37 protein-coding genes are annotated in these 52,352 nt (G+C 64.3%); 21 read left to right on the top strand and 16 right to left on the bottom strand.

The features are described 5' to 3' along the window. Nucleotides 1-87: 87 nt before the first annotated feature. The 6 genes from FJ417_RS29220 to FJ417_RS29195 all read right to left on the bottom strand — a co-directional run bounded on the left by FJ417_RS29220 (nucleotide 88) and on the right by FJ417_RS29195 (nucleotide 14,746). A complete protein-coding gene (locus FJ417_RS29220) occupies nucleotides 88-2,421 on the bottom strand; it encodes an ABC transporter ATP-binding protein (protein ID WP_140785833.1) in 2,334 nt (777 codons plus the stop codon). 50 nt (nucleotides 2,422-2,471) lie between these two features. Further along, entirely contained in the window at nucleotides 2,472-3,629 is a 1,158-nt protein-coding gene (locus tag FJ417_RS29215; RefSeq protein WP_140646108.1) for an ABC transporter permease, read from the bottom strand. 12 nt (nucleotides 3,630-3,641) lie between these two features. Further along, nucleotides 3,642-4,676 (bottom strand): ABC transporter permease, encoded by a 1,035-nt coding sequence (locus tag FJ417_RS29210; protein WP_140646109.1) that lies wholly within the window; start codon nucleotides 4,674-4,676, stop codon nucleotides 3,642-3,644. A 149-nt stretch (nucleotides 4,677-4,825) separates the two neighbouring features. Continuing rightward, nucleotides 4,826-6,484 (bottom strand): ABC transporter substrate-binding protein, encoded by a 1,659-nt coding sequence (locus FJ417_RS29205; protein ID WP_140659815.1) that lies wholly within the window; start codon nucleotides 6,482-6,484, stop codon nucleotides 4,826-4,828. Nucleotides 6,485-6,761: 277 nt separating this feature from the next. Next, on the bottom strand, nucleotides 6,762-12,815 hold the full coding sequence (locus FJ417_RS29200) for a translocation/assembly module TamB domain-containing protein (RefSeq protein ID WP_140785832.1): 6,054 nt from the start codon (nucleotides 12,813-12,815) through the stop codon (nucleotides 6,762-6,764). A gap of 2 nt (nucleotides 12,816-12,817) precedes the next feature. Continuing rightward, on the bottom strand, nucleotides 12,818-14,746 hold the full coding sequence (locus FJ417_RS29195; protein WP_140785831.1) for an autotransporter assembly complex family protein: 1,929 nt from the start codon (nucleotides 14,744-14,746) through the stop codon (nucleotides 12,818-12,820). A gap of 277 nt (nucleotides 14,747-15,023) precedes the next feature. Between FJ417_RS29195 and FJ417_RS29190 the strand changes: the two genes are divergently transcribed. The 10 genes from FJ417_RS29190 (at nucleotide 15,024) to FJ417_RS29145 (ending at nucleotide 31,109) form a co-directional block, all read left to right on the top strand. Then, nucleotides 15,024-20,504 (top strand): alpha-2-macroglobulin family protein, encoded by a 5,481-nt coding sequence (locus FJ417_RS29190; protein ID WP_140785830.1) that lies wholly within the window; start codon nucleotides 15,024-15,026, stop codon nucleotides 20,502-20,504. A gap of 109 nt (nucleotides 20,505-20,613) precedes the next feature. Then, the gene (gene pbpC / locus FJ417_RS29185) at nucleotides 20,614-22,719 is read left to right on the top strand and encodes a penicillin-binding protein 1C (protein WP_140785829.1); all 2,106 of its coding nucleotides are present in this window, start codon (nucleotides 20,614-20,616) and stop codon (nucleotides 22,717-22,719) included. A gap of 226 nt (nucleotides 22,720-22,945) precedes the next feature. Next, a complete protein-coding gene (locus FJ417_RS29180; protein WP_246687581.1) occupies nucleotides 22,946-23,659 on the top strand; it encodes a M15 family metallopeptidase in 714 nt (237 codons plus the stop codon). A 303-nt stretch (nucleotides 23,660-23,962) separates the two neighbouring features. After that, nucleotides 23,963-24,991 carry a sulfate ABC transporter substrate-binding protein gene (locus tag FJ417_RS29175; RefSeq protein ID WP_140785827.1) on the top strand — a complete coding sequence of 343 codons (1,029 nt, stop codon included), beginning with the start codon at nucleotides 23,963-23,965 and terminating at the stop codon, nucleotides 24,989-24,991. Between the two features lie 92 nt (nucleotides 24,992-25,083). After that, nucleotides 25,084-25,935, top strand: coding sequence for a sulfate ABC transporter permease subunit CysT (gene cysT / locus FJ417_RS29170; protein WP_140647976.1), 852 nt, complete (start codon nucleotides 25,084-25,086; stop codon nucleotides 25,933-25,935). Then, nucleotides 25,928-26,812, top strand: coding sequence for a sulfate ABC transporter permease subunit CysW (cysW, locus tag FJ417_RS29165; protein WP_140785826.1), 885 nt, complete (start codon nucleotides 25,928-25,930; stop codon nucleotides 26,810-26,812). The genes cysT and cysW overlap by 8 nt, the downstream gene beginning before the upstream one ends. Before the next feature lie 70 nt (nucleotides 26,813-26,882). Continuing rightward, on the top strand, nucleotides 26,883-27,923 hold the full coding sequence (locus FJ417_RS29160) for a sulfate/molybdate ABC transporter ATP-binding protein (RefSeq protein WP_140785825.1): 1,041 nt from the start codon (nucleotides 26,883-26,885) through the stop codon (nucleotides 27,921-27,923). Between the two features lie 205 nt (nucleotides 27,924-28,128). Then, nucleotides 28,129-29,115, top strand: a complete 987-nt coding sequence (locus FJ417_RS29155; RefSeq protein ID WP_140785824.1) for a sulfate ABC transporter substrate-binding protein — start codon at nucleotides 28,129-28,131, stop codon at nucleotides 29,113-29,115. A gap of 235 nt (nucleotides 29,116-29,350) precedes the next feature. Next, nucleotides 29,351-29,800 (top strand): Rrf2 family transcriptional regulator, encoded by a 450-nt coding sequence (locus FJ417_RS29150; protein WP_040984137.1) that lies wholly within the window; start codon nucleotides 29,351-29,353, stop codon nucleotides 29,798-29,800. A 163-nt stretch (nucleotides 29,801-29,963) separates the two neighbouring features. Next, nucleotides 29,964-31,109 carry a hypothetical protein gene (locus FJ417_RS29145; protein ID WP_140785823.1) on the top strand — a complete coding sequence of 382 codons (1,146 nt, stop codon included), beginning with the start codon at nucleotides 29,964-29,966 and terminating at the stop codon, nucleotides 31,107-31,109. A 15-nt stretch (nucleotides 31,110-31,124) separates the two neighbouring features. Here the strand turns inward: FJ417_RS29145 and FJ417_RS29140 are convergent, their stop codons facing one another. The 7 genes from FJ417_RS29140 to FJ417_RS29110 form a co-directional block, all read right to left on the bottom strand. After that, nucleotides 31,125-31,628, bottom strand: a complete 504-nt coding sequence (locus tag FJ417_RS29140; RefSeq protein WP_246687580.1) for a gluconokinase — start codon at nucleotides 31,626-31,628, stop codon at nucleotides 31,125-31,127. 44 nt (nucleotides 31,629-31,672) lie between these two features. Next, a complete protein-coding gene (locus tag FJ417_RS29135) occupies nucleotides 31,673-32,659 on the bottom strand; it encodes an ABC transporter permease (protein ID WP_140785822.1) in 987 nt (328 codons plus the stop codon). Next, on the bottom strand, nucleotides 32,656-33,636 hold the full coding sequence (locus tag FJ417_RS29130; protein WP_140706489.1) for an ABC transporter permease: 981 nt from the start codon (nucleotides 33,634-33,636) through the stop codon (nucleotides 32,656-32,658). The genes FJ417_RS29135 and FJ417_RS29130 overlap by 4 nt, the downstream gene beginning before the upstream one ends. Beyond that, nucleotides 33,633-35,177, bottom strand: a complete 1,545-nt coding sequence (locus tag FJ417_RS29125) for a sugar ABC transporter ATP-binding protein (RefSeq protein ID WP_140785821.1) — start codon at nucleotides 35,175-35,177, stop codon at nucleotides 33,633-33,635. The genes FJ417_RS29130 and FJ417_RS29125 overlap by 4 nt, the downstream gene beginning before the upstream one ends. Nucleotides 35,178-35,247: 70 nt before the next feature. Next, nucleotides 35,248-36,375 carry a sugar ABC transporter substrate-binding protein gene (locus FJ417_RS29120; protein ID WP_140785820.1) on the bottom strand — a complete coding sequence of 376 codons (1,128 nt, stop codon included), beginning with the start codon at nucleotides 36,373-36,375 and terminating at the stop codon, nucleotides 35,248-35,250. Between the two features lie 453 nt (nucleotides 36,376-36,828). Further along, a complete protein-coding gene (locus tag FJ417_RS29115) occupies nucleotides 36,829-37,857 on the bottom strand; it encodes a LacI family DNA-binding transcriptional regulator (protein ID WP_140785819.1) in 1,029 nt (342 codons plus the stop codon). Nucleotides 37,858-38,008: 151 nt separating this feature from the next. After that, on the bottom strand, nucleotides 38,009-39,241 hold the full coding sequence (locus FJ417_RS29110) for an MFS transporter (protein ID WP_246687579.1): 1,233 nt from the start codon (nucleotides 39,239-39,241) through the stop codon (nucleotides 38,009-38,011). A 155-nt stretch (nucleotides 39,242-39,396) separates the two neighbouring features. Between FJ417_RS29110 and FJ417_RS29105 the strand changes: the two genes are divergently transcribed. Then, complete coding sequence (locus FJ417_RS29105) at nucleotides 39,397-39,684, top strand: DUF3175 domain-containing protein (RefSeq protein WP_140647987.1); 288 nt, start codon at nucleotides 39,397-39,399, stop codon at nucleotides 39,682-39,684. A gap of 71 nt (nucleotides 39,685-39,755) precedes the next feature. Here the strand turns inward: FJ417_RS29105 and FJ417_RS29100 are convergent, their stop codons facing one another. Together FJ417_RS29100 and FJ417_RS29095 are read right to left on the bottom strand one after the other, a co-directional pair. Further along, nucleotides 39,756-40,532, bottom strand: coding sequence for a FadR/GntR family transcriptional regulator (locus FJ417_RS29100; protein WP_140785817.1), 777 nt, complete (start codon nucleotides 40,530-40,532; stop codon nucleotides 39,756-39,758). Nucleotides 40,533-40,635: 103 nt separating this feature from the next. Then, on the bottom strand, nucleotides 40,636-41,532 hold the full coding sequence (locus FJ417_RS29095) for an NAD(P)-dependent oxidoreductase (protein ID WP_140785816.1): 897 nt from the start codon (nucleotides 41,530-41,532) through the stop codon (nucleotides 40,636-40,638). Nucleotides 41,533-41,558: 26 nt separating this feature from the next. On the opposite strand from FJ417_RS29095, the gene FJ417_RS29090 reads away from it, so the two are divergent. Then, nucleotides 41,559-42,617, top strand: coding sequence for an NAD(P)-dependent oxidoreductase (locus tag FJ417_RS29090; protein ID WP_281405933.1), 1,059 nt, complete (start codon nucleotides 41,559-41,561; stop codon nucleotides 42,615-42,617). A 96-nt stretch (nucleotides 42,618-42,713) separates the two neighbouring features. Here FJ417_RS29090 and FJ417_RS29085 read toward each other — a convergent pair whose 3' ends face one another. Beyond that, on the bottom strand, nucleotides 42,714-43,703 hold the full coding sequence (locus FJ417_RS29085) for a sugar-binding protein (protein WP_140647991.1): 990 nt from the start codon (nucleotides 43,701-43,703) through the stop codon (nucleotides 42,714-42,716). A 450-nt stretch (nucleotides 43,704-44,153) separates the two neighbouring features. Here FJ417_RS29085 and FJ417_RS29080 point away from each other — a divergent pair, with 450 nt between their 5' ends. The 9 genes from FJ417_RS29080 (at nucleotide 44,154) to FJ417_RS29040 (ending at nucleotide 52,105) form a co-directional block, all read left to right on the top strand. Further along, nucleotides 44,154-44,897, top strand: coding sequence for an ATP-binding cassette domain-containing protein (locus FJ417_RS29080; protein WP_140785814.1), 744 nt, complete (start codon nucleotides 44,154-44,156; stop codon nucleotides 44,895-44,897). A 43-nt stretch (nucleotides 44,898-44,940) separates the two neighbouring features. After that, on the top strand, nucleotides 44,941-45,939 hold the full coding sequence (locus FJ417_RS29075) for an ABC transporter permease (protein ID WP_140659882.1): 999 nt from the start codon (nucleotides 44,941-44,943) through the stop codon (nucleotides 45,937-45,939). Nucleotides 45,940-46,087: 148 nt separating this feature from the next. After that, nucleotides 46,088-46,915, top strand: coding sequence for an AraC family transcriptional regulator (locus FJ417_RS29070; RefSeq protein WP_140785813.1), 828 nt, complete (start codon nucleotides 46,088-46,090; stop codon nucleotides 46,913-46,915). A 124-nt stretch (nucleotides 46,916-47,039) separates the two neighbouring features. Continuing rightward, entirely contained in the window at nucleotides 47,040-47,483 is a 444-nt protein-coding gene (locus FJ417_RS29065; RefSeq protein WP_140785812.1) for an SRPBCC family protein, read from the top strand. A 12-nt stretch (nucleotides 47,484-47,495) separates the two neighbouring features. Continuing rightward, nucleotides 47,496-48,290, top strand: coding sequence for an FAD binding domain-containing protein (locus FJ417_RS29060; protein ID WP_140785811.1), 795 nt, complete (start codon nucleotides 47,496-47,498; stop codon nucleotides 48,288-48,290). Between the two features lie 58 nt (nucleotides 48,291-48,348). Then, entirely contained in the window at nucleotides 48,349-48,831 is a 483-nt protein-coding gene (locus FJ417_RS29055; RefSeq protein WP_140785810.1) for a (2Fe-2S)-binding protein, read from the top strand. An 11-nt stretch (nucleotides 48,832-48,842) separates the two neighbouring features. Continuing rightward, nucleotides 48,843-50,210, top strand: coding sequence for a xanthine dehydrogenase family protein molybdopterin-binding subunit (locus FJ417_RS33880; RefSeq protein WP_140785809.1), 1,368 nt, complete (start codon nucleotides 48,843-48,845; stop codon nucleotides 50,208-50,210). A gap of 1 nt (nucleotide 50,211) precedes the next feature. Further along, on the top strand, nucleotides 50,212-51,216 hold the full coding sequence (locus FJ417_RS33875) for a molybdopterin cofactor-binding domain-containing protein (RefSeq protein WP_140785808.1): 1,005 nt from the start codon (nucleotides 50,212-50,214) through the stop codon (nucleotides 51,214-51,216). Between the two features lie 7 nt (nucleotides 51,217-51,223). After that, a complete protein-coding gene (locus FJ417_RS29040; RefSeq protein ID WP_140785807.1) occupies nucleotides 51,224-52,105 on the top strand; it encodes a MoxR family ATPase in 882 nt (293 codons plus the stop codon). Nucleotides 52,106-52,352: the final 247 nt, after the last annotated feature.

Below are 52,352 nucleotides of genomic sequence, written 5' to 3'. Positions count from 1 at the left end.
GGATTCAGGCGACGCGCTTTAAGCCTTTGTTTTCATGCATGTCGTTATCGCAAAACCGCTGCACACTTTTGCGCGACATGCATTAGACTAGTGACGCCTTGTCGTGTCCTTCGGCTTTGAAACACCGGTTTCCGATGTCTCGTCGCGGACTTCGTGACGACGGGCTCGCAAGACGGCGTCATTCTCCTCGATGGCCTCTCCGGTCGCATCGGCTTCGGCACTGGCCTTCTTGCCCCGTGGACGCTTCGGCGGCGAAGCCGCAAATCCCGGGCCTTCGCCGTGCGGCGCATCTTCGGGCACGCCCTCATGCGCGGCATGCTCCTTGTCGAACTTGATGACCGGCTCCATCTTCGCCAGCACGTCGTCGGCAAGCCAGCACAGACTCATATGGCCGTCGCCGAGATTCTTCACCGGCGGCACCTTGGTCTCGCACAGATTGTCCGGCACCAGCTTCTTGTAACCGCAGCGCGTCTGGAACGGGCAGCCGGTCGGCGGGTTCATCGCCGACGGGATGTCGCCTTCGAGCACGATATGCTTCTTGACCACGCTCGTGTCGGCGATCGGGATCGCCGACAGCAGCGCCTCGGTATAGGGGTGGTAAGGCGGCGAGAAGATCTGGTCGGTCGTCCCCTGCTCGACGATATAGCCGAGATACATGACGACGACGCGGTCGGCGATGTAGCGCACCACCGACAGATCGTGGCTGATGAACAGCATCGTCGTCTTGTTCTTGCGCTGGATATCCATCAGCAGTTCGGTCACCGCCGCCTGCACCGAGACATCGAGCGCCGAGACCGGCTCGTCGGCCACCACAACCTTGGCGTCGCCGGCAAAGGCGCGCGCGACGCCGATGCGCTGCTTCTGGCCGCCCGACAGCTGGCGTGGCTTACGGGTCTCGAAGGCGCGCGGCAGCTTCACCAGGTCGAGCAGTTCCAGCATGCGCTGGCGCCGCTCGGCGACATTCTTGCCGACCTTGAACTTCTCCAGCGTGCGGATGATCTGCGAGCCGACGCTGTGGCTGGGGTTCAGCGTGTCGAACGGGTTCTGGAACACCATCTGGATCGAAGACACGGTCTCGACATTGCGGCTCTCGACGCCGGTCGACTGGATCTCCTTGTTGCCCAGCGTCACCGTGCCGGAACTGGCGGTCTCCAGTCCCAGAAGCACCTTGGCGAGTGTCGACTTGCCGCAGCCGGATTCGCCGACGATCGCAACCGTCTCGGATTCGCGCGCGGTGAACGAGATCGTCTCGTTGGCCTTGACGACGCGGCCTTCGCTGGAGCCGAACACCTCGCTGCCGCCAACCCTGTAGTATTTCTTGAGATCGTCGATCTTGAGCACCGGGGCGCCGGGCTCGACCTTCTCATTGACCTTCTTGGCGCCGGGCGGCAGCGCCTCCCAGTCGATCTCGTTGAACCGCACGCAGCGCGAGAAATGCCCCTCATGGCCGTCGACCGGGATCATCGGGATTTCCGCGGCGTTGCAGACGCCCTCGACGAAATGGTGGCAGCGCGGGCCGAAATTGCAGCCCTTCGGCCGCTCGTGCGGCAGCGGCAACTGGCCGGGAATGGAGATCAGCGGCCGTGAGTTCTTGTCGGCGCCGGGCAGCGGGATCGAGCGGAACAACCCTTGCGTATAGGGATGGCGCATCCGGTCGAACACATCCTCGATCTTGCCGGTCTCGACCGCCTCGCCGGAATACATCACCGTGATCTTGTCGCAGGTCTCGAGGATGAGACCGAGATTGTGCGACACGAAGATCATCGAGGTGCCGAACTTCTCGCCCAGCCCCTTGACCAGCTCGACGATGCCGGCCTCGACGGTGACGTCGAGCGCCGTCGTCGGCTCGTCGAGCAGCAAGAGCGCCGGCTTGGACAGCAGCGCCATAGCGATGACGATGCGCTGCTGCTGGCCGCCCGACAGCTGGTGCGGATAGGAGCGCATCATGCGCTCGGGATCGGGCAGCCTCACCGCCCGCACCATCTCCAGCGCGCGATTATGCGCCTCTTCCTTCGACACCTTGTCGTGGATCAGCGGCACTTCCATCAGCTGCTGGCCGATTTTCATCGCCGGATTGAGGCTCGCCATCGGCTCCTGGTAGATCATGGCGATCTTGTTGCCGCGGATGGAGCGTAGCTCCTCCTCGGAGAGCTCGCCCATGTCCTTGCCCTGGAACTTGATCTTGCCGCCGACGATCTTTCCGATGTTGGAAAGGTCGCGCATGATGCCGAGCGACACGGTCGACTTGCCGCAGCCGGATTCGCCGACGATGCCCATCGCCTCGCCGGGCATCACCGTGCAGGAAAAATCCATCACGGCCGGGATCTCGCCCTTGCGGGTGAAGAAGGAGATCGAGAGGTTCTCGATCTCGATGATCGGCCCATTGGTCGGCTTGCCTGGATCTCGAACTGCCTCGTTCATGGGTCGCTCCAATCCTTGGTTCTTGGAAGATGGGGCCGAAAGCCCCGCCATCAATCCTTCATCGACTGTTCACGCAGCGAATCCGCCAACAGGTTCAGCCCCAGCACGAACGACATCAATGCGATCGTCGGCGGCAGCGCCGGGTGGATGAAGGAACGCAAGAGGCGGCTGGCGTCCTTGATCGCGGTGCCCCAGTCGGGGCTCTCCGGCGCCAGGCCCAGGCCGAAATAGCCGAGCGTTCCGAGCAGGATCGTCGTGTAGCCGATACGCAGGCAGGCATCGACGATCAGCGGACCGCGCGCGTTGGGCAGGATCTCCCACAGCATGATGTACCAGGGCGATTCACCGCGCGTCTGCGCCGCCGCAACATAGTCGCGCGTCTTGATGTCCATGGTCAGACCGCGCACGATGCGGAACACGCCGGGGCTGGAAGCGAACACCACCGCCACGAAGATGTTGAGCTGGTTCGGATCGATGTGGACGATATGGAACGGATCCTTGTCGAAGACGAGGCCCGCATAGATCCAGCCGCCGACCACCAGCGTGATGCCAAGCAGGATATAGAGCCGATCCGGCCGGTTTTTGAACCGCGTCCAAAACAGGACGCTGAAGAAGATGATCGGGAACAGGAAGAACAATCCCGCCATCGCATAGGGGATCGGCGTGTCCATGATGCCCGGCGTCACCAGCAGGTAGAACAAGAGGATGACCGGGAAGGCCAGCACCAGATTGGCAAGGAACGACAGCAGCGTGTCGATCTTGCCGCCATAGTAGCCGGCCGGCAGGCCGAGCGTGATGCCGACCATCAGCGCGAAGCCGGTGGCGGCCGGCGCGATGATCAGCACGATCTGGCTGCCATAGACCATGCGCGAGAACACGTCGCGGGCAAGCTTGTCGCCACCGAAATAATAGACGAGCTTCGATGCCGGCTCGATCGCGCCGGGCAGCGTGTCCTTCATCACCGAGATCTGCGCCAACGGGTCGAAGGGCGAGATGGTCGAGGCGAAGATCGCCGTGAACAGCCAGAACAGGCAGATGAAGACGCCGGCGATGCCGACGCCGCTGTCGAAAAGCTGGCCGTAGAGGCCGAGTCGCTTCTTGTAGGTAAAGCTGGCGCCCATCACCAGGATGAGCCCGACCCACACCGGCCAGAACCGCCAGAGCACGCCGATAACCACGTCGAAGGCGCTGATATATTCGGTTTGCATCGGCCCCTGCCCCTACTGAACCCTGATACGCGGATTGAGAAACGCGTAGCCGACATCGGAAATGAGCTGCGTGATCAGCACGATGAACACCGAGACCAGCGAGCAGCCGAGCAGCAGATCGATGTCGTTGTTGCCGGCGGCTTCGACCAGCGTGTAGCCAAAGCCCTGGTAGCGGAACATCACCTCGACGATGACGACGCCGGTGAGCAGCCACGGGAACTGCAGCATGATGACGGTGAAGGGTGCGATCAACGCGTTGCGCAACGCATGCTTGATGACCACGCTGCTGAAGGACAGGCCCTTCAGCCGGGCGGTGCGGATATATTGCTGCGTCATCACCTCGACCATCGAGGCGCGTGTCATGCGCGCGATATAGCCGATGCCGTAGATCGCCAGCGTGATCACCGGCAGCGTGAAATTGTAGAAGGTGATGCCTTGGCTGGCGGATGCAGCCGAACCGTTCAGCCAGCCGAGCCAGGAGGCGAAGATGACGGTGAAGATGACGCCCGACACATATTCGGGCGTCGCCGTCGAGGCGATCGAGGCCACGGACAGCACACGGTCGGTGCGCGAGCCTTCGCGCATGCCGGCGAGAATGCCGATCAGCAGCGAGATCGGCACCATCACCGCCAGCACCCAGAACATCAGCAATCCGGTGGCGCCGAGGGCCGGGAAAAGCTTGGCCCCGACCGTCGTCTTGAACTTGGTCGAGCAACCGAAATCGCCCTGCAGAACGCCGGAGAATGTCGGTTCGATCGGGTCGTTGCAGAAGGAGAAGCGTTGGGTCGTCTTGCCGGTCGCCGGATCGGTGATCGGATGCTTCGGCAGGACGCCCAGCCACTGGCCGTAGCGCACGAAGAAATTCTGCCGGTAGCCATGGTTGACCAGCCAGCTTTCAAGCTGGTCGGCGGGCGTGTGCATCTCGGTCTGGCTGATCGCCAGTTTCTTGAGATTGGGCTCGAGATTGACGAGAAAGAACACGACCAGCGTCAGGCACAGCATCGTGAGCAGTATGGTGCCGATGCGTCTGGCGATGAATGAGAACATGCGCGCCCCCTGCCGGCCGGGTTGGGGTCAGATAGGCTCAACCCTGTTTCGAAAAGCGGATGAGGCCCCGCCACCGCCGCAGGATATGCAGCCGCGACGAAGCTTGAGATACGAGGGGCCGCGGCCCCTCGTATTCATCACGCCATGGATCACGCCTGGTCGAGCCAGACCTTGCCGAAGTCGTGCTCGTAGGTGGGGTGCATCGAGTGGTTCTTCACCTCGGGCTTTATGTTGATGTAGAGCTTGCGCCAGTAAGGTTGGATGATGATGCCGGAATCCTGCAGCGTCTGCTCGATGTCCTTCATCACAACCTTGCGCTTCTCCGCATCGGCGATGCCGAGCGCCTCGTTCACCTTCTTGTCGAAGTCCGGGTTGGCGTAAGCGGTCTCGTTCCAGGCTTCGCCGGAGCGGTAGGCGATGGCGATGACCTGGATGCCCAGCGGACGCATGTTCCAGTTGGTTTCCGAGAACGGATACTTCGTCCAGTCGTTCCAGAAGGTCGAGCTCGGCAGCACGGTGCGCTTCACCTTGATGCCGGCCTCGCGCAGTTGGGCCGCGATCGCGTCCGTGGTGTTCTTGTGGTAGTCCTCGTCGTTGCTGATCAGCTCGTGCTCGAAATCGATCGCGCCGGCTTCCGTCAGCATCTGCTTGGCCTTGGCGATGTCGCGCTTGACCTCCGGCAGCTTGACATACTCCGGATGGATCGGCGCGACATGGTGGTTTTCGGCCGGCGTGCCGGCATTGCCATAGCCGAGCTGCAGCACGGTGGCGTTGTCGACGGCAAGCAACATCGCCTGACGAACCTTCTGGTCGTCATAGGGCTTCTTGGTGACGTTGAAGCGAGACACAACCGTGGCTGCCGTCACGACTTCCGAAACCGGCGCGCCGACATCCGCGATGATCTTGATGTAGTCGGCGGTGGTTTCGTGGTTGGTCTGGACTTCGCCCGACTCGAAAGCCGAGACGGTCGCCGCCGGATCGGTGCCGTAGTCGATGAACTCCACGCCGTCGAGGAAGGCCTCGCCCTGCCACCACTTGCCGGTCTCGCGACGCTTGTAGACCACCTTCTGGCCGACGTCGTAGGAGACCAGCTCGAACGGACCGGTGCCGATCGGGCAGTTCTTGAAGTTGGCGCCCTTCTCGTCGAAGGTCTTGTGCACGACCAGCGCCGGGTAGTCGCACAGGTTCGGGATGATGGCGATGTCGGGCTTGGACAGCTTGAGCTTGACCGTCATGTCGTCGACCTTGACGACCGAGCCGTCGCGCAGCTTCTTGGTCGTGTCGTCGACGAGGCTGCCGAGGCGGCCAGGCATCGAATTGCCTTCCGCGCCCTTATCGGCCCAGCGGGTGAAATTGTAGATCACGTCGTCGGCGGTGAACTTGTCGCCATTGTTCCACTCGACGCCCGGCCGCACATGCAGCGTATATTCTGTGGCGTCGTCATTGATGTCCCAGCTCGCCAGCAGGTACGGCGCGAAGGTGTATTCCTTGGTGTATTTCACCAGCGGCTCGAGCGCCTGGCGCTCGGCATTGGAGATTTCGGACCAGTCGGCCGTGCGCGGATCCTTCGGATCCTTGATCGACATCGCGACCTTGATCACGCCGCCCTTCTTGCCCTGCACGTCCTCGGCCCGGGCCGGGGTAGGCGCGGCGAGGCCGAGCATGCCATAGGCCATTGCCGTCGATGCGCCGAAGACGCTTGCCAAAGCCAGAAACTCGCGGCGGTCCACGCCGCCCGATTTGGCGTCTTCGGCCATTTTCAGGATGTGATCCGGAACACGGTCACCATTGCTCTTGTAGATTGCCATGACTTACTCCCATTGTTGGCTTTCCGCCTTGTAACATTCCGCATCCAAGCCGTGATGTCAAAACACGGTGTGAAGTGGGAACATGTTAGGGAATGTGCATCTTTGGTTGCAATACGGTTCGCGCGATAGCGACAGTCTTGACGCAAATTTGTTAGCGTGAGGCGGATTTTCCCAAAATTCGTCGCGGGCGATTAAATCAATACATTTTATGAGGATTAGGGGCTCTGTGGCCGTGGCGAGCGGCCGCTTCGACTGGCCTTGGAAGGGCCGCGCAGCCTCAATATTCGCGTTCGTAGAAGACGCCGCCCTTTGCTTCGCCGGCGTCATTGGCCTCGCCGCGCAGCTTCACGCCGCGGCCGACATTGAGGTCGATCGTGGCCTTGCCGGAGCCAGGTTTGTCGCCCTTCTGTATGGTCACATAGGTGCGGTCGTTGAGGTACTTGCCGGCCGAAACCGCGGTGCCGCCCTTCTCGTCCGTCGTCACGTCGAGATCGTCGACACCGATGGCGCTCTGCAGGTTCTCGAGCAGCGACGTCGATCCGCCGACGCCAGCCAGCTGCGCGGCGGCGCTCGCAAGCTGCGCGATCTGCAGCGGCGACAGTTTGGACATGGATTGGCCAAAGATGAGCTGCGCCATCACCTCGTCCTGGGGCAGCGCCGGCACGGAGGAGAAGGTGAACTTCGGATTGGTCGCCTCGCCCGACACGAGGATCGTGACCGTGGCGCTGCTCGTCGTCGTGGTCGCCGTCATGTTGAGATAGGGCACCAGCGACCCCTGGAACCCGATCGTGCCCTCGGTGAAGGTCAGCCGCTTGGAGAGGATAATCAGCCGTCCGCGCTGCAGGGTGAAAGTGCCTACCGCCTGCGGCGCCGAGGCAGGGCCCGTCAACTTCAGCGAGCCGCCGAGTTCGGCATCGACGCCCCTGCCCTGAATGAAGATCTGGTTCGGCGCGTTGACCGTCACGTCGAGCGTCAGGCCGCTGCCGCCGTTGCTGCTGCCGCTGGACGTCGCCGGACGCAGCGCCTTGTCCTGCGCCCGCACCGAAGCCGGCGCGTTCTTGTGCTTGACATCCAGCGCCGAAAGCGAGCCCGGCAGCTTTTCCGGGACGGTGATGACCGTCCTCGCCAGGTTGATCGTGCCGGCGATCACCGGCGCCGAGACGAGCGGGCCCTTGACGGTCAGGTCGCCGCCGAGATTGGCGGTCACCACCCGGCCGTCGGTGTAGCGGCCGTCGGTGAGCTTGACCGACAGATCGGCCGGGAAGCCTTGCGCCGGTGTGATGCCGACGGTACCGCTTGCCGACAGGTTGCCGCGCGTCGACAGCTTTCCGGTCAAGCGGTTGATCCTGGCGACGCCGCCGCCAATCGCGACGTCGGCGGCGATATCGTTGACCGCCAGGCCGGAGCGGGCATCGATAAGGCGCGAGCCGGATGTCGTGACTTTGCCGCTGATCACCGGCGCGGATGCAGGGCCGCGCACCTGCACATCGACATTGGCGGTGCCGTTGAGCGCCAGACCTTGAGCGGCGAGCTTGGCGGCAAGGAAGGAAAAAGGCACCTTGCCGTTGAAGTCGAGCGCCAAGGTGGGCGTGCCTGCCGTCGCAACCGTGCCGCCACCCTTAAGGCCGAGGCCGGCGCCGTCGCTGATGTTGGCGTCGAAGGCGAGCTTGTTGCCGGCGAAGGTTCCCGACGACGACACATTCATGCCGCCGAGGCCGGCGCTGCGTGTCTGCGAGGTCTGCACGCCGGAAGCATCGATGTTGAAGGCGACCGAGGGGGTCGAAGGCTGGCCGGTGACCTTGACCGTGCCCGAGATCGAGCCGGCCGCGTCGAGACCCGGCGAAAAGCTGTTGGCGAGCGAGATCGGCACCCTCGCCAGGTTGGCGTTGATGTCGAGTGCCTGCGCGACCTTGCCCGTCACCGTCGCCGTGCCGCCGCCGAGATTGAGCACCAGCCGGTCGAGCGTCGTCACGCCGTTGGCGACAGTGATCGTCGAGGCCTGCGCGATCGCGGCCTTGATGCCCTGCACGGTCGCCTGGCCAGAGGCGAGCTCGACGGTCGTCGTGCCGTTGGCGACCTTCACGCGGCCGGCGGCTTTGGCCGGGATGTTCTTGACGGTGGCGGCGCCGGAAAAACCGGTCCAGTCGCCGTCGCGCTTGAGATCGACATCGATGCCGGTGATGGCGGTGCCGCCGGACGTCACGCTCTCGGCGCGCACCGTGCCGGCAATGACGGGTGCTGCCATATAGTTCGCGATCTGCGCGTCGATGGCGACATTCCTGGCCGAGAGATCGCCGCGCTTGATCTCCGAGGTGTTCGCCTTGACCGCAACGTTGGGTCCGTTGGCCGCCTTGGTGAAAGCGATCGTGCCACGCACATTGCCCTCGGCCTTTTCCAGGGCCAGCGCGGCGAGCGGCCCGATATCGGGCAGGTCGAGCGAAACGGTGCCGACCGGCACGAAGGCATCGTCGAGGATGAGGTCGCCGGAGATCTTGTTCGGACCGAGCGACAGCAGAAGCCCGTTGATCGCGCGGCTGCCATTGGTCGTGGCGAGCACCGCGCTGCCCTCGAGGTTTTGTCCGGCGACGTTGCCGGTGAGCTGTACATTGGCCGCCGGATTGGCGGCGTCGGCCTTGCCGGTGGCCGTCAGCTTCAATCCGGTGATCTCGCGCGCCGCCACCGAAAGCCGGTCGCTGCTCACCGTCATCGACAGGTCGGGCGCGGTAACCAGGCCTTGCGCATTCAGGGCAAAGGCAATGGCGCCCTTGGCGTCTTTCGAGAGCCCTGAAACGTCGTTCAACGCGCCTCTGATCCCGGCGGCCAGCTTGCTGTCGGCAAGGCTCGCCTGGCCATCGGCGGTGAGCGCGCCCGAATTCAGCTTCAGCCCGTCGACATTGACATTGCCATTGGCATCGCGCTTCAGCGAGGCGCTCAACGCAGCGCTCTCGCCAAGCATGCCGCGTACCGCCGCCGGCAAGGCTGAAGAGGCGACATTGGCGTTCATATTGAGGTAGACCGAACCGTCGCCCAGCGATATCCGGCCGGCGACCTGGCTGTTGAGCGCATCGCTTCTCAAGGAGCCGCTGTCGACGGCAACGGCATCGGTCGTCAGGCGGCCATTGACCTTGGCCGTGACCTTGCCGGCGATCAGCGGCGCGATCGTCGGATTGTCGAGGCCAATCCTGTCCACCGACACCGTGCCGGAAACCTGACCTGCCCGCCCCTTGAGGTCGAAGGCATCCGAATGCAGCGCCAGGATGAGGCCGTCGACCGTCGCCTGGCTGGCGGCAATGGAAGGCAGGATCGCGGACACATCGAGCCGCGCCTGCGTGCTTTCGCCCGCCATCTTTGCCGACAAGGACTGGACGGCGATCTTGACCGGGCTTTGGGCGCTGCCGACGGTCAACGGCAGGCTGGCTCCGGATGAGGTAAGATCGAGAGAGAAATCGCTGGCGCCGTTCGGGTTGAGAGTGCCGGCGGCCTTGCCTGAAATCCCTTCGCCCGAAAGCGTGGCGTGGTCCAGGGCGACGCCGCCCGCCAGCGTGTAGGTACCGGCAGCGTCCAGATCCAGCGGCCCGAGCCCCGCCTGCCTGGTCTGGCTGGTCTCGGCGCCCGCCAACTTCGCGTCGAACTGAATGTCGGGATTGGACGATGGACCCGTGACGTGTGCCGTGCCTTCCAGCGTTCCGGCCCCGTCGAGGCCGGGCACGAAATCGTTGGCGAGTGCCAGCGGGAGGTTGGCGAGATTGGCCGTCAGGTCCAGTGCCTGACCGGCGCTGCCGGAAACCGTCGCCGAGCCGCCGCCGAGATTGAGCGCGAGCTTCTCGATGGCGGTCACGCCATTGGCGATGGAGAGGCTGGAAGGCTCGGCTATTGCCGCCTTGATGCCACGCACCGTCGCCTCTCCGGAGGCGATTTCCACGCTTGTCGTGCCGTTGGCGATCTTCACGCGCCCGGTGGCGGTGGCCGGAATGCCGGACGCCGTCGCGCCTCCGGTAAAGTTCGTCCAGTCGCCGTCGCGCCTCAGATCGATGCCGATGCCGCTGATGACCGTGCTGCCGGAACTGACGCTGTCGGCCTTGATGGTGCCCGAGATCGCCGGCCCCTTGAGGTAGTTGGCGATCAGCGCGTTGACGGTGATCGTCTTTGCCGCCAGCTCGCCGCGCGCGATCGACGTGCTGGCCGCATTGATGGTGACGGTCGGCGCCTCGCCGTCCTTGGCGAAGGCGATGGTGCCGTTGATGTCGCCGGTGGCGCTCTGATTTGCGAGTGCCGCAAGTGGCCCGATGTCGGGCACGGCAAGCGTCAATGTGCCGAGCGGCAGGAACTTGTCGTCGAGCGCGAGATCGCCCGAAACCTTGTTGTCGCCGAGCGCCAGGCTCAGCCCCTTGATCGAGCGCTTGCCGTCGGCGGTCACCAGCGAGGCCTCGATATCCAGCGCCTGGCCCTCGGCGTTGCCGGTCAGCGAGATGTCGGCCGACGGATTGGCGATGTCGGCCTTGCCTTTGGCCGAGAGCTTGATGTCCTTCACCGTCCGGCCGGCGGCCGTGAGGCTGGCGCTGTCGGCTGACACCGTGAAATCCGGCGCCCAACGCGGGCCGCTCGTGCTCAGCGCGAAATTGACCCCGCCGGCAAGCGGCGTGCCGGCGAGCGATGACAGCGGCGAGACGTCGCCCAACGTGCCCTTGACGCTGGCCTGGATGTCCGAGCCCTGCATGCTGCCGGTGCCGCTGGCGCTGAGCGAGCCAGAGCTGATCTCCAGCGAGTTGGCGGCGAACGCGCCCTGCGGGTCGCGGGTCGCGGTCGCGGAAAACTTCACCCGCTCGCCGAGCAGTGAGCTGATCTGCGGCGGCAATGCGTTCGAGACGGCGTCGGCATTCATCTTCAGCGTCATCGACAGATCGGCGAGCGACACGCCCGCCGTCAGCGCCGCATTTAGCGCATCGCTACGCAAGGTGCCTTTCTCGATGGTCACGGTCTCGCGGCTGATCGTGCCGGAAAGATCCACGGCGAGCTTGCCGGTCACCAGCGGCGCCAGCGTCGCCACATCCGTCTTCAGGCCGGCGGCCGCGAGCTTGATGCTGACCGGACCGCTACGGTTCCCGATATCGAAGCCGTCGGAATGGATCTCGCCCGTAATATTGTTGAGCTGGGTCCCGCCGACGGCCACCGAGGTAAGCGACGTGCCGATATCGACCATCGGCGCCTTGCCGTCGCCAAAGGCGCGCACCGTTGCCTTTTCGACCGCGACCAGGATCGGTGCAGCGCTGTTGCCGACATCGACAGTGACCGGCTTGTCCTTGGCGGAGAGCTCGACGGCGAGGTCGCTGGCACCCCTCGGATCGACATTGCCGGTCGCGGCGCCGTGCACCGCATCGCTCTCTATGGTCGCGCGCTCGATATCGACCCCGCCCGACGTGGTCACTGTTCCGGCGAGGTCGAAGCTCGTCTTGCCGGCAAACAGCGCCTTTATCTTCTCCGGCAGGAACCCTTCGAACTGGCCGTCGCCCTTGGCCTCGATGCGGTGGCCCTTGTCGGTGAGTTGGTGCCGGCCGGTCAACTGGCTGACGATCCGTCCGTCGACCATGAAGGTGCCGACGCCGCTCCAGTTGGCTAAGGGTCCGCTGCCGGAAACCACGATGTTGATGGGCGGCGCATCCGGCAGCTTGAGCAGATTGGCGATGATGCCGCCCGCCGGCTCCGAAGCCTTGAGATCGAGGTCGAGCTTGTTGTCGGCCGGCGCAAAATGGATCTTGGCGTCGACATTGCCCTCTCTGCCGTCGTGACGGCTCACGTTCAGCACGCTCTCGATCGCCAGTGGCGATGGATCCGCCTTGAGCGAGCCCTTGGCGGCCAGCTCGGCGATGCCGCTGCCGGCTAGCTCCTGGCCAAGCGCGATCTCCGGCAGGTCGATCTGCTTGACGTCGATCGAAACCGGCAGGCTCGTCGAGCCGCTCTGTGATGGCTGCTGGCTTGGCTGTGGCAGCCGCGCCAGTTCGATGCGCCCGGCGGCAAAGCGATCGGCATCGAAATTCCAGGAGAGCAGCGCCGTCGGCGACCAGTCGAGCGCCACTTTGCGCGCCACCATCCAGGGGCCGGCGCGGTCTTCCAACACGACGTGGTCCACCCTGAGCGCGCCCGACCAGATGCCTTCGATGCCGCTGACCGTCACCTTGCGGTCCTCATTCGAAGCCATCTTCGATACCAAGCTGGCGAGATTCTGCCGGCCTCCTTCGGTGCCGGTCAGAACGACAAGCGCGCCGATCGCCACCACGAGCAGCACAAGCAGCGCGTAGAGGCAGATGCGGAGGATGCGCCAGACCATCTTCATCGTCAGAACGCCTGGCCGATGCCGGCATAGATGCCGAAATGCGGATCGCCCGGATCGCGGTTGAGCGGCACGGCAGCGTCGATGCGCAACGGCCCGAAGGGAGTAATATAGCGCAGGCCGACGCCGGCGCCGACCTTCACATTCGAGAAATCGGGGAAGGATTTGGTCGAGACCGTGCCGGCATCGACGAAGGGTACGATGCCGATCGTGTCGGTGACGCCGATGCGCATCTCGACTGAGGTCTCGAAGAAGGAGAGACCGCCGATCGGCTGGCCGTCGATATCCTTCGGGCCGATGCCCTGGTAGGAATAGCCGCGCACCGAGCCGCCGCCGCCGGAATAGAAGCGACGGTCGGCCGGCACGTTCTGCAGCCCGGTGCCGACGATCGAGCCCAGCGTCGCGCGCTCGGCGAGCACGAACCGGCTTGCCGTGTCGAGCGACTGGTAGGTGTAGCCCTCGCCCTTCAGCTTCAGGAAGGTCGCGCCGTTCAATATGTCGTAGCTCGGCTCGGCATAGGCAAGGAAGCGGAATCCCCTGGTCGGGTTCAGTTTGTTGTCGCGGCTGTCATAGACATATTGCAGCGGCACGCTGGCGATCAGATAGGTATGCTTGCCGAAGGCGTCGGTGATCTTCGAATAATCGAGGTCGAATTCGGCCGAGACCCGCTGCTTCTTGTCGAGGTCGTAGGAAACGCCGATGTCGCCCTTGACCGAGAAATGATCATAGGCATCGGGGTGCTCGAACACCGTCTTGATGCCGGTGAAGAATTTCGACGTCGGCCCGAGCACGCCGGGCTTCTCGAACATGACGCCGGCATTGTAGTTGAGCGCGGAAATGCTGTTGCTGCCGATGCCGCTGATCGAGCCGTCGATACGCAGCTTCTCCGCCTGTCCGAACAGGTTGCGGTGTCCCCAATAGCCTTCGAGCCCGAGGCCTTCCGTATTCGAGAACGTGCCGCCGATGCCGAAATAGCGTGGCTTGCGCTCGCTCACCTGGACATCGATCGGGATGTTGCCGTTGGCGTCGAGGTTGTCGCCTTCCTTGATGGTCACGCTGTTGAAGACTTCGAGCCCGAGCAGCCGGTCGCGGGCATCGTCGATCTCCTGCGGCGAATATTGCTGGCCTCGCTTCAACCCGGTCATGTATTCGGTGAAGTCGCGATCGACCTTTTCCGTGCCCTCGACTGTCGTGTCGCCATAGCCGGCGACCGGACCGGCCGCCACCGTCAGCGTCACGTCCAGCGTCGAGGTGGCGTGCTCGGCGACGATCTCGCGGTCCGTCACCTTGGCAAGCGGCCTGCCCTCTTCCTTCAGCGCCCGCACGATCAGCGCTTCGGCCTTGAGCACCGCGCCGGAGCCGGCATCGCCGCCGGCAATCAGGCCGAAATCGGCTGCCGCCAATCCCGCCGCATCACCCTTCAGCCGGATGTTGCCCAACGTGAATTTCGCTCCAGGGGAAACCGTGACGACCACCGGAATGGGCTGCGGCCCCTTGAACTCCGCATCCGGCGGCAACTCGTCGATCGACTTGCCGTCGATCGTGATGGTGACCACGCCCTCGTAGCGGGCATCGGCGTATAGGGCGGCGACCAGTTGTTCGCGGTCGCCGCGCGCCTTGGCCATCAGGCCGAGCGATCCCGACACCGGATGGTCCTCGTCGTTTTTCAGCGCCGAGGCATTTTCGAGCTTCTTGACCAGATCCTTGTCGGCGTCAGGCGCATTGATCGTCACCGAGTAGCGCAGCGGATCGACGACATCGGCATCCTCGTCCTTGGACGAACCCCAAAGCTTGATGCCGAAAATCTCGAAAGCCGCCACCTGCCGTACCTCCGCGGCCAGCATGGTCGAGCAGATGAGCGCGAAAAGCAGGGCGCGCGGAAGCCCGCGCCCTGGCGCGTACCCTCCTGACATCTGCGTTTCATGCGCCGGCATTAAGACAACCTAGTCGACAAAACTAAAATTGGAATGAAGTTCCGCAACGTTCGTAAAGGGGCCACAATCCAATTGTCTGAAATAGACTGGGCTTGGAATTCACACCTTTTGCGATTCCGCAAGAAAGTGTGATCCGTCTCACAGAGGTTCTGTCGAAATACCGGCCTTTGGCCGGCATGGAAACCGTTTGCGGGTGATAAACCTGCGGCGTTCCGGCGTTGACAAGCCTGCACGAAGCTTGATCATGCCCGGACGCTGGCGATGTCTGGAGGGTGGTATGGCAATGCGCGCGGCTCGTGGTCTCTCTTTCCTTCTCCTTGTCTTTTTCGCCTTCAGCGGCACGGCGCTTGCGGCCGAAGCCCGGCGAATCGTGACGACCGACAATTCCGACTATTTTGGCTTCGACCTGAGGTCGGAGCAGAATGTCAGCCTTGACCAGTGCAAGACCACGTGCCTCGGCGACCCGGCCTGCCGTGCCTTCACCTACAACACCAAGGCCAAATGGTGTTTTCTCAAATCCGACTATAACCAGTTGAAATCCTTCACCGGCGCCGTCGCCGGCAAGGTCGCGAATGTCGATGGCGACCCGGATATCGGCGCCCCGCCGGCCTTGGCCTTCTTCCCGAACTGGATGGCCGACCAGGCCCAGCAGTTCCGCAACCACCTGACCGATCCGGCCTATGACAAGCCGACCGAAGGGCTTGCTGCCCTGCAGGCGGCCGCCGAGCAGGCAGCACTTACCGGCGACCATCGCCTTGCCATGCAGAAATACCAGGCGGCCGTCTCCGTCCTGCCCGATGACGGCGCGCTGTGGCTGGCGCTGGCGCGCGAGATACTCGCCGTGGAGCCGGCCTCGAACACCACCGAACCCTCGACGTTCCCGATGAACGCCACCTCGGCGGCCTTCAACGCCTACAAGCTGGTGCGCACCGCAAAGACCCGCGCCGAGGCGCTGGCCCTGCTCGGCGCCGGCCTCGACAAGCGCGATCTGTACCGGCCGTCGCTGCAGGCCTATGAGGCGAGCCTTGCGCTGGTGAGCTCGCCCGCCGTCCAGGCCGACTATGCCGACCTCAAGGCGCGCAAGGGTTTTCGCGTCATCGAGCACACCGTCGATGCCGATTCCTCCTCGCCGCGCATCTGCGCCCAGTTCTCCGAGGAACTGGTCAAGACCGGCATCGACTATGCGCAGTTCGTGACCGTCGACAACGCCGCGCCCAAAGCCGTCGAGGCCAAGGACAAGCAGATCTGCGTCGAAGGCCTGGAGCACGGCCAGCATTATGACGTAACCTTCCGCGCCGGCCTGCCGGCCGCGATCGGCGAGACGATCGCCGCGCCTGTCGTGCTGTCGATCTACGTCCAGGACCGCGCTCCCTCCGCCCGCTTCACCGGCGACAGCTTCGTGCTGCCGGCCGGCGCGCGCCGCGGCATTCCGGTCGTCACCGTCAACATGAACGCCGCCAAGATGACGCTCTACCGCATCGGCGATCGTTCGCTGGCGCAGCTTCTGTCCGGTTATCAGTTCCTGCATCAGCTCGACGGCTATGATATCTCCACCATTTCCGACCAGATGGGCGCGCCCGTCTGGTCGGGCACGCTCGATATCGCCAATGATCTCAACAAGGAGGTTACCACTTCGTTTCCGGTGGACGAGGCGATCCCGCAGCGCAAGCCCGGCGTCTATGTGCTGACCGCGCAACTGGTCGACGACAAGAGCGACGATTACGGTTCACGCGCCACGCAGTGGTTCGTGGTCTCCGACATCGGCCTTTCCACCTATACCGGCCAAGACGGCCTCAACGTCTTTGCCCGTTCGCTGGGCTCGGCCAAGCCGATTTCCGGCGCCGAATTGACGTTGCTTGCCAAGAACAACGAGATACTCGGCACGGCGACCACCGACGCCGAGGGCCACGCCGTCTTCAATCCTGGCCTCACCCGCGGCGAAAACGGCATGGTGCCGGCCGTGCTGATGGCCAAGCAGGGCGACAACGACTTCGTCTTCCTCGACATGGGCAAGGCCGGCTTCGATCTTTCGGATCGCGGCGTCGAGGGGCGCGCCTCGCCAGGCGCGCTCGACGTCTTTGCCTGGACGGAGCGCGGCATCTACCGCGCCGGCGAGGACGTTCACGTCGCCGCCCTTGCCCGCGACGGCGCCGCGAAGGCGGTCGAGAACCTGCCGCTGACCTTCATCTTCACGCGTCCCGACGGCGTCGAGAGCCGCCGTGTCATCAGCAATGGCGAGTCCGCCGGCGGCCACGCCGTCGACTTGCCGCTCGAGGCCAACGCCATGCGCGGCACCTGGACGGTGTCGATCTACACCGATCCCAAGCAGGCGCCGGTCGCCAGCCAGATGTTCCTGGTCGAGGATTTCGTGCCGGATCGCATCGAATTCGACCTGACCGCCGACAAGAAGGAGATCGCCCAGGGCGAGACCGCCAACGCCACCGTCGACGGCCGCTTCCTTTACGGCGCGCCGGCCGCGGGCCTGGCGCTCGAAGGCGAGATGACTTTGTCGACCACCAGCAGCTGGGACAGCTTCAAGGACTTCACCTTCGGCCTGGCCGACGAGCAGTCGAGCGAGCCGACCGTGACGCCTCTCGCCAATCTTCCCGTGGTCGGCGACGACGGCAAGGCGACCTTCCCGGTCACCATCGACCAGTTGCCGTCGACCACCAAGCTGGTCAACGCCAAGGTCACCGTGCGCATGCGCGAGGCCGGCGGTCGCGCCGTCGAGCGCTCGCTCGACATCGGCGTTCGCCCGCAGCGCGACGTCATCGGCATTCGCCCCGATTTCGCGGATGATGAGGTGCCGCAAGGCGGCACGGCGAAGTTCAGCATCATCGCCGTCGACCCGAACGGCAAGCGCGAGGACCTCAAGGGCGCGCAGTGGTCGCTCGTCAAGGTCGAGCGGAACTATCAATGGTACCGTTCCAACAATTCCTGGAACTACGAGGCGGTGAACCTCACCAAGGCCGTAGCCAACGGCGCGGTCGACCTGAAGGCCGATGGCGAGGCGACGGTATCGCTGCCCGTCGACTGGGGCCGTTACCGGCTCGAGGTCGAGACGGCCGATCCCGACGGTCCGGCGACCAGCTATGAGTTCGATGCCGGCTGGTACGTCGCCTCGATCACCACCGAGACGCCAGACGGCCTGGAGATCGCCCTCGACAAGGATACTTACGCCGCCGGCGAAGTAGCCAAGCTGAAGGTCTCGCCGCATTTTGCCGGCGAACTTCTGGTCACCATCGGCGCCGAGAGGCTTTTGAAGACGGTCACCGCTTCGGTGCCGGCCGGCGGCAGCACCGTCGACATCCCCGTCGGCGACGACTGGGGCGCCGGCGCCTATGTCACGGCGACCCTGTTCCGGCCCGGCGACGCGCAGGAATCGCGCATGCCGGCCCGCGCCATCGGCATCCAATGGCTGTCAGTCGATCCGGGCTCGAAGAAGCTGGCGGTCAGCTTGACGCCGCCGGAAAAGACCTTGCCGCGCCAGCAGCTGTCGATCCCTGTCGCCGTCAACGGCGCCCAGGCCGGCACAAACGCCTATGTGATGGTGGCGGCCGTCGATGTCGGCATCCTCAACCTCACCAATTACAAGGCGCCCGACCCTGAGGACTGGTTCTTCGGCCAGCGCATGCTGGGGCTGGAGATCCGCGACCTCTACGGACGCCTGATCGATGGCTCGCTCGGCACCATGGGCAAGATACGCACCGGCGGCGACGGAGCGAACATGCAGGCGCAAGGCAGCCCGCCGACCGAAAAGCTGGTCGCCTTCTTCTCCGGCCCCGTCGAGCTCGATGCCGACGGCAAGGCGCGCATCGACTTCGACATCCCGCAGTTCAACGGCACCGTGCGCGTCATGGCCGTCGCCTGGACGAAGGATGCGGTCGGCCATGCCCACGCCGACGTCATCGTGCGCGATCCGGTGGTGATCACCGCCGGCCTGCCGCGCTTCTTGGCGCCGGGCGATGCGGCGACCATGCGCCTCGACATTGCCGACACCGATGGTCCGGCCGGCGACTATGCGCTGTCGGTCACCACGACCGGCGACCTTTCGACCGGCGACAAGCCGCTGCCCGAGAAGCTGACGCTCGCCCAGGGCAAGCGTCAGTCGCTCACCTTCCCGCTGGTCGCCAAGACCGCGGGCGACGCTTCCGTCACCGTCAAGCTCGCGCATGCCGGCGGCACTCAGGTCGAGCAGACGCTCTATCTGCCGGTGCGGCCGGCGCAGCTTCCGGTCACCAACCGCATGGTTGTCGACCTGAAGCCGCATGGCGGCTCGCTGCGGGTCGACAAGGAACTGCTTGCCGCAAGCGTGCTCGACGGCGCTTCGGTCAGCGTCGGCGTTTCGCAGTCGTCCGCGCTCGACGTGCCGTCGCTTCTGATGAGCCTCGACCGCTACCCCTATGGCTGCGCCGAGCAGACCACCAGCCGCGCGATGCCGCTGCTCTATGTCAACGACATGGCCAAGAGCATCGGCATGGAGAGCGATCCGGACCTGCACGGCCGCATCCAGGACGCGATCTACAAGGTCCTGTCCTATCAGGCGGCAAGCGGCAGCTTCGGCCTCTGGGGGCCGGGCTCCGGCGACCTGTGGCTCGACGCCTATGTCAGCGAGTTCCTGACCCGGGCGCGCGAGGAGAAATACGATGTGCCCGCGCTGGCGATGAACCAGGCGCTGAACAACCTGCAGAACTCGCTGGGCTACGACCAGGACGTCCAGGACAAGGGCAGCGAGATCGCCTATGCGCTCTACGTGCTCGCCCGCAACAAGAAGGCCTCGATCGGCGATCTGCGCTATTACGCCGACACGCAGATCGAAGCCTTCTCCAGCCCGATGGCGGTCGCTCAGTTGGCGGCGAGCCTCGCGCTCTACGGCGACACGCAGCGTTCGGAAGCCACCTTCCAGACGGCGCTGCGGCTGGCGCAATCGGAAACCGACTACGACTACTATCGCTCGGACTACGGCTCGCGGTTGCGCGACAGCGCGGCGATGCTGGCGCTGGCGGCGGAATCGAAGCCGGTGCCGAGCATCATGCCGCAGCTGATCAAGCTGGTGGGCGTGGCGCGCGCCGATGCCCGCTGGACGAGCACGCAGGACGAATCCTGGATGCTGCTCGCCGCGCGGGCGCTGAAGGAAGGCAATGATTCCATCATGCTTTCCGTCAACGGCGCGCCGCATTCGGGCGGTTATTCAGACCAGGTCGCTGGCAGCGACCTCGTCGACAGCCCCCTCACCATCGCCAACACCGGCGCGACGCCGCTGCAGGCGGTGGTCACCGCGGTCGCCGCGCCGGTCGAGCCGCTGCCGGCCGGCGGCGACGGCTTCACCATCGATCGCACCTACTACAAGCTCGACGGCACCGAGGCCAATGTCACGGAGGCCAGGCAGAACGAGCGCTATGTGGTCGTGCTCAAGGTCTACGAGCAGAACAAGTGGCCGTCGCGGCTCTTGATCACCGACCTGTTGCCGGCCGGCTTCGAGATCGACAATCCGAGCCTGGTTTCCAGCGCGCAATTGTCGAACTTCTCCTGGCTGGCGCAGACCGACGCCGCGCATCTGGAGTTCCGCGACGACCGCTTCGTCGCCGCCTTCAACCCGAACGAAGGCGACGGCGACCGCAACATCACGCTGGCCTATGTCGTGCGCGCCGTGACGCCGGGCACCTACGCCCATCCGGCGGCGACGGTGGAGGACATGTACCGGCCGCAATATTCGGCCCGCACCGCCACCGGCGTGATGGAGGTCAAGGCCGAGTAGCGATGAAAAGGTCACCGATATCTCCCTTCACCCCGTCTCTGGACGGGGTGAAGGTGCCGGTTCACCCTCCGAAGCTGCGGCGTCGCTGCTGCGAAGGACGGGCGGGCGGATGAGGGGCAGCACCGTGCTCTCCAGAAAAATCCTCAAACGAACCGCAATCGCAGGCCTTTGCCTCGCCGGATTCGCGGCGCTTTCGACCGCCGCGTTCTGGGAACTCGACCGCGCCTTTCCGCCGCCACTGCCGGCGAAGCTGACGGTCTCGACGGAGGTCCAGGATCGCGACGGCCAGTTGTTGCGCGCCTTCGCCACGCCGGACGGCTACTGGCGGCTCGAAACCCGCCTCGACCAGGTCGACCGGCAGTTCGTCGACATGCTGGTTACCTACGAAGACAAGCGCTTCTGGAATCACCGCGGCGTCGATCTGCTGGCGCTTTGCCGCGCAGCCGGCCAGCTCGTCACCAGCGGCCATATCGTCTCCGGCGGCTCGACCTTGTCGATGCAGCTTGCCCGGCTGATCGAGCCGCGCGACAGCCGCAGCCTCGGTTCCAAGCTCAAGCAGATGCTGCGCGCCATCCAGATCGAGCGGCGGCTGTCCAAGCAGGAAATCCTCGAACGCTACCTGACGCTGGCGCCCTATGGCGGCAACCTCGAGGGCGTGCGCGCCGCTTCGCTCGCCTATTTCGGCAAGGAGCCGAAGCGGCTCACCGTGTCGGAGGCTGCCCTTCTCGTGGCGCTGCCGCAATTGCCGGAAAGGCGCCGGCCCGATCGCAATCTCGACATTGCCCACGCCGCGCGCGACCGCGTGCTCACCCGCATGGTCTCGGCCGGCGCGCTCGGCGAACGCGAAGCCGCGCGCGCCGCGCTGGACGATGTTTCCGGCCTGCGCCGCAAGCTACCGGCGCTGGCCGCGCATGCCTCCTATGCCATGCTGCCCAAGGCCGTGCCCGGCAAGCCGCTGCAGCTCACAATCCGCAAAAGCGTGCAGCAAGGGCTGGAACAGGTGGCAAGGGATGCCGCCAGGAAGCTCGGCCCGAAACTGTCGGTCGCCATGGTCATGGCCGATGCGCGCACTGGCGACATTCTCGGCGAGGTCGGCTCCGCGAATTTCTTCGATGCCAGCCGTTCCGGCTGGATCGACATGACCAAGGTGGTGCGCTCCCCTGGTTCGACGCTGAAGCCCTTCATATACGGCCTGGCCTTCGAGCAGGGGCTGGTTGCGCAGGAAACCATCATAGAGGACAGCCCGGCCGATTTTGGCGGCTACCGTCCGAAGAATTTCGACATGGGCTACCAGGGCGATGTCTCGATCCGCCAGGCACTGCAATTGTCGCTCAACGTGCCGGCGATCCGCGTGCTCGACGCCGTCGGTCCGGCACGGCTCACGGCGCGCTTCCGCCAGGCCGGCGTCAACCCGATCCTGCCGGTCGACGAGGCGCCGGGCCTGGCGATCGGGCTTGGCGGCGTCGGCGTGACCTTGCGCGACCTGGTGCAGCTCTATACCGGCCTCGCCAATGGCGGCAAGATGCATACGCTGCATGACGGCACCGAGCCGGCCGATGCGGAGCGCACCACCGCAACGATCCTCGACGACCAGGCCGCCTGGCAGATCAACGACATCCTGTCCGGCGTGAAGCCGCCGGAAGGCGCCATGCAGCGCGGCATCGCCTACAAGACCGGCACCTCCTACGGCTATCGCGACGCCTGGTCCGTCGGCTTCGACGGCCGCTACGTGCTGGGTGTGTGGGTTGGCCGCGCCGATGCCAGCCCCATCCCCGGCCTGTCGGGCTATGTCTCGGCAGCTCCGATCCTATTCGAAGGCTTCGTCCGTTCCGGCCTTGCCAGCGTGCCGCTGCCAAGCCGACCGCCGGGCGTCTTCAACCCCAAGCGCGAGGAACTGCCGGTGACGCTCGCCCGTTTCGGCCCCGGATCGGATGGGCTGGTGCAGGCCACCGCCACGGAACCGGCACCGACCATCATCTTCCCGCCCAATGGCGCGCGCGTCGACCTCGGCACGAATTCCGCCGATGCCACGCCGCTGGTGCTGAAACTGCAAGGCGGCCGCGCGCCGTTCCGCTGGCTCGCCAACGGCAAGCCGCTCGCCGGCATCGATCGCCGCCGCACCGCGACCTGGCTACCGGACGGCACCGGCTATTCGACGCTGACCGTGATCGACGCGGCCGGACGCGCGGCGAGCGTGAAGGTGTTCGTCGAATAAGATGCGGCAAGCGATTCAGGAGATTGAGTTTCTCCGCCTGATATTCGGCGCGAGGCACCCCCCTCTGGCCTGCCGGCCATCTCCCCCGCGAGGGGGGAGATTATTCGCTTCGCGGCCTTCGCCAATCTTTGACGATGGCAGGAGAGGCGCGGCGCCGAAACTGCCAATCTCCCCCCTCGCGGGGGAGATGCCCGGCAGGGCAGAGAGGGGGGCCTCGCGCCGACCTTTGTCGGGAGCATTCTTCGCAGCGCTTGCGCTAGCAATCGCGAGCCCTCCCTCGGCTTACGCCGACCCCCTGCCCGCCGGCTTCGTCAGGCTCACCGATATCGACCCGACCATCCGCCAGGATGTCCGCTACGCCGGCCTTGAAAACTTCCTGCACCGCAAGGCCGACGGCTATGACGCGCCGGTCTGCGTCCTGACCGCACAAGCGGCCAAGGCGTTGTCGACCGTCCAGAAAGCAATAGCCGCCAAAGGCCTGACACTGGTCGTCTTCGACTGCTACCGCCCCGCGCGCGCCGTCGCCGACATGGGCAGATGGACAAGAGAGGGTGGCCAGCCCGATCCGCAATCGTATCCGACAGTCGAGCGCGGCGATCTCATCGCCAAAGGCTATATCGGCGAATTCTCCAGCCATTCTCGAGGCTCGACGGTGGACCTTGCTATCGCCGAGGCCGTCAATAAAAGCGAAGTTCATCCGGCCTGCGGTGCGCCGGACGGCGGCACGCTCGATTTCGGCACCGGTTTCGATTGCTTTGACCCAAAGAGCGAGACCGCCAGCGCCTTGATCGGCGCCGAAGCCACCGCGAACCGCAAAACGCTGCTGACCGCCATGCGCGCCGCCGGCTTTCGCAACTATGCGCGCGAATGGTGGCACTTCACGCTGGCCAAAGAGCCGTTCCCAAAACAGCGTTTCGATTTTCCGGTGACCGCGAACTAGAGCATGATCCCGAAAAGTGGGAACCGGTTTTCGGAGAAAGATCATGCTCCAACAAAGAGTTAGATCGTGACGGCGATTCAACGAAACGCCATCACGATCTAGCGCCGGCCTTGCCCGGCAGCCGGCTGCGCCTAGTTGGCCCCGACTGCCGAGGAAATGGTCGCTGTCCGAAATTGAGGACGATATTTTCCCGATTGCCGGCGGCTCGGCGAAAAATTGCTTCGAGGAGGCGAAAAAGGCAACATTCAATGCATCTAAATTCTATAAACTCGGTAGAGTTTGTGCAGTTCAACGGAGGCGGGAATGACCAATCCTCATTTCAGGAAACTGCTCGGCGCGCTCGTCGCCGCATCTGTCCAGTTCGGCACACTCGGTTTCGCGTTTGCGGATACGACCATTCTGAATGTGTCCTACGACCCGACACGTGAACTTTACAAAGCCTATGACGAGGCGTTTGCCGCGCACTGGAAGGCGGAGACCGGCGAAACCGTCACCATCCAGCAGTCGCATGGCGGATCGGGCGCCCAGGCCAGGGCGGTGATCGACGGCCTCGACGCCGACGTGGTGACGCTGGCGCTCGAAGGCGACATCAACGCCATCGTCTCGAAGACGAAGAAGATCAACCCGAACTGGCGCACGAAGTTCGAGAACAACTCGGCACCTTACACCTCCACCATCATCTTCCTGGTGCGCAAGGGCAATCCCAAGGGCATCCGCGACTGGAACGACCTGGTGAAGGACGGCGTCCAGGTGATCACGCCGAACCCGAAGACTTCCGGAGGCGCGCGCTGGAACTATCTTGCCGCCTGGGCCTATGCAAACGCCAATGACGGCAGCGACGAAGCCAAGACCAAGGAGTTCGTCGGCAAGCTTTATGCGAACGTCCCGGTCCTCGATACCGGCGCGCGTGGCTCGACGGTGACCTTCGCGCAGAAGGGCTTGGGCGACGTGCTGATCGCCTGGGAGAATGAAGCCTATCTCGCGCTCGACGAATTCGGCGCCGACAATTTCGATATCGTCTATCCGCCGACCTCGATCCTGGCGGAGCCGCCGGTCGCCGTCGTCGACGCCAATGTCGATGCCAAGGGCACGCGCAAGGTCGCGGAAGCCTATCTGAGCTGGCTCTATTCCAAGGAAGCCCAGACCATCATCGCCAAGAACCACTATCGCCCGGCCAAGCCCGACCTGGTGCCGGCCGAGGACCTTGCCAAGTTGCCGGCAGTCAAGCTGGTCACCATCGACGACCCGCAATTCGGCGGCTGGAAGAAAGCGCAGCCTTACCATTTCGGCGACGGTGGTATATTCGACCAGATCTACAAGCCGGCGCAGTGAGCCGGACGGCCGGTGAGCCTCACAGGCAGGCCGGCCGAATGCGACTGAGTAAAGCCATTCTGGTTTGAACAGAAGGGACGATCCAGAACAGCATGACCACAGCACCCGCCAAGGCGGGGTGGCGATTCAGACAGCCGAGTGTCATTCCGGGCTTCGGATTGACGCTCGGCTTCTCGCTTGCCTACCTCACGCTCATCATCCTCATCCCGCTTTCGGGGCTGGTCTGGCGTTCGGCAGCGCTCGGCTGGGCCGATTTCTGGGCGATCGCCGTTGACCGACGCACCCTCAACGCGCTGAAGATAAGCTTCGGCACCGCCTTCCTGGCGGCTGCCGTCAACGTCGTGTTCGGCACCGTCGTCGCCTGGGTGCTGGTCCGCTACCGCTTTCCCGGCCGCCGCATCGCGGACGCGATGGTCGACCTGCCCTTCGCCCTGCCCACGGCCGTCGCTGGCATCGCGCTCACCACGCTCTATGCGCCGAATGGCTGGATCGGCCATCTCCTGGCGCCGCTCGGCATCAAGGTCGCCTACACGCCGCTCGGTATCGTCATCGCGCTGGTGTTCATCGGCTTGCCCTTCGTCGTGCGCACCGTCCAGCCGATCATGGAAGAGATCGACAAGGAGGTCGAGGAAGCCGCCGCCACGCTCGGCGCCAGCCGTTTCCAGATCATCACCCGCGTGCTTTTCCCAGGCCTGGCGCCAGCGATCGTCACCGGCTTCTCGCTCGCCTTCGCGCGCGGCGTCGGCGAATACGGCTCGGTCATCTTCATCGCCGGCAACCTGCCCTTCAAGTCCGAGATCGCGCCGCTTCTGATCGTGATCAGGCTCGAGGAATACAATTACGAGGCGGCGACCGCGATCGCCGCGATCATGCTGGCGCTGTCCTTCCTGATGCTTCTGGTCGTCAATCTCGTCCAGACATGGAGCCGCAAGCGCTATGGCTGATCCCGAGATCAAATCCTACGAACCGCATCACGAGAGCCAGTCGGCAGCGGTGACCGAAAGCCGGCCAGTCAAGGCCGTGCTGATGGCAATCGCCCTCGCCTTCCTCGCCGTCTTCCTGCTTTTGCCGCTGATCGTCGTCTTCCATGAGGCGCTCGCCAAAGGCGTCGGCGCCTACACGGACGCCCTCTCCGGCCCCGACACGCGCTCCGCCATCCGCCTGACATTGCTTGTGGCGGCGATCTCGGTGCCGCTCAACGTCATCTTCGGCATCTCGGCCGCCTGGGCGATCGCCAAGTTCGAATTCAAGGGCAAGGCGTTCCTGACCACGCTGATCGACCTGCCCTTCTCGGTCTCGCCGGTCATCTCCGGCCTGGTCTATGTGCTGCTCTTCGGCGCGCAAGGGCTGCTCGGGGCCTGGTTGAAGGCGCATGGCATCGTCATCCTCTTCGCCGTGCCCGGCATCGTGCTGGCCACCATCTTCGTCACCTTCCCCTTCGTCGCGCGCGAATTGATCCCGCTGATGCAGGAACAGGGCAATGGCGACGAAGAAGCAGCACTGTCGCTGGGCGCCAGCGGCTGGCAGGCCTTCTGGTATGTGACATTGCCCAACGTCAAATGGGGACTGCTCTACGGCGTGCTTCTGTGCAATGCGCGCGCCATGGGCGAGTTCGGCGCGGTCTCGGTGGTGTCGGGCCACATACGCGGCCTCACCAACACCATGCCGCTGCATGTCGAGATCCTATACAACGAATACAACGCCGTCGGCGCCTTTGCCGTCGCTTCGCTGCTCGCCGGCCTGGCGCTGGTGACGCTGGTCTTGAAAACGCTTCTCGAGATGCGCTACGGCGCCGAGCTCGCCGCGACGCGCGGGCACTGAACACTACCTGTCGCCCAAGATTGCCGGCAATCTGGGAACAACGACAGCATCAAGGAACTGAGGGATTTGTATGGAAGTTCGCGTCGTCAACGTGCGCAAGGAGTTCGAGCGGTTTCCGGCGCTCCACGACGTGTCGCTCGACATCAGATCCGGCGAGCTCATCGCGCTGCTCGGGCCGTCGGGCTCCGGCAAGACGACGCTGCTTCGCCTGATCGCCGGCCTGGAGCGGCCGACCAAGGGCGCGATCTTCTTCGGCGACGAGGACGCCTCGCAGAAGTCGATCCAGGAGCGCAATGTCGGCTTCGTCTTCCAGCATTACGCGCTGTTCCGTCACATGACGGTTGCCGACAATATCGGCTTCGGCCTGAAGGTCCGGCACGGCGCCGCAAGGCCGTCGGGGCAGGAAATCCGCCGCCGGGCGCTGGAACTGCTCGACCTCGTCCAATTGACGGGCCTGGAAAAGCGCTACCCGGCGCAGCTTTCCGGCGGTCAGCGCCAGCGCGTGGCTTTGGCCCGCGCCATGGCGATCGAGCCCAAGGTGCTTTTGCTCGACGAACCGTTCGGCGCGCTCGACGCGCAGGTTCGCCGTGAGCTGCGCCGCTGGCTGCGCGAGATCCATGACCGCACCGGCCACACGACCGTCTTCGTCACGCATGACCAGGAAGAGGCGCTGGAGCTCGCCGACCGCGTCGTGGTCATGAGCCAGGGCCGTATCGAGCAGGTCGGCACCGCCGACGATATCTATGACACGCCGAACTCGCCCTTCGTCTATTCCTTCATCGGCGAGTCGAGTTCGCTGCCGGTCAAGGTCGAGAACGGCGAGATCTGGATCGCCGACCGGCCGATCGGGCTGCAGGCGCCGCATGCGCCATCCGGCGAGGCGGTTCTCCACTTCCGCCCGCATGACGTCGAGCTGCTCGACGGCTGCAGCGGCTGCATCGCCGGCACGGTTGCCGCCAGCCGCCGCGTTGCCGGCACCAGGCGCGTCGAGCTCGAAATCGGCGGCGAGCGCCAGCGCGTCGAGATCGAACTGCCAGTCGACCATCCCGCGGCACAGAAGAGCCGGGTGGCTTTCAGGCCGCGACGCTGGAAGCTTTTTCCCACGTCCTGAGCTGTCTTTCAGCCTGACAGCTCCTCCGGCGCCCAGCCTGGTGCAACCTGTGAATCCACTTGGAAGAAAATCCTAGCAAAAGGCTGTTTTGGCGAGATATTTTCCAGGCCTTCGCCCGCCTCTCGGAGCGCGTGCCTCGTCGCACCAGGCTTTCGCGACTATGGTTTTGCCATAGCTTGATCCATTTCCAAGGAGCCCTGTTTTCATGAAGCGTCTGTTGCTCGCCATCGCAGCTTTTGCCGGTCTCGTCCTCGCGTCCTCCCAAGCCTGGTCGGCCGACAAGCTTTTGAATGCATCCTACGACGTCGGCCGCGAGCTGTTCGTCGACGTCAACAAGGCCTTCATCGCCAAGCACCCCGGTGTCACCGTCGATCAGTCGCATGCCGGCACCTCGGCGCAGGCGCGCGCGATCGCCGAAGGTCTTGGTGCCGATGTCGTCACCTTCAACCAGGTCACCGACGTCGATTTCCTGGTCAAGAAAGGACTGGTCTCAGCCGATTGGCAGAAAGATTTCCCGGACAACGCCTCGCCCTTCTATTCGCTGCCGTCCTTCCTGGTGCGCGCCGGCAATCCCAAGCACATCAAGGACTGGAACGATCTGGTGCGTGACGACGTGCAGGTGATCTTTCCGAACCCGAAGACGTCGGGCAATGCGCGCTACACCTATCTCGCCGCCGCCGCCTACGCCAAGGAAGCCTTCAAGGGCGACGACGCCAAGGTGAAGGAGTTCATCACCAAGCTCTTCAACAACGTGCCGATCTTCGACACCGGCGGCCGCGCCGCCACAACCACTTTCGTCCAGCGCGAGATCGGCGATGTGCTGATCACCTTCGAATCGGAGACGCGCGGCATCCGCAAGGAGTATGGCGACGACAAATTCGAGCAGGTCACGCCTTCGGTCAGCCTGCTGGCCGAGTTCCCGGTAGCGATCGTCGACAAGGTCGCCGACGAGCATGGCAGCCGCGATCTCGCCAAGTCCTATCTCGACTTTCTCTACACGCCGGAAGGCCAGGACATTGCCGCCGGGAACGGCCTGCGGGTTCGCGACGCCTCGGTGGCCGCCAAGCACAAGGCCGACTTCCCGGACGTCCGGCTACTGACTGTTGAGGAAGTCTTTGGCGGCTGGGACAGAGTACAGAAGGAGCATTTCGCCGCCGGCGGGCTGCTCGATCAGGCCTATGGCAGCCGCTGAGCCGCCACACAATCAGGAAGCGCAGGAAAGCCGGCTTTAGCCGGCTTCCTCATTTAAGCCGGCCAGCATTTCGCAGGGGAAATCCGGCGTCCAACGTGAAAAACGTTACGAAGAATCAACGCGTTTGCGCCTAAGCTGCCGGGCAAATTATTGGACCAGGCGGTCAACTGTCATGATTTGCACACAAACAACCGCCAGATGCAGGCGCATTGGGGTTTGATGAATTGAATCGGGCATGCTGACCAAAAAAGGCAAATACGGCCTCAAGGCCCTCGTGCATCTTTCCGGTCTACCGGCTGGCCAGCTTGCATTCGTCAACGACATCGCCGTCGCCAACAACATCCCGAAGAAATTCTTGGATGCGATCCTGGGCGAATTACGCAATGCCGGTTTCGTCCAGAGCCGCAAGGGCAAGGAAGGCGGCTACCGCCTCGCCCGGCCCGCTTCCGAGATCAAGATCGGCCATGTCGTGCGCGTGCTCGACGGGCCGCTGGCGCCGATCCCTTGCGCCAGCCGCACGCAATACCAGCGCTGCGAGGATTGCGACGAGGCCACCTGCCAGGTCCGACACATGATGCTGGAAGTGCGCCAGGCGATCGCCGAGGTGCTCGACAACCGCAGCCTCGCCGCCATGCGCGACGCCGACAACGACGATTTTCCGGCGGAGCTCACCTCCCAGATTTGAAGCAATTCGAGGAAGCGGTAGCGGCCAGGTTCTGCCCTTCGCCGCCGCCTTCCGTTCGCAATTGCGCCCAACGACAAGTCGCCGGCCCGACTTGTCGCCCTCGGTTGCCAGTCTACCGCGGACGCAGTAAAGCGGCTGGGAGGATGAAACAGGGCTCTGACGCATGAGGCTGCCTTGGCTTGGCAATTCCCGCAGGGCCAGCCGGCAACCATCGTCGAACGACATCTATCACACCGAGATCATTGCCGACGTGCCGGTGCCGGAGCGCAACGAGTCCGTTCGCTTCTTCAGCCGCAAGGTTGTCCGCCCCGGGAAACTGCGCCGTTTCTCCAATCGGGACCTGCGCGAGAGCCTGCTGTCCTGTTTCTATCTCGGCGTCGCGGCGATGCTGCCGGTCTCCTGGTGGGGGCCTATCTGCGGCTGGGGATCCAGGCTCAGGCGAAGGCGCCACTTTCGCAAGGAGTTCGCCCGTTATGACGTCGCGGTGAAGGCCGTGCTCGGCGATGCCGTCGACACGCAAGAAATGTTCGAGGCGCAACTCGCCGCCATTCACCGCCGGCGGCTAACGCTTGCGGCGCATCTCGTCTCCGGCTGGCGCTGGTCGCCGGCGATCCGGCTCGAAGGCCTCGAAGCCCTGCAACAAGCCCTGCGCAACGAGCGCGGCGTCATCATATGGTGCGACCAGTTCACAGCGCAGACGATCATGGGCAAGCGCGCCCTGCATGAGGCCGGCGTCGATGCTCATCAGGTAAGCGCGCAGTACCACGGCTTCTCACCGAGCAAATTCGGCTTGCGTGTGATCAACCCGCCATTGGTCAAGGTCGAGAACCGCTTCCTGAAAAGCCGGATCGTCTTTGAGCGCACCGACGCCTACCAGGTCACCACGCGCATCCAGAAGACCCTGAAGGCAAACGGCGTGGTGCTGATGACCAACACCGTCTATGCCGGCTCCACCTTCACCGAGGCCGCCATGGGCGAGCGCGGCTGGACCCATCTCGCCTCGGCGCCGGCAAACTTCGCCGCGCGCGCGGGCGCGGCGCTGTTTCATATGGCGACGATCGAAACGGTTCCCTTTCGCCAGTATCGCGCGATCGTCAGCGAACTGAGCGCGGGGCCACAGCCGCCGGCGTCGCCGGCAAGGGACACCGCGACGAAGAACCTCGTCGTCCAGGCGGGATACATCCTGTCGAAGCGCGACCATATGCTGGAAACGCTCGAACTCTGTCCGGAGCAGATGATGGCCTGGTCGAGCGCCGTGCGGCTGACCGAGCGGCCAATGGAAGCCGCGATCGGCAATGACGGCGCCTGAAGCGCCCGAACCGTTCTAACCAACGATCCCTTCCAGGATCCCGGCAACACTTCGCGTTCCGTCGACCGTCACGGCCCGTTCGTCCGCCGCAGGTTCTTCCAGCGTGGCGAACTGGCTGTCGACCAGGCTTGCGGGCATGAAATGGCCCTTGCGATTGGCGACCCGGCGCCAGGCGGTCTCGCGGTCGATCTTCAGGTAGAGGAAGACTGTGTCGGGACAGTAGCGGCTCAGCCGGTCACGGTAGGCGCGTTTCAGCGCCGAGCACGCCGCCACCGCTTTCCGTCCGCCGGCAACGGAGATCGCGATGTGCTCGCCTATGGCGTCGAGCCAGCCCTCGCGCAACGCGTCCGTCAGCGGCTCGCCGCGCGCCATCCGCGCCACGTTCTCCGGTGGATGCAGCCGATCTCCTTCGATGAAGTCGGCGTCGAGAGCCTTGGCGAGCGCCTCGCCGACGGCCGTCTTGCCGCAGCCGGCGACACCCATCACGACGATGGCCGGCGCCGCCCGAAGGTCGTTCATGCGAGGCTCCGGGATCTGCGGTCTTGCGCTCGCCTCATCCACGGTCAGCGGCTTGCCGGCGCACGCCCGTAGAGCAGAAGCATGGCGACGATGACGACACCATAGATGATCTGCCGTCCCGCTTCCGGCATCTGCATGACCGAGAGGATGGATTGCAGGAGCGTGATCAGGATCACGCCGGCCACCGTGCCGAGATACGAGCCGCGCCCGCCCAGGATCGAGGTGCCGCCCAGCACGACGGCGGCGATCGACGGCAGCAGATAGGCATCGCCCATGGATTGTGCCGCCTTCGACGCATAGCCGGCCAGAAGCACGCCGCCAAAGGCCGACAGCCCGCCGGAGACGGCGAAGGCGATCATCACGATGCGGCGCGTGTCGATACCGGAAAGGTAGGCGGCGCGCTCGCGGTTGCCGATGCCGTAGACGGCACGGCCGAAGCTGGTGCGGGTGAGCACGAAGACCATCGCGGCGCCGATCAGCGCCCAGATGATGACGGCGTTGGGAACCCCCGGAATGGTGAAACCGGTCGCCAGATAGCGCATCGCCGCCGTCGCCGAATCCTGTGGCGAGAAGCCACCCGTGTAGACCACCATCAGCCCCTGCGCGACCGCGTTGGTGGCCAAGGTAATGATCATCGAGGGGATGCGCAGATAGGCGACACCGATGCCGTTGACGATGCCGATCGCCACGCCGCACAGAACGCCGAAGGGGATGGCGAGAGCAACGCCGACCGACCCGTAGGCCGCGGCAGCGCAGGCCATCATGGCGCCGGCGGCCACGGCCCATGGCACCGAAAGGTCGATCTGGCCGAGCAGGATGACCAGCATCATGCCGGTAGCGATGACGCCAAGGAACGAGGCGACTTTAAGCTGCTGCAGCAGATATTCCGGCGATAGGAAGCTGCGCGAATAGAGGCTGCCCAGCAGAAGCAGGATGACGATGCAGGCAAAGGCCGTCAGCACCGCCGGGTCGGCGCGGCGGATGAATTTGGGCATGCGGCCGGCAAGACCACCAAGCGTCGTTTCGCTCACAGGAACCACTCCAGCCGGTTGCGCACCCGAAACAGGGCGAAGGCGCCGAGGCTGACCGCGATCAACAGGATAACGCCCTGGAACAGCGGCTGCCAGAGCGGATCGAAATCGAAGACGAACAACAGGTCGCCGATAGTGCGGAAGGCAAGCGCGCCGAAGATCGCGCCGATAGCGCTGCCCTTGCCGCCGAACAGCGACACGCCGCCGAGCACGACCGCCGCGATCGAGAACAGCGTGTAGGAATTGCCGCTCGCATAGGCCGCCTCGCCCGTATAGGTGAAGAAGGTGAGAAACAGGCCGCCGACCGAAGCCAGCAGGCCTGCCAGCGCATAAGCGAGGAACTTGCCGCGCCGGATCGGCACGCCCGACATATAAGCCGCCGTTTCCGATGAGCCTGCGGCGTAAGCCGCGCGGCCGAATTCCGAGCGGCTGAACGGCACCCAGACGACCAGCACGACGATGAGCAGCGCGACCAGCGAGGTCGGGATCACATCGAAGAGCTTTCCCGTCAGCGCGTCGGCCAGATCCTCATTGACCGATCCACCCGGAAACGGCCGCAGCAGAAGCCCGATGCCATAAAAGACGGCGCCGGTGGCTATGGTGGCGACGATCGGCTGCAGGCGCCCATAGATGACGATGGCGCCGTTGATCGCCCCGCAGACCAGGCCGGCGGCAAGGACCGCGATCACGCCGAGCGTGGTCTCGAGCGGCGTGCCGACCACCAGCCACGAGGCAAGACAATTGGTAAGAAGCAGGATCATGCCGACCGACAGGTCGATGCCGGCGGTGATCACCACCAGCGTCTGCGCCATAGCCACGAAGGCCAGGAGCACGCCCTTGTTGGCGGCTGTCTGCACGACATTGGCGGTGAAGCCGGCAGGGTGGTTCGTGGTGTAGATGATGAACATGACGATGAAGATGCCGAGCGCCAGCAGCGTTCCGCGCTGCTCGGCCATTAAGTAGCGCCAATCCTTCACGCGCCCGCTCCCTGCTGCATATCGGCGCCTTCGCCATGGATGTTGAGCGCGCTGGCGATCAGCGCGTGCTCGGTGATCTCGGTGCCGACGAGCTCGCGCTTGACGCTGCCGTCATAGAGCACGAGCACGCGGTCGCAGCAGCCGATCAGTTCGTCATAGTCGGTCGAATAGAACAGGATGGCGGCGCCAGCATCCGCCAGCTTGCGCATCAATTGATAGATCTCCTGCTTGGTGCCGACATCGATGCCGCGCGTCGGATCGTTGAGCAGGATGATGCGCGGTTGCCGCATCAGCCATTTGGCGATGACCACCTTCTGCTGGTTGCCGCCGGAGAGCGCGCCGACGGGAATATCGAGCCCCGCCGTCTTGATGGCCAGCAGCCCGACCATGTCGTCGATCAGGCGCTGCTCGGCGGCGCGATCGATGATGCCGCCCTTGGCCAGCCGATCGAGCGCCGCGAAGGAGAGGTTTTCGCGCACCGTCATCGGCAGCATCAGCCCCTCGGTCTTGCGGTCCTCGGGGATCAGCGCCATGCCGACGCGGTCGTCGCTGGCGGCGCGCGGGCTCGATATGGAAGCCGGCTTGCCGTCGATCAGCACCTCGCCGCGCAGGCCGCGCAGCACGCCGAAAAAGGCAAGCAGCAGTTCGCGCTGGCCTTGCCCGTCGAGACCGCCCAGGCCCACGACTTCGCCGGCCTTGACGCTCAGCGAGATATTGTCCAGCCGGTCGGCCCAGGACAGATTGCGGGCTTCGAGCACCGGCGTGGCGGCCGCAGCGGAAACGGGTTTCGGCGGGAAGATATGGCTGTATTCGCGGCCGATCATCAGCTCCACCACCTCATTGTCGCTCTTAGAGCCCGCAGGGTAGCTGGCGACGTTGCGGCCGTTGCGAAACACCGTGCAATGGTCGGCGAGTTCCGCGATCTCGTTCATGCGGTGCGAGATGTAGAGCAGCGCCAGTCCTTCCGAGCGCAGCCGCTTCAACACCTCGAAGACCTTGGCGACATCCGCCGCCGTCAGCGCCGAGGTCGCTTCGTCGAGGATCAGGATGCGCGGCTTGCGAGCCAGCGCCTTGGCGATCTCCACCATCTGCCGGCGCGACAGCGGCAGGTCCTTGACCAGGGCCCGAGGATGGATATCGGAAGCGCCGGCGCGTGCCAGCGCTTCTTCCGCGATGCGCCGCTGCGCCTGGCGGTCGATCATGCCGAAGCGCTTCGGCGGATCGGAAATGACGATGTTGTCGGCGACGCTCAACTCGGGAATGAGCGACAGTTCCTGGAAGATGCAGACGATGCCGGCCTGATTTGCCGCGGCCGGTGAGGCGAAGCTCACCTCGCGCCCATCCAGCGTCATGCGGCCCTCGTCGGGTGCCACGACGCCCGCCATGATCTTGATCAGGGTCGACTTGCCTGCGCCGTTCTCGCCGAGAATGGCGTGGATGCTGCCGGCGGTAACTTCAAGATCGGCCTTTTCCAGGGCCCTCACGCCGCCATAGCGCTTGGATATGCCTTCCATGCGGAAGAGCGGAGCCGCACCGTCCATTGAGCCTCCAATTGTATCTGCATGAGGCGGCGCCGCGGCTGACCCGCGGCGCCACGCCGGCGATGGAAGCTTACTGGTCCGCCTTGGTCTGGCCCATGATTTCCTGCGCGCTGAAATTGATGCCGCAGGTCGGGAAGGAGTTGCCGACGAAGAAATTGTCGGATTCCTTCGGGAAGTAGTCGGTGCCTTCCTTCATGTCCGGATCCGAGGCGATCGCCAGCGGCAACTTCACTTCCTGCGGCACCACCTCGCCTTCCAGCGCCGCGATCGCGGTCTTGATGGCCACGGCGACCTGGGCCGGGCCGGAGCCCGCCGACGTGCACTTCAGCCCGTCGGCCGAATGCTGCGCGCAGAATTTGCGGAAGCCATTCTCGGTCTCGCCGCCGAATGGCACGAAGGGATGCTTGGCGTCCATCATCGCCTGCACGATGCCGGTGTCGCCGCCCTGGCCGGTGATGCCGTCGAACGGACCGTTGGTGGCGATGGCATCGGCGGTCACCTTCTGCGCCACGCCGTCATCCCACTTGCCGGCGACCTCGGTGACGTCCCACTTCTTGCCGGAAGCGTCCAGCACTTCATGGATGCCGTTGTGGCGGTCGGTATCGACGGAAGTGCCGGCAACGCCGCGCACTTCGAGGATCTTGCCGCCGTTCGGCACCTTGTCGACCAGCCACTTGGCCCACAACTCGCCGAGGCCCTTCTGGTCGACATTGACGTTGATGGCGTCCTTGGTGTCGAGAATGTTGTCGAAGGCAACCAGCACGATGCCGGCTTCCTTGGCGCGCTTGATGACCGGGCCGAAGGCGGTCGGGTTCTGCGCGTCGGTGACGATCGCGTCATAGCCGGAATCGATGAAGTTGTTGATCGCCGAGATCTGCGCCGGCACATCCTCACCGGTCGAGACGACCTTGAATTCCTTGATCTTGGCCTTCACGTCAGGTTGTGCCGCATAGGCCTTTGCCGTCTGCACCATCTGGATGCGCCAGGTGTTGGCGATATAGCCGTTGGAGAAGGCGATGCGGAACGGGCCTTCCTTTTTGGGGAATTTGAAGAATTTGGTGTCCGCCGACCATGGCGAGAAGCAGTCCGGCTGCGCTGCGGGGCCGGAGACGACTTCCGGTCCGGCGGCGATCGCTGCCGAGCTGTGCATGACGAATGCAGTGGCGGCAACGACGCCGCCAACGAGTGACTTGATCATCGGTATTCCTCCCAATTGCAGATCTGCTGAACTATGAAGTCCTGACATGCTCGGCGGGCACCCCTCCTGCCAAACCGAAACGCTCGCCGGGCGACGTGGATCGCCCCGCCTTCTCTCCCTTCCCTCGACCTCCGGGACGTTCAGAAAACTATCATATTATACATAATAAACAAGCTTGAGCTGTTGCTTATGTATAATAAACAATCCTGAACCTTGCCGAATGTTGATTTTACAGACAAATGGTAGCGCTACCATGAGAGCCTGTAAAGCGCCGCTTTCGTCATTTTTCCGTGTTCGTCAGAGTGCCTCCAGGAACAGTGCGTAGCTTTGGCTCGGCGTTTCCGCCGCCGCCCTAGAGCATGATCCCGAAAAGTGGGAACCGGTTTTCGGACAAGATCATGCTCCAACAAAGAGTTAGAGCGTGACGGCGATTCGACGAAACGCTATCACGGCCTAACGCGCGGTGCTCTCGCGCCGCATGAGGTCGAAGCCGAGGTCGACGATCCGCTGTTCAGGCCGATTGCCGGCGATCGCCGCAAGCGCCATGGCGACGGCGCGGGTGCCGATTTCATAGCGGTGCGTGCGCACGCTGGTGATCGAAGGAAACGACACCTGCATCATGTCGAGATCGTTGAAGCCGACAATGCCGATCTGCTTCGGCACATCGATCGATGCGCGATGGCATTCGAACAGAACGCCAAGCGCGATATCGTCATTGTTGCAGAACACGCCGTCCAGCGTCGGTATCTTGGCCAGCGCGTCGCGGAACAACTCGCGCCCCAGCGTCACGCTTGACGGCACCGGCGTCGTGGTGACGAGCCGCGGATCGAAAAGGCCGGCGGCCTCCATGGCGGCGCGATAGCCGGCAAGGCGTCGCTGCGAACGCGGATCCATTCGCGCGCCGATGAAGCCGATCTTGCGGTATCCGGCCTGCAGGAGGTGTTCGGCGGCAGTCCTGCCGCCGTCGAAATGGGAAAAGCCGACCATCATGTCGACCGGGTCCGGCCCGGTCTCCATCACCTGCACCACCGGGCAGCCGGCATTCTCCAGCAGTCGTCGCGCGTTGGGTGTCTGGTCGATACCGGCCACGATCAGCGCCGCCGGGCGCTGCGATCCGAAAACCTGCAACAGCCGCTCTTCCTCGAGGCCCGAATAATGGGTGTTGCCGATCTGGATGCGGAACGGGCTGTCGGAAAGGCTGTCATAGATGCCGCGCACCACTTCGGCGAAGACGTTGTTGGTCAGCGAAGGCACCAGCACGCCGAACACCTCGGCGCGGGCCGAGGCAAGCGCGCGGGCATTCGGGTCAGGCACGTAGCCTAGTTCGTCGACAGCGGCCTGTATCTGCCGTCGCAGATCTTCCGATACCCGCCCGGGCTCACGCAGCGCGCGCGACACGGTGATCGCGCCGACACCCGCCTTGCGCGCCACATCGGCAATGGTCGGACGGCCGCCGCCACGGCGGGAACGCGGCTTGGTCAAGGCCCTGTCCCTCCGTCCTCGACGCGCGGCCGCAACATCACGATCGGCGTCCGTGTCATCGCGCCACCAGGTCAGCTCTGCCGATTGAGGTCGCGCATGCGTTAACCGTTGTCAAGCAACCCGGCTTCGGCGCCCGGTCGACCGAGGCGCGTCAGGCAATCGCCTCGGCGCTTCGGTTGGCTTTCCACATCAGCAGCGCAATGGCCCCGAGATTGACGAGGTTCCAGCCAATTCCGTTCAGGAAGGCAGCGGCGTAGGAACCGGTGAGGTCGTAGATCCAGCCCGACATCCAGCCGCCCACCGCCATGCCGAAGATCGTCGCCATCAGCACGATGCCGACGCGCTGGCCGGCTTCCTTTGCCGGCATATAGTCGCGCACGATGATGGCATAGCAGGGCACGATGCCGCCTTGCGACAGGCCGAAGACCAGTGAGACGACATAGAGCGACGCGAGCCCGTCGAACGGGATGTAGAATAACAGCGACAGGCACTGCAGCGCCGAGCCGATCAGCAGCGTCTTCACCGCGCCGATGCGGTCGGCGAGGAAGCCCGAGCCGATGCGGCTGATGACGCCGGCCGCCAGCATGATCGACAGCATCTCGGCGCCATGCGCGACGCCGTAGCCGAGGTCCATGCAATAGGCGACGATATGCACCTGCGGCATCGACATCGCCATGCAGCAGCCGAAGCCGGCAATCACCAACAGGACCTGCAACTGCGAGGGCGACAGCGAGATTGGCTGCACCGGCCGGCCGCGCGGCGCGCCGGATGTCCCCTCATGCGGCGCGCGCCGTCGCAGCAGCAGGACCAGCGGCACCATGGTGACGAGGCAGATGACTCCGATTGTCGCATAGGTGAAGCGCCAGCCATGACCTTGCATCATATAAGGCATGACCGTCGGCCAGATCGCTCCGGCAACGTAGTTGCCGGACGCCGCCACCGTCACCGCGACGCCGCGGCGGCGGTTGAACCAGTGCGAGACGTCGGCGATGAGCGGCCCGAAGATCGTCGAGCACCCCACTCCGATCAGCAGGCCTTGGGCGAGCGTGACGCCCAGGATCGAATTGGCAAGCGACGCCAGCAGAAACCCCGCACCGAGCGCCAGCGAAGCGGCGAGCGCCGGTATCCAATACCCAAAGCGGTCGATGGCGCGTCCGATCAGCGCGTTGCCGGCGGCGAAGCCCACCATGGTCGCGGTATAGGGCATCGAGGCGGCGGCGCGGTCGACGCCGAATTCGGCCTGCACCGCGGGCAGAACCACGACCACCGCCCAGGTACCGACGCCGCCGATCGTCGCCAGCAGCAGGGAAATGCCAAGCCGCGTCCATGCATAGAAGCTGTCGATGCCGGCGCTGTCTGCCGCGTTTCCTGGAACTGTCGTCACGGCGTCTCCTGTCCGCGATTTCTTCGAGATCGCGTGTTTGGGCGCACTATCGGCGCATTTCCCGGGCCGAGCAGCGCCACGAGGCATAATTCCGTGGCTCCAGAAGCGGAACCCGCCTCACCCGATGGAGTTTTGCCTGAAGAAAGGAGTTCGCCATGACCGCCAGGAAGAAATGGTCGGCCGACGTGACCGAGCACAGCGATGCGATGGATCTCGAGGATCATGTCTTTGAATCCGACGACGCCAAGAAGATCGCCGCGTCGCTGAAACGTTCGGCCGAGCACAGCCACCGCCGCAAGGCTGAGCCGTTCCAATCCGCCATGTCGATGTTGAATTTCTACATCAACCGCGCCGGCAAGAACTTGCCTGATGAGCGCAGGAAGGTGCTGGAAAAAGCGAAGGACGAGCTGCGCGTTGCGTTCGGTCGCGAAAAGCAGGATTAGGTGCTGCAACGGGAACGCAAGCGCAGGGAGCCGCCATTCGCAAGCCGGCCTCAGCTGAATATCGACGGACCTTAGCGCGACTGGATCACTTCGTCGGTATTGGCCAGCAGCTTACGGACCGCGTTGCGCGCCGCATCCGGTCTTCGCAGGCGAATATTCCTCTCGATCGCCTCGTGCAGCTTTTGGGCATGGTGCAAATCGTCCAGTTCGCGCGTCGTGTAGGCGAAGAGGTGGTCGAAGGCGGATTCGATCAGCACCCCCAGCGGCACCAGCAGGTCGTTGCCCGAGGCCCTGAGGATGGCGAGATGGAAGCGCGTGTCGGCCCGCGTCCGCTCTTGCAGGTTGGTCGCCGCGCCCATCTCCTGGCAGGCCTGGCTGATCTCGGCCATCTGCTCGTCGGTGCGCCGCAGCGCCGCGAAGGCGGTGGCTTCCGGCTCGATGATATGGCGGAATTCCTGCACGGTCTTGAGGAAAACCTCACGGTCCGGCGACGTGGCGTACCAGGACAGCACGTCGCGGTCGAGGAGGTTCCAGCGTTCCTTCGGTTCGACCCAGCTGCCGATCTTCGGCCGCGAGGCCAGCAGGCTCTTTGCCATCAGCATCTTGATCGCCTCGCGCACCGCGGAGCGGCTGACGTCAAAGGTCTCCGACCATTTCGCTTCGTTGGGCAGGATGGTGCCCGGCGGATAATCGCCGCGCACGATCCTCAGCCCGATCTCGCTGGCCAAGGAGGTGTGCACGCTGGCGCCCGGAATGCGTGGCGCGTTGGCCCGGCGAACGCCGGCCGGACGCTCCGGAGCTGCCGTTTTCGTCGGTTTTTTTTCGTTGTTCGGCTTCGCGTCCCGCATATGGTCCAGAAAATCCCGTTTTCAGAAGCTGTCAAGCACGGCAGGCCTGCTTTGCCCCAACGCGCGAGGATGTGCACAGATCAACCGGCATTTTGCCGCCGCCTCATGCCGTTTTGACGTATTTGCGCCAGCTGTGCTCGGGCCGGAAGCCAAGCACATCGCGCGCCTTGCGGTTCGAAAGCAGCGTCTCATATTCGCCAAGCTCGGCCTTGACCGGCACGCCCGGATAAAAGCGCTTCAAGAGCTCCGCCGTCGGCAGGTCCGATGAGGTGTCGTCATTGGCCGCGTTGAACACCTGGTAGCCCAGGCCGTCCTTCTCGATGGCGCGCAAGGTGATCTGGCCAAGATCGCGCGCGTCGATGTAGCTCCAGGCGATGCGCTTGCGGAAGCCCGGATCGGCGAACCATTTCGGGAACAGCGAATATTCATGCGGCTCGATGACGTTGCCGATGCGCAGCGCATAGATGTCGGCGCCGCTGCGCAGCGCGAAGGCCCGCGCCGTCTTCTCGTTGACGATCTTCGACAGCGCGTAAGAGTCCATCGGGTCGACGTCATAATCCTCGTCGAGCGGGAAATGCGTCGGACTGCGCGGCTCATTGGCGAAAACCAGGCCGTAGGTCGTCTCCGAGGAAGCGATGATGATCTTGCGGATGCCGAGCTTCACCGCCGCTTCGATGACATTGTAGGTGCCCATCGCGTTGATGCGGAACACCTCGTTGTCCGGCGTGATCATGATGCGCGGGATTGCGGCGAAATGCACCACGGCGTCGACCGGCTGGGCTCTCAGCGACGGATCGAACTCGTGCAGGCCCATATAGCTCGACAGCGCGTTGAAGACCTGGCCGCTGTCGGTGATGTCAGTGATCAGCGTGCGCACTTTCGGATTGTCGAGCGGCCTGGTGTCGATGTTGAGCACCTGGCAGCCATGTTCGACCAGATACTGAACGACATGCCGGCCAGCCTTGCCGCTGCCGCCGGTGAACATGATCCGCTTCGTCATTTTGCTCTCCACAACATCAGGGAATTATGTGTATTGTCAGACAATATGGTATTCCGCAATCGCCTGCCAACCGCGATCAGCGAAAACCTTTCCGGCAATCGCCCGCCGCGCGGGCCCATCACCACGAAAGACAGGGAAGAGACGACATGAGCACCACCGCTGCCCGCGAGAAAATCGGTTTCATCGGCCTAGGCCTGATGGGGCACGGCATCGCCAAGAACATCGTCGACAAGGGCTATCCGCTGACCTTCCTCGGCCGCAAGAACCGCAAGCCCGCGGAAGACCTTTTGGGACGCGGCGCCAAGGAAGTGGCCACATCCAAGGAGGTGGCCGCTGCCTCCGACGTCGTCTTCATCTGCGTCACCGGCTCGCGTGAGGTGGAGGCGATCATCCGCGGCCCCGGCGGGCTGAAGGAGGGCCTGAAGCAAGGCTCGGTCGTCGTCGATTGCTCGACCTCCGATCCGGTCTCGACCGTGGCCTTGGCCGCCGAGCTCAAGGCGCTCGGCGTCGACTATGTCGATGCGCCGCTCAGCCGCACGCCGAAGGAGGCCTGGGAAGGCACGCTCGACGCCATGGTCGGCGCGCCGGACGCGGTGTTCGCCAGGCTGAAGCCGGTGATCGAGACCTGGGCCGGCCGCATCGTCCACATCGGCGACACCGGCGATGGCCACCGCATGAAGCTGCTCAACAACTTTATCTCGCTGGGCTACGCCGCGATCTATTCGGAAGCGCTGGCGCTGGCCGAGAAGGTCGGCATCTCGCCGCCGCGCTTCGACAGCGTCATCCGCAACGGCCGCATGGATTGCGGCTTCTATCAGACCTTCATGCGCTGGACGCTGGAGGGCGACCGCGACGCGCACAAGTTCAGCATTGCCAACGCCTTCAAGGACCTGACCTATCTGGAATCGATGGCGGGCGCGGCCGGCATCGCCAACCCGCTCGGCAACGCCACCAAGAATTCCTTTGCGACCGCCTTCGCCACCGGCCCCACGGAACAGTATGTGCCGATGCTCGCCACCCATATCGGCAAGCTCAATGGCGTCGACCTGATGCCTTCGAAGGACGGCGTGAAGCAGAAGATCTGAGACGAAAGCGCCCTTCATCAAGAATGCAACTTTGAAAAAAGTCAGGGGCGCCTCGCGGCGCCCCTTTTACATCGGTTCTGGATGCGACCAGCGCGCCTACCTCTGGATACAGGTGTCGGCCGTTTCCTTGGTGCATTCGTCGAGGCCGGTGAAGACCGGATCGTCTACCTTCTTGTTGCCGACGAGGTCGAGCATCACCGAGGGCGCCTTGTAGCCCATTTCGAACGGCCGCTGGCCGACCAGCGCGGTCACCAGGCCTTCCTTGGCGATCGCCACCTCGTCGCCGATCGTGTCGGCGGCGCCGATGACGAACTCGTTCTTGGCGATCTTGTCGGCCATCGGCTTGAACAGGTCGCGATAGGGCTGCGGTGCGCCGAACAGCGGCCAGCCGCCCATGATGCCGAAGGCGTCGAGCTTCGGGTTGGCGGCGAGGATGTCGGTCATCGCCTGCACGCCCTTGGCGCCGTCGTCATTGGTGAACACCGGGCAGCCGGCGACTTCGGTCCAGCCGCCTTCGCCGGCAAGTGCCGCGAGGCCTTCCTTGCCCGACAGCGCATCGCGCATGCCTTGCGCGCGGCGCAGGATGTTGTCGGCCGCCGGATTGCCCTCGATGGTGCAGATCGTGCCGCCATTCGGCTTGGCCTTCTTGATGTACTCGCCGATCTTCTTGCCCATCAGGTAGTTGTCGGTGCCGAGATAGGTCTTGCGAAGGGCGGCGTCTTCCTTGGCAAGGTCGGCGTCGACCGTCATGATCGGGATCGACGGATTGGCGCTCTTGATCGTCTGCGCGATCAGCGGCGCGTTCGAGGGCGAGATCGCCATCGCCGCCGTGTCGGGCTTGCTCAGCATGTCCTGCACGATCTGCGCCTCGCCGGCTTCGTCCGAGGTCGATGCCGGGCCGGTGTAGAAGCATTCATATTCCGAGCTGGCGTTTTCCTTGTTCCACTTCTCGCAGCCCTGATGGATGGCTTCGAAGAACGGATTGTCGAGACCTTTCACGACGATGACGAGTTGTTTCTTGGCCAAAGCCGGCCCGGCGCCCAACGCCATGGCGGCGACGGCGGCAAGCAAAAGTGTTTTCCTCATATCAGTCCTCCCTTGAAACAGACGGACACCGCGTGCCCGCCACACTGATCAGCCCGGATGCGTAAGAACCATGACGAGCATCTCATGATGTTCGCGTCCTTCGCCGGGCTGATAAGCATTTGCCGATCCGTTTGCCCGAATACTGGCGCAGCCGGATCCTTGACCTTCAAACCATCTGGCCGCCCTCCGCCGGATAGACGGACAATGGGCAAGTCTTCCTCCGAGACTTAGCTAATATCGGCTTTTCGCCAGCGTCAATTCCTATTTGTCCTACAAACCGATTTTTCGTCGAGTCTCGAAATTAATCGTCAGACAATTGATTGACGCCCTTGTCCGGTTTTGCCTAAATGCGTGGACGCACCGTTCGGGAGGAGATGGACGGAGCAGGACGCAAGCGGCGCCGATAAAGGTCGGCGACAGCTGCGCCGTAAATGGGGAGGCATAAGGCTGGTGTCGGTTCTCGAACTCGCCAACATCTCGAAGCATTTCGGCGCCATCCAGGCGGTCAACGATGTATCGTTTTCGCTGGAGGCCGGCGAGGTCGTCGGCCTGATGGGCGACAACGGCGCCGGCAAGTCGACTCTGGTCAAGATGATCGCCGGCAATTTCCACCCGAGCCACGGCACCATGCGGCTGGACGGCAAGGAGCTTGTCCTGCACAAGCCCGCAGACGCCCACCAGCACGGCATCGAGATCGTCCACCAGGACCTCGCGCTCTGCAACAACCTGACGGCCGCGGCCAACGTCTATCTCGGCCGCGAGTTGCGCCGCGGCTTCGGTCCGCTCCGCATCCTCGACTATGGCGCCATGTACAAGCGCGCCGGCCAGCTTTTCGCCGAGCTGAAATCCGAAACGCGGCCACGCGACCTCGTCAAGCAGATGTCGGGCGGCCAGCGCCAGGCGGTGGCGATTGCCCGCACCATGCTGTCGCAGGCCAAGATCGTGCTGATGGATGAGCCGACGGCAGCGATTTCGGTCAGGCAGGTCGCCGAAGTGCTGAACCTCATCCGCCACCTGCGCGACCAGGGCATCGCCGTGGTGCTGATCAGCCACCGCATGCCCGACGTGTTCGACGTCGCCGACCGCGTCATCGTCATGCGGCGCGGCCGCAAGGTGGCCGACAAGAAGATCGCATCGAGCTCGCCCGAGGAAGTCACCGGGCTGATCACCGGCGCCATCGAACAGGTTGCGTGATTGCGCGGAGCCTCGCGCCCCCGCCTCTCAGGAAAGGTCGATAATGGCAGTCACCCTTGACCAGACGATCGCGCAGAAGCAGCACACCTTCCTGTCGCGGCTCTTTTCCAACCAGACCTTCTGGGTGGTGATCGCGGTCATCCTCGCCTGCCTGTTCCTGTCCGTCGCCACCGATTCCTTCGCCACGTCGAAGAACCTCTTCAACATCACGCGCAATGTCACCTTCATCGCCATCGTCGCGCTCGGCATGACTTTCGTCATCATCACCGGCGGCATCGATCTATCGGTCGGCTCGGTGCTTTGCCTGTGCTCGATGGTGCTCGCCGTCACCATGCATGCCGGCTATTCGATCGAAGTGGGCATCCTGGCCTCGATCGCCACCGCGCTTGTGATCGGCGCCTTCAACGGCGTGCTCATCGCCTATCTCGGCTTCCCGCCTTTCGTAGTCACGCTCGGCATGCTGTCGGTGGCGCGCAGCCTTGCCATGGTCGCGTCCAACAACACGGTGGTCTTCCAGTTCGGACCGGACCATCAGAAGCTTCTGGCGCTGGGCGGCGGCGCCTGGCTATTCGGCATCGCCAATCCGGTGCTCTACATGATCATACTGGCACTGATCACCGGCTTCATCCTGCGCTTGACCAAGTTCGGGCGGCACATCTTCGCCATCGGCGGCAATGAGCATGCGGCGACGCTGACCGGCGTTCCCGTCAAGCAGATCAAGGTCGTCGTCTACATGATCTCGGCGCTGTCGGCAGGGATTGCCGGCATCATCCAGACCGGATGGCTGGGCGCCGTCACCACCAATCTCGGCAACGGCATGGAACTGCAGGTGATTGCCGCCACCGTCATCGGCGGCGCCAATCTCGCCGGCGGCGTCGGCACCGCGCTCGGCGCCATCGTCGGCGCCGCCCTCATCGAGGTGATCCGCAACAGCCTTGGCCTGCTCGGCATCAACGCCTTCTGGCAAGGCACTTTCATCGGCGGCGCAATCATCCTGGCGGTGCTGTTCGACCGCGTCCGCAACTTCCGCCGCAGTGACTAGCTCCCCCTATCGCTCAGTCTGAAAATCGATTCAGGCGCTTTGAGCGCAAGTTCCGCTGCGCTTGCCCGCCTTGACGCGGCCTCACCCTGGCCGCACTATCCTTGAGCAGGCGAAGGGAGGCCAGTCGCCTGCGGGAGGAACGATACCCATGACGGACGCGATCAGGCTCTATTGGGGCCGGTTCGGACATGTTTCCGTGCTGAATGTCGCCAACGACTTCGTCACCCATGCGCATGGCGAGGCACATCTCATCATCTGGCTGGAAGGCACGGCAGGCGAAATGACCATCGGCCGCGAGACGGTGCGGCTTGGACCGGGCACCGCGGCTGGCATCAACTCGTTCCAGCCGCACAGCCACGCCCTTTCCCGCGACGGCAAGCCTGGACTGTTCCTCGCCTTCTACATCGACCCGGATTGGGCGCGCCAGCGCCGCGACCTCCCATCGTCGGCGCCGCTGTTCACGCAAGCCGCGATCACACTGGAGCCCTGGCTGCATCAGGCGGCGGCGAACCTGCTCGATCACCTGACCGACAATGAGAGCATCGACGACATCGCCAATTACGAGATCGAGCGTTTCATCGACAGCGTGCTCGATGCGGCCGAGACATCCGCGCCACAGATAGCTCGCGCGCGCATCAACACGATGCTCGACTTCCGCGTCCGCAAGGCGATCCAGCTGATGAAGGCCAATGTCTGCGAGCGCATCTCCTTCGACGACGTCGCCCGCTCGGTCGGCCTGTCCCGGCCGCATTTCTTCGCGCTCTTCAAGGAACAGACCAATCTGACGCCGAACGTCTATTGGAACACGCTGCGCATGGAGGAAGCCGTGCGCCAGCTGCAGTGGTCGCAGGAGCCGTTGATCTCGGTCGCCTGCAATCTCGGCTTCACCACCCAGGGCAATTTCTCGCGCTTCTTCCGCGACCATGTTGGCGTGCCGCCGACGCTCTACCGCGAAGCCGCGAGAGCCATGTCCTGAGTGCTCTGCAGGCTGATCCGTCGCCGCATTTTCCGACTGGTTGATACGCACTCAAGACGCATTGATAAGCGCCGGCCCGTCGGCCGCCCTAGCCTGCTCCCGATCTTTGCAAGGGAGCCAGTCTATGGCGAAAGTCACCATTTCCAGCGTCATCGACGCGCCGGTCGAGCAGGTCTGGGCGCACATCCGCGACTTCAATGGCCTGCCGAACTGGCATCCGCGAATGGTGGAAAGCCATATCGAGGACGGCAAGGACGCTACCGCGATCGGCTGCGTGCGCAACTTCCAACTGGTCAGCGGCGCTCGGCTGCGCGAGAAGCTGCTCGACTTCTCCGACGACAATTTCCTGATCAGCTACTCGATCCTGGAAACGCCGCAGCCGCTCACCAATCACAAGGCGACGCTGCAGTTGCGGCGCATCACCGACGGTAACCGCACCTATGCCGAATGGACGGCGAGCTTCGACGCAGCACCGGAGGAAGCCGACAAGCTGGCCGAGGGCATGGGCGCCAACGTCTTCCAGGGCGGCTTCAACGCCTTGAAAAGCCATTTCGCTGGCCAGAGCTGACGGGAGCCTGCCATGTCGCTTGCGCTGCAGACTTTTTCGAGCGTGAAAGACGCCAACGCCGCGCTGCAGACAGCGGGCTCACGCTATATTGGCGGCGGCACGCTTGTCGTCCGCGCGGCCAACGAAGGCGACGTTTCCGTCTCCAGCCTGGTGCGTGTCACCGATCCGGGCCTATCGCAAATCGCGGTTGTCGGCGCCAAGGTCCGGCTCGGCGCTTCGGTCACCATGGCCGCGATCGCCCGCCACCCCGAACTTGCCGTGCTCGCGCCTGCCGCGCGCGCTGTCGGCGGGCCTGCGATCCGCAACATGGCAACCGTTGGCGGCAATCTGTTCGTCCCCGCCCCTTATGGCGATTTCGCCGTCGCGCTGCTGGCGCTGGACGCGACCGTCGTCACCGAAGATGGCGAAACGCCGATCGAGACTTTCCTGGCCGATCGCAACACCAGCCGCGCCATAGTGACGGCGGTGAATATTGCATCGCCCAAAACCGAAAGCTTCCGCTTCCTGAAAGTGTCGCGCGTCAAGCCGAAGGGGGTCTCGGTGCTGAGCATCGCCGCGCTTCTGGAACGCGCACCGGACGGCACGGTGACCTCGGCGCGCATCGCGCTGGGCTGCATGGCCGATCGGCCGATCCGCGCTTTAGCGACCGAAAAGGCGCTGCTCGGCTGCAAGCTCACGCCGCAGGAGATCGCGCCGGCGCTGGTGGCCGTGAGCGAAGGCATCGCGCCGATCACCGATCCGATCGCCAGCGCCTGGTATCGCGCCGAGGTTCTGCCGGTCCATCTCGGCCGGCTGCTGCTTGACTAATATCCGTGGGGGACGCGCGTCTGTCCGGCGGATCCGGGCAGGCGCGCAGGGAGGAAAAATGGCAAAAGTACCTGTCCAGTTCACGCTCAACGGCTCCGAAAAAGCCGAATTCGTCGACAGCGGCACCACACTGCTCCATGCGTTGCGCGACAAGATCGGCGACACCTCGCCGAAGGGCGGCTGCCATCAGGGCACCTGCGGCGCCTGCTCGGTCATCATTGACGGTGAATTGCGGCTCTCCTGCCTGACATTGGCTGAGACCTGCAACGGCGCGGCCGTCACCACGACGGCCGGCCTCGCCGAAGCCGGCGTCCTACATCCGTTGCAGCGCGCCTTCCTCGACGCCTTCGCCACGCAATGCGGCTTCTGCACGCCGGGCATGATCATGGCCGCAAAAGTGCTGCTCGACCGCACGCCGAACCCGAGCCGCGAAGATGTGGTCGAGGCGCTGTCCGGCAACATCTGCCGCTGCACCGGATATGAGCCGATCATCCAGGCGGTGCTGACCGCCGCGCGCGCCAATTCGCAGAACGCGGCCTGAGGGAACGAGCCATGGAACTGCGCAAGGATTATTTCGCCGACGTCCGCAAGGACGGCCTGCATGAGATCGGCCAGGGCCGCCCGCGGCTCGATTCCCCCGGTCATGTCACCGGCAAGACTGCCTATTTCGCCGACCGCAATTTTCCCGGCATGCTGCATCTGAAGATGGTGCGCAGCCCGCACCACCATGCCCGCATCCGTTCGATCGACATGTCGGAAGCGGAAAAGCACCCGGGCGTCGTCAAGGTACTGACCGCCAAGGACGTGCCGCACAATGTCTACACCATCCTGATCCTGATCCAGATCGGTCCCGAGGACGAAACCGTGCTCGCCGACGGCAAGGTGCGCTGGAAAGGCGAGGCCGTGGTGGCGGTGCTGGCCGAGACCGAGCGCGCCGCGCAGGAAGCCGCCGCCAAGGTCAAGGTGGATTACGAAGTGCTGCCGGCCGTCTTCGACATGGAAGAAGCGCTGAAGCCCGGTGCGCCCTTGGTCAACGAGTACCACGGCCAGAACTATTATCTCTACGACAGCGGCGAATGCCGCAAGGTGCGCTTCGGCGATGTCGAGGCTGGCTTTGCCCAGGCCGACCATATCCTCGAACAGTCCTACCAGTCCTCGCCGATCGAGCACGCGCCGACCGAGACGACGGGCTGCGTGGTGACGCCAGAAGGCAACGACCGCTTCACCTGCTACACCAACACGCAGGCGATGTTCTTCACCCTCGACAACACCTCGATCATCCTGCAGATGTCGGGCTCGAAGCTGCATTTCGTCGGCGGCACGGTCGGCGGCGGTTTTGGCGGCAAGGTCGACGTCATCGTCGAGCCGATCGCCATCCTGGCCGCCAAGCTAACCGGACGCCCAGTCTGTTTTATCTACAGCCGTGAGGAGGAGATGCAGATCTCTTCGCCGCGCGCGGCTGAGAAGGTCGTCATCAAGGACGGCTTGATGAAGGACGGCCGCATCGTTGCGCGCAAGGTGACCGGCTACACCGATGCCGGCGCCTATTCGCGCCATTCGCCTTATGGCGCGCAGAAGGGTGCCGGGCATTATCCCGGCCCCTACACGATCCCGAATGTCTGGATCGACACCTATTGCGTCTACACCAACCGCACACCGTCTTCGGCCATGCGCGGCTTCGGCGTCACCATCGGCGACTTCGCGCTGGAGGTGCAGATGGACAAGCTGGCCCGGCTGATCGGCATGGACCCGCTCGAATTCCGCTTCATCAACGCCTATCGCGACGGCGACATGAAGGCGCATCGTCAGCCGACCGAGGGTGCTGCGCTGATCGAATGCATGCAGGAAGCCTCGCGCGCCGCCAACTGGCCGGTGGCGGAGCAATACATGGCGATGTCCTCCTACAGGAAGGAAGCCTGAGATGGCTATCCGGCGTGGACGCGGCGTCGCCGCGATCAACTATCCGACCGGCATGAACCTCGGCGGCGACCCGACCCAGGCGCTGGTCCATTCGACGCCGACCGGCAATTTCATGGTGACGCTCTCCAGTGTCGATCTCGGCCAGGGCATGAAGCAGATCATGGCCCAGATCTGCGCCGAGACCATCGGCGTGCCGACCGACCGCGTCGTCATCGACACCGCCGACACCGACACCGGTCCGCACTGCATGGGCACTTTCGCCTCGCGCGGCACGCACCGCGCCGGCAATGCCGTCATCCAGGCGGCCAAGGAAGCCCGCCAGGTGATGCTGGAAGTGGCCGCCGAAGAGCTGGAGGTGAACGCTTCCGACCTCGAGACCGACGGCGAAGGCAACATACAGGTGAAGGGCGCGCCGCAGAAATCGATCTCGATCTTCGATGTCGCCCTGTCGGCGCATTTCAAGCGCGGCCGCTCGATCTCGGGCCGCGGCATGTTCCTGATCCCGCGCTCCTACCCGGAGAAAGAGACCGGCGCGATGAAGCCCTCGACCTGCTACGCCCATGCCTGCACGGTGGCCGAGGTCGAGGTCGACGACGAGACCGGCGAAGTGACGGTGCTGACGGTCAAGAACGTCTTCGAGATCGGCCGCGCGCTCAATCCGAAGATGGTCGAGCAGCAGTTGGTCGGCGGCTCCTGGATGGGAATCAGCCACGCGCTCTACGAGACGACCGAACCCTATTATCCGAACCGCGACCATGGCGGCACCGACTTCAACCAATATCTGATGCCTGGCCCAGGCGACCTGGCCGAGACCGAGATCATTGTGCTGGAGCGCCCTTCCGCCGATGGGCCGTTCGGCGCCAAGGGTCCCGGCGAGATGTGCGCCAACCCGCAAATCCCGGCCGTCGCCAACGCCGTCTTCGACGCGGTCGGCGTGCGCATCGACACGCTGCCGATCACGCCGGAGCGCATCCTGCGCGCGCTGAAGGCGCAGGCGGCGGGCTGAGGGGAAGATGACCAGCGCCGACGCCGTTGAGGTCGCGGCTTCGCCGGAGGCGATAGCAGCGCGCCTTGCCGCCTCGCACTATCTGGCCGACGACAGCCTTGCCACCGCGATCTTCCTGGCGATCCGCCTGGGCAAGCCGCTGCTGCTCGAGGGGGCGCCGGGCGTCGGCAAGACCGAAGCCGCGAAGGCGGTCGCCGAACTCCTCGGCCGCGAGCTGGTGCGCCTGCAATGCTATGAAGGCATCGACTCCGGGCATGCGCTTTACGAGTGGAACTACCAGCGCCAGCTGCTCGCCATCCGCCATGCCGGCGAGCACGAGATCGACATCTATGACGACCGCTTCCTGATCGCGCGACCGCTGCTGCAGGTGCTGCGGGCGCCCGAGCAGCGCGTGCTGCTGGTCGACGAGATCGACCGCTCCGACCATGAATTCGAAGCGCTGCTGCTCGAATTCCTCTCCGATTTCCAGATCAGCATTCCGGAGCGCGGCACGATCCGCGCCGCGGCGCAGCCCATCGTCATCCTGACCTCGAACCGCACCCGCGAGCTTGCCGAGGCGCTGCGCCGGCGCTGCGTCTATCACTGGATCGGCTATCCCGATGCCCAGCGCGAGGCCGAGATCATCATGCTGCGCTCGGGCCATGTCGCCGAGGCGACCGCACGCGCGGTGGCCAATGCCGTGCAGGAGATCCGCGCGCGGCCGCTGGCCAAGCCGCCCGGCATCGCCGAAGCAGTCGAATGGGCGAATGCCGCGACCATCCTCGAAAAAGGCGGCAGCCCGTGGCCGGAGGCCTTCCGCCGAGCCATCGGCGTGCTGATCAAGGACGAGGAGGATTTTTCGGCGATCGCGCCGGAGCTGGGGAGGATTGTCGAGGAGGCGCTGGGGTGATGAGCAATCGGCATTGCGCGCCTATCTCTCAGCGCTGGCGGGACAGCGCCCCCCTCTGTCCTGCCGGACATCTCCCCCACGAGGGGGGAGATTAGCAGCGTTGGCGCGCCGCTCAATTCTGCCAGGCTGAAGATTGGCGAAAGCCGGCGCGACATCTGATCTCCCCCCTTGTGGGGGAGATGTCCGGCAGGACAGAGGGGGGCGCGAAGGAATGATGCGTGGGGAAAGCTTGCCTCGTGCCGCCGCG

The sequence above is a fragment of the Mesorhizobium sp. B3-1-7 genome (genome assembly GCF_006439385.1).
Taxonomy (GTDB): Bacteria; Pseudomonadota; Alphaproteobacteria; order Rhizobiales; family Rhizobiaceae; genus Mesorhizobium.
Note: the sequence above shows the minus strand (reverse complement) of the source record. Positions and strands in the feature narration are given on the sequence as shown.

Bases quoted from the DNA above. Each gene is read 5' to 3' on its own strand.
- FJ417_RS29060 (WP_140785811.1), top strand. From the start codon at position 47,496: ATGTCGCTTGCGCTGCAGACTTTTTCGAGCGTGAAAGACGCCAACGCC.
- FJ417_RS29205 (WP_140659815.1), bottom strand. From the start codon at position 6,484: ATGGCAATCTACAAGAGCAATGGTGACCGTGTTCCGGATCACATCCTG.
- FJ417_RS29055 (WP_140785810.1), top strand. From the start codon at position 48,349: ATGGCAAAAGTACCTGTCCAGTTCACGCTCAACGGCTCCGAAAAAGCC.
- cysW (WP_140785826.1), top strand. From the start codon at position 25,928: ATGGCTGATCCCGAGATCAAATCCTACGAACCGCATCACGAGAGCCAG.
- FJ417_RS29125 (WP_140785821.1), bottom strand. From the start codon at position 35,177: ATGGACGGTGCGGCTCCGCTCTTCCGCATGGAAGGCATATCCAAGCGC.
- FJ417_RS29095 (WP_140785816.1), bottom strand. From the start codon at position 41,532: ATGACGAAGCGGATCATGTTCACCGGCGGCAGCGGCAAGGCTGGCCGG.
- FJ417_RS29195 (WP_140785831.1), bottom strand. From the start codon at position 14,746: ATGCCGGCGCATGAAACGCAGATGTCAGGAGGGTACGCGCCAGGGCGC.
- FJ417_RS29040 (WP_140785807.1), top strand. From the start codon at position 51,224: ATGACCAGCGCCGACGCCGTTGAGGTCGCGGCTTCGCCGGAGGCGATA.
- FJ417_RS29075 (WP_140659882.1), top strand. From the start codon at position 44,941: ATGGCAGTCACCCTTGACCAGACGATCGCGCAGAAGCAGCACACCTTC.
- FJ417_RS29070 (WP_140785813.1), top strand. From the start codon at position 46,088: ATGACGGACGCGATCAGGCTCTATTGGGGCCGGTTCGGACATGTTTCC.
- FJ417_RS29090 (WP_281405933.1), top strand. From the start codon at position 41,559: ATGTGTATTGTCAGACAATATGGTATTCCGCAATCGCCTGCCAACCGC.
- FJ417_RS29155 (WP_140785824.1), top strand. From the start codon at position 28,129: ATGAAGCGTCTGTTGCTCGCCATCGCAGCTTTTGCCGGTCTCGTCCTC.
- FJ417_RS29085 (WP_140647991.1), bottom strand. From the start codon at position 43,703: ATGAGGAAAACACTTTTGCTTGCCGCCGTCGCCGCCATGGCGTTGGGC.
- FJ417_RS33875 (WP_140785808.1), top strand. From the start codon at position 50,212: ATGGCTATCCGGCGTGGACGCGGCGTCGCCGCGATCAACTATCCGACC.
- FJ417_RS29200 (WP_140785832.1), bottom strand. From the start codon at position 12,815: ATGAAGATGGTCTGGCGCATCCTCCGCATCTGCCTCTACGCGCTGCTT.
- FJ417_RS29150 (WP_040984137.1), top strand. From the start codon at position 29,351: ATGCTGACCAAAAAAGGCAAATACGGCCTCAAGGCCCTCGTGCATCTT.
- FJ417_RS29140 (WP_246687580.1), bottom strand. From the start codon at position 31,628: ATGAACGACCTTCGGGCGGCGCCGGCCATCGTCGTGATGGGTGTCGCC.
- FJ417_RS29160 (WP_140785825.1), top strand. From the start codon at position 26,883: ATGGAAGTTCGCGTCGTCAACGTGCGCAAGGAGTTCGAGCGGTTTCCG.
- FJ417_RS29215 (WP_140646108.1), bottom strand. From the start codon at position 3,629: ATGCAAACCGAATATATCAGCGCCTTCGACGTGGTTATCGGCGTGCTC.
- FJ417_RS29145 (WP_140785823.1), top strand. From the start codon at position 29,964: ATGAGGCTGCCTTGGCTTGGCAATTCCCGCAGGGCCAGCCGGCAACCA.
- FJ417_RS29105 (WP_140647987.1), top strand. From the start codon at position 39,397: ATGACCGCCAGGAAGAAATGGTCGGCCGACGTGACCGAGCACAGCGAT.
- FJ417_RS29190 (WP_140785830.1), top strand. From the start codon at position 15,024: ATGGCAATGCGCGCGGCTCGTGGTCTCTCTTTCCTTCTCCTTGTCTTT.
- FJ417_RS29175 (WP_140785827.1), top strand. From the start codon at position 23,963: ATGACCAATCCTCATTTCAGGAAACTGCTCGGCGCGCTCGTCGCCGCA.
- FJ417_RS29065 (WP_140785812.1), top strand. From the start codon at position 47,040: ATGGCGAAAGTCACCATTTCCAGCGTCATCGACGCGCCGGTCGAGCAG.
- FJ417_RS29220 (WP_140785833.1), bottom strand. From the start codon at position 2,421: ATGAACGAGGCAGTTCGAGATCCAGGCAAGCCGACCAATGGGCCGATC.
- FJ417_RS29120 (WP_140785820.1), bottom strand. From the start codon at position 36,375: ATGATCAAGTCACTCGTTGGCGGCGTCGTTGCCGCCACTGCATTCGTC.
- FJ417_RS29210 (WP_140646109.1), bottom strand. From the start codon at position 4,676: ATGTTCTCATTCATCGCCAGACGCATCGGCACCATACTGCTCACGATG.
- pbpC (WP_140785829.1), top strand. From the start codon at position 20,614: ATGAGGGGCAGCACCGTGCTCTCCAGAAAAATCCTCAAACGAACCGCA.
- FJ417_RS33880 (WP_140785809.1), top strand. From the start codon at position 48,843: ATGGAACTGCGCAAGGATTATTTCGCCGACGTCCGCAAGGACGGCCTG.
- cysT (WP_140647976.1), top strand. From the start codon at position 25,084: ATGACCACAGCACCCGCCAAGGCGGGGTGGCGATTCAGACAGCCGAGT.
- FJ417_RS29100 (WP_140785817.1), bottom strand. From the start codon at position 40,532: ATGCGGGACGCGAAGCCGAACAACGAAAAAAAACCGACGAAAACGGCA.